Annotated in this window: 51 protein-coding genes and 1 pseudogene (1 of these 52 only partly in view); 23 read left to right on the top strand and 29 right to left on the bottom strand. The window is 73.8% G+C overall.

The genetic code is table 11. The features are described from left to right. The 3 genes in view from ABT093_RS29200 to ABT093_RS29190 are tightly spaced (at most 4 nt apart) and all read left to right on the top strand, a layout consistent with a single transcriptional unit that may run on beyond the window. Positions 1 to 241 carry the 3' portion of a hypothetical protein gene (locus ABT093_RS29200; RefSeq protein ID WP_350569528.1) on the top strand. Its footprint begins 98 nt before the window's first position, so 241 of the gene's 339 nt are visible here — the last part of the coding sequence; its start codon lies off the left edge, out of view; its stop codon occupies positions 239 to 241. Between the two features lie 4 nt (positions 242 to 245). Next, positions 246 to 2,405, top strand: a complete 2,160-nt coding sequence (locus tag ABT093_RS29195) for a DUF6571 family protein (RefSeq protein ID WP_350569527.1) — start codon at positions 246 to 248, stop codon at positions 2,403 to 2,405. Next, on the top strand, positions 2,402 to 3,460 hold the full coding sequence (locus ABT093_RS29190; protein WP_350569526.1) for a hypothetical protein: 1,059 nt from the start codon (positions 2,402 to 2,404) through the stop codon (positions 3,458 to 3,460). The genes ABT093_RS29195 and ABT093_RS29190 overlap by 4 nt, the downstream gene beginning before the upstream one ends. A gap of 70 nt (positions 3,461 to 3,530) precedes the next feature. On the opposite strand, the gene fabI is transcribed toward ABT093_RS29190, so the two are convergent. Together fabI and fabG are read right to left on the bottom strand one after the other, a co-directional pair. Next, positions 3,531 to 4,298, bottom strand: coding sequence for an enoyl-ACP reductase FabI (fabI, locus tag ABT093_RS29185; protein ID WP_350569525.1), 768 nt, complete (start codon positions 4,296 to 4,298; stop codon positions 3,531 to 3,533). Between the two features lies 1 nt (position 4,299). Then, positions 4,300 to 5,019, bottom strand: a complete 720-nt coding sequence (fabG, locus tag ABT093_RS29180) for a 3-oxoacyl-[acyl-carrier-protein] reductase (RefSeq protein ID WP_350569523.1) — start codon at positions 5,017 to 5,019, stop codon at positions 4,300 to 4,302. 373 nt (positions 5,020 to 5,392) lie between these two features. Between fabG and ABT093_RS29175 the strand changes: the two genes are divergently transcribed. From ABT093_RS29175 to ABT093_RS29150, 6 genes are all read left to right on the top strand, one after another. Further along, positions 5,393 to 6,538 carry an MBL fold metallo-hydrolase gene (locus tag ABT093_RS29175; protein ID WP_350569521.1) on the top strand — a complete coding sequence of 382 codons (1,146 nt, stop codon included), beginning with the start codon at positions 5,393 to 5,395 and terminating at the stop codon, positions 6,536 to 6,538. A gap of 133 nt (positions 6,539 to 6,671) precedes the next feature. After that, a complete protein-coding gene (locus ABT093_RS29170) occupies positions 6,672 to 8,270 on the top strand; it encodes a TldD/PmbA family protein (protein WP_350569554.1) in 1,599 nt (532 codons plus the stop codon). Then, the gene (locus tag ABT093_RS29165; protein WP_350569519.1) at positions 8,270 to 9,676 is read left to right on the top strand and encodes a metallopeptidase TldD-related protein; all 1,407 of its coding nucleotides are present in this window, start codon (positions 8,270 to 8,272) and stop codon (positions 9,674 to 9,676) included. The genes ABT093_RS29170 and ABT093_RS29165 overlap by 1 nt, the downstream gene beginning before the upstream one ends. Before the next feature lie 32 nt (positions 9,677 to 9,708). Further along, the gene (locus ABT093_RS29160; RefSeq protein ID WP_350569517.1) at positions 9,709 to 10,257 is read left to right on the top strand and encodes an RNA 2'-phosphotransferase; all 549 of its coding nucleotides are present in this window, start codon (positions 9,709 to 9,711) and stop codon (positions 10,255 to 10,257) included. 104 nt (positions 10,258 to 10,361) lie between these two features. Beyond that, positions 10,362 to 10,748: a DUF3099 domain-containing protein gene (locus tag ABT093_RS29155; RefSeq protein WP_350569515.1), complete on the top strand. Its 387-nt coding sequence runs from the start codon at positions 10,362 to 10,364 to the stop codon at positions 10,746 to 10,748. A gap of 324 nt (positions 10,749 to 11,072) precedes the next feature. Beyond that, positions 11,073 to 11,306, top strand: a complete 234-nt coding sequence (locus ABT093_RS29150) for a hypothetical protein (RefSeq protein WP_350569513.1) — start codon at positions 11,073 to 11,075, stop codon at positions 11,304 to 11,306. A gap of 20 nt (positions 11,307 to 11,326) precedes the next feature. Here the strand turns inward: ABT093_RS29150 and moaA are convergent, their stop codons facing one another. The 4 genes from moaA to ABT093_RS29130 all read right to left on the bottom strand — a co-directional run bounded on the left by moaA (position 11,327) and on the right by ABT093_RS29130 (position 15,665). After that, on the bottom strand, positions 11,327 to 12,316 hold the full coding sequence (moaA, locus tag ABT093_RS29145) for a GTP 3',8-cyclase MoaA (RefSeq protein ID WP_350569511.1): 990 nt from the start codon (positions 12,314 to 12,316) through the stop codon (positions 11,327 to 11,329). Between the two features lie 92 nt (positions 12,317 to 12,408). Further along, positions 12,409 to 14,019, bottom strand: coding sequence for a monocarboxylic acid transporter (locus tag ABT093_RS29140; RefSeq protein ID WP_350569510.1), 1,611 nt, complete (start codon positions 14,017 to 14,019; stop codon positions 12,409 to 12,411). Beyond that, positions 14,016 to 14,372, bottom strand: a complete 357-nt coding sequence (locus tag ABT093_RS29135; RefSeq protein WP_350569509.1) for a DUF485 domain-containing protein — start codon at positions 14,370 to 14,372, stop codon at positions 14,016 to 14,018. The genes ABT093_RS29140 and ABT093_RS29135 overlap by 4 nt, the downstream gene beginning before the upstream one ends. 249 nt (positions 14,373 to 14,621) lie before the next feature. Continuing rightward, complete coding sequence (locus ABT093_RS29130; protein ID WP_350569507.1) at positions 14,622 to 15,665, bottom strand: zinc-dependent alcohol dehydrogenase family protein; 1,044 nt, start codon at positions 15,663 to 15,665, stop codon at positions 14,622 to 14,624. 184 nt (positions 15,666 to 15,849) lie between these two features. Here ABT093_RS29130 and ABT093_RS29125 point away from each other — a divergent pair, with 184 nt between their 5' ends. Together ABT093_RS29125 and ABT093_RS29120 are read left to right on the top strand one after the other, a co-directional pair. Beyond that, positions 15,850 to 16,848, top strand: coding sequence for a DEDDh family exonuclease (locus ABT093_RS29125; RefSeq protein ID WP_350569506.1), 999 nt, complete (start codon positions 15,850 to 15,852; stop codon positions 16,846 to 16,848). Between the two features lie 31 nt (positions 16,849 to 16,879). Further along, positions 16,880 to 17,677, top strand: coding sequence for an SURF1 family cytochrome oxidase biogenesis protein (locus ABT093_RS29120; protein WP_350569505.1), 798 nt, complete (start codon positions 16,880 to 16,882; stop codon positions 17,675 to 17,677). Between the two features lie 73 nt (positions 17,678 to 17,750). On the opposite strand, the gene trxA is transcribed toward ABT093_RS29120, so the two are convergent. Both trxA and ABT093_RS29110 read right to left on the bottom strand, forming a co-directional pair. Beyond that, a complete protein-coding gene (gene trxA / locus ABT093_RS29115) occupies positions 17,751 to 18,083 on the bottom strand; it encodes a thioredoxin (protein ID WP_350569504.1) in 333 nt (110 codons plus the stop codon). Positions 18,084 to 18,086: 3 nt separating this feature from the next. After that, positions 18,087 to 18,533 carry a MerR family transcriptional regulator gene (locus ABT093_RS29110; protein ID WP_350569502.1) on the bottom strand — a complete coding sequence of 149 codons (447 nt, stop codon included), beginning with the start codon at positions 18,531 to 18,533 and terminating at the stop codon, positions 18,087 to 18,089. 224 nt (positions 18,534 to 18,757) lie between these two features. On the opposite strand from ABT093_RS29110, the gene ABT093_RS29105 reads away from it, so the two are divergent. Beyond that, a complete protein-coding gene (locus ABT093_RS29105) occupies positions 18,758 to 19,531 on the top strand; it encodes an SDR family NAD(P)-dependent oxidoreductase (RefSeq protein WP_350569500.1) in 774 nt (257 codons plus the stop codon). A gap of 27 nt (positions 19,532 to 19,558) precedes the next feature. Here ABT093_RS29105 and ABT093_RS29100 read toward each other — a convergent pair whose 3' ends face one another. The 9 genes from ABT093_RS29100 to ABT093_RS29060 form a co-directional block, all read right to left on the bottom strand. Then, positions 19,559 to 20,197 carry an alkaline shock response membrane anchor protein AmaP gene (locus ABT093_RS29100; RefSeq protein WP_350569498.1) on the bottom strand — a complete coding sequence of 213 codons (639 nt, stop codon included), beginning with the start codon at positions 20,195 to 20,197 and terminating at the stop codon, positions 19,559 to 19,561. After that, complete coding sequence (locus ABT093_RS29095; RefSeq protein ID WP_350569496.1) at positions 20,194 to 20,826, bottom strand: DUF6286 domain-containing protein; 633 nt, start codon at positions 20,824 to 20,826, stop codon at positions 20,194 to 20,196. The genes ABT093_RS29100 and ABT093_RS29095 overlap by 4 nt, the downstream gene beginning before the upstream one ends. Continuing rightward, a complete protein-coding gene (locus ABT093_RS29090) occupies positions 20,823 to 21,182 on the bottom strand; it encodes a hypothetical protein (RefSeq protein ID WP_350569495.1) in 360 nt (119 codons plus the stop codon). The genes ABT093_RS29095 and ABT093_RS29090 overlap by 4 nt, the downstream gene beginning before the upstream one ends. Beyond that, positions 21,182 to 21,373, bottom strand: coding sequence for a hypothetical protein (locus tag ABT093_RS29085; protein ID WP_350569493.1), 192 nt, complete (start codon positions 21,371 to 21,373; stop codon positions 21,182 to 21,184). Before ABT093_RS29085 ends, ABT093_RS29090 begins: the two co-directional genes overlap by 1 nt. 57 nt (positions 21,374 to 21,430) lie before the next feature. Then, positions 21,431 to 21,949: an Asp23/Gls24 family envelope stress response protein gene (locus ABT093_RS29080; protein WP_350569492.1), complete on the bottom strand. Its 519-nt coding sequence runs from the start codon at positions 21,947 to 21,949 to the stop codon at positions 21,431 to 21,433. 164 nt (positions 21,950 to 22,113) lie between these two features. After that, positions 22,114 to 22,920 carry an enoyl-CoA hydratase/isomerase family protein gene (locus tag ABT093_RS29075; RefSeq protein ID WP_350569488.1) on the bottom strand — a complete coding sequence of 269 codons (807 nt, stop codon included), beginning with the start codon at positions 22,918 to 22,920 and terminating at the stop codon, positions 22,114 to 22,116. A gap of 232 nt (positions 22,921 to 23,152) precedes the next feature. Further along, positions 23,153 to 23,386 carry a helix-turn-helix domain-containing protein gene (locus ABT093_RS29070; protein ID WP_350548483.1) on the bottom strand — a complete coding sequence of 78 codons (234 nt, stop codon included), beginning with the start codon at positions 23,384 to 23,386 and terminating at the stop codon, positions 23,153 to 23,155. Between the two features lie 388 nt (positions 23,387 to 23,774). Then, a complete protein-coding gene (locus tag ABT093_RS29065; protein ID WP_350569486.1) occupies positions 23,775 to 25,373 on the bottom strand; it encodes an ABC-F family ATP-binding cassette domain-containing protein in 1,599 nt (532 codons plus the stop codon). A 199-nt stretch (positions 25,374 to 25,572) separates the two neighbouring features. Next, complete coding sequence (locus ABT093_RS29060; RefSeq protein ID WP_350569485.1) at positions 25,573 to 26,496, bottom strand: PQQ-binding-like beta-propeller repeat protein; 924 nt, start codon at positions 26,494 to 26,496, stop codon at positions 25,573 to 25,575. A gap of 387 nt (positions 26,497 to 26,883) precedes the next feature. Between ABT093_RS29060 and ABT093_RS29055 the strand changes: the two genes are divergently transcribed. After that, positions 26,884 to 28,173 (top strand): glycoside hydrolase family 26 protein, encoded by a 1,290-nt coding sequence (locus tag ABT093_RS29055; RefSeq protein ID WP_350569483.1) that lies wholly within the window; start codon positions 26,884 to 26,886, stop codon positions 28,171 to 28,173. A 21-nt stretch (positions 28,174 to 28,194) separates the two neighbouring features. Here the strand turns inward: ABT093_RS29055 and ABT093_RS29050 are convergent, their stop codons facing one another. From ABT093_RS29050 to ABT093_RS29010, 9 genes are all read right to left on the bottom strand, one after another. Continuing rightward, complete coding sequence (locus ABT093_RS29050) at positions 28,195 to 29,361, bottom strand: GNAT family N-acetyltransferase (protein WP_350569481.1); 1,167 nt, start codon at positions 29,359 to 29,361, stop codon at positions 28,195 to 28,197. Beyond that, positions 29,358 to 30,077, bottom strand: a complete 720-nt coding sequence (locus ABT093_RS29045; RefSeq protein WP_350569479.1) for a YveK family protein — start codon at positions 30,075 to 30,077, stop codon at positions 29,358 to 29,360. The genes ABT093_RS29050 and ABT093_RS29045 overlap by 4 nt, the downstream gene beginning before the upstream one ends. A 65-nt stretch (positions 30,078 to 30,142) precedes the next feature. Next, positions 30,143 to 31,267: a glycosyltransferase gene (locus ABT093_RS29040; RefSeq protein WP_350569478.1), complete on the bottom strand. Its 1,125-nt coding sequence runs from the start codon at positions 31,265 to 31,267 to the stop codon at positions 30,143 to 30,145. Next, the gene (locus ABT093_RS29035) at positions 31,264 to 32,217 is read right to left on the bottom strand and encodes a polysaccharide deacetylase family protein (RefSeq protein ID WP_350569476.1); all 954 of its coding nucleotides are present in this window, start codon (positions 32,215 to 32,217) and stop codon (positions 31,264 to 31,266) included. The genes ABT093_RS29040 and ABT093_RS29035 overlap by 4 nt, the downstream gene beginning before the upstream one ends. Further along, the gene (locus tag ABT093_RS29030) at positions 32,207 to 33,940 is read right to left on the bottom strand and encodes a lipid II flippase MurJ (protein WP_350569474.1); all 1,734 of its coding nucleotides are present in this window, start codon (positions 33,938 to 33,940) and stop codon (positions 32,207 to 32,209) included. The genes ABT093_RS29035 and ABT093_RS29030 overlap by 11 nt, the downstream gene beginning before the upstream one ends. Next, positions 33,937 to 35,325 carry an O-antigen ligase family protein gene (locus ABT093_RS29025; RefSeq protein WP_350569472.1) on the bottom strand — a complete coding sequence of 463 codons (1,389 nt, stop codon included), beginning with the start codon at positions 35,323 to 35,325 and terminating at the stop codon, positions 33,937 to 33,939. The genes ABT093_RS29030 and ABT093_RS29025 overlap by 4 nt, the downstream gene beginning before the upstream one ends. Positions 35,326 to 35,333: 8 nt before the next feature. Beyond that, the gene (locus ABT093_RS29020; RefSeq protein WP_350569470.1) at positions 35,334 to 36,857 is read right to left on the bottom strand and encodes an exopolysaccharide biosynthesis polyprenyl glycosylphosphotransferase; all 1,524 of its coding nucleotides are present in this window, start codon (positions 36,855 to 36,857) and stop codon (positions 35,334 to 35,336) included. A 334-nt stretch (positions 36,858 to 37,191) separates the two neighbouring features. Beyond that, complete coding sequence (locus ABT093_RS29015) at positions 37,192 to 38,346, bottom strand: glycosyltransferase (RefSeq protein ID WP_350569468.1); 1,155 nt, start codon at positions 38,344 to 38,346, stop codon at positions 37,192 to 37,194. A gap of 176 nt (positions 38,347 to 38,522) precedes the next feature. Beyond that, positions 38,523 to 38,963 (bottom strand): SRPBCC family protein, encoded by a 441-nt coding sequence (locus ABT093_RS29010; RefSeq protein WP_350569467.1) that lies wholly within the window; start codon positions 38,961 to 38,963, stop codon positions 38,523 to 38,525. Positions 38,964 to 39,092: 129 nt separating this feature from the next. On the opposite strand from ABT093_RS29010, the gene ABT093_RS29005 reads away from it, so the two are divergent. Next, on the top strand, positions 39,093 to 39,986 hold the full coding sequence (locus ABT093_RS29005; RefSeq protein WP_350569466.1) for a HipA family kinase: 894 nt from the start codon (positions 39,093 to 39,095) through the stop codon (positions 39,984 to 39,986). 79 nt (positions 39,987 to 40,065) lie between these two features. Here the strand turns inward: ABT093_RS29005 and ABT093_RS29000 are convergent, their stop codons facing one another. The 3 genes from ABT093_RS29000 to ABT093_RS28990 form a co-directional block, all read right to left on the bottom strand. Beyond that, positions 40,066 to 41,556 (bottom strand): S8 family peptidase, encoded by a 1,491-nt coding sequence (locus ABT093_RS29000; RefSeq protein WP_350569465.1) that lies wholly within the window; start codon positions 41,554 to 41,556, stop codon positions 40,066 to 40,068. 302 nt (positions 41,557 to 41,858) lie between these two features. Continuing rightward, positions 41,859 to 42,452: a hypothetical protein gene (locus ABT093_RS28995; RefSeq protein ID WP_350569463.1), complete on the bottom strand. Its 594-nt coding sequence runs from the start codon at positions 42,450 to 42,452 to the stop codon at positions 41,859 to 41,861. Positions 42,453 to 42,455: 3 nt separating this feature from the next. Next, positions 42,456 to 43,916: a type I glutamate--ammonia ligase gene (locus ABT093_RS28990; RefSeq protein WP_350569461.1), complete on the bottom strand. Its 1,461-nt coding sequence runs from the start codon at positions 43,914 to 43,916 to the stop codon at positions 42,456 to 42,458. Positions 43,917 to 44,427: 511 nt separating this feature from the next. Between ABT093_RS28990 and ABT093_RS28985 the strand changes: the two genes are divergently transcribed. From ABT093_RS28985 to ABT093_RS28945, 9 genes and pseudogenes are all read left to right on the top strand, one after another. Next, positions 44,428 to 46,203 (top strand): 3-hydroxyacyl-CoA dehydrogenase family protein, encoded by a 1,776-nt coding sequence (locus ABT093_RS28985; protein ID WP_350569459.1) that lies wholly within the window; start codon positions 44,428 to 44,430, stop codon positions 46,201 to 46,203. Between the two features lie 179 nt (positions 46,204 to 46,382). Further along, entirely contained in the window at positions 46,383 to 47,288 is a 906-nt protein-coding gene (locus tag ABT093_RS28980; RefSeq protein WP_350569458.1) for a TetR family transcriptional regulator, read from the top strand. A gap of 361 nt (positions 47,289 to 47,649) precedes the next feature. Next, positions 47,650 to 48,984: pseudogene (gene ccrA, locus ABT093_RS28975) on the top strand (crotonyl-CoA carboxylase/reductase); the annotation flags it as partial. 79 nt (positions 48,985 to 49,063) lie between these two features. Beyond that, the gene (locus ABT093_RS28970; RefSeq protein ID WP_350569457.1) at positions 49,064 to 51,091 is read left to right on the top strand and encodes an ethylmalonyl-CoA mutase; all 2,028 of its coding nucleotides are present in this window, start codon (positions 49,064 to 49,066) and stop codon (positions 51,089 to 51,091) included. 21 nt (positions 51,092 to 51,112) lie between these two features. Beyond that, complete coding sequence (locus tag ABT093_RS28965; RefSeq protein WP_350569456.1) at positions 51,113 to 52,120, top strand: HpcH/HpaI aldolase/citrate lyase family protein; 1,008 nt, start codon at positions 51,113 to 51,115, stop codon at positions 52,118 to 52,120. Positions 52,121 to 52,156: 36 nt separating this feature from the next. Then, a complete protein-coding gene (locus ABT093_RS28960) occupies positions 52,157 to 52,660 on the top strand; it encodes a MaoC family dehydratase (protein WP_350569454.1) in 504 nt (167 codons plus the stop codon). Positions 52,661 to 52,819: 159 nt separating this feature from the next. Continuing rightward, positions 52,820 to 54,028: an acyl-CoA dehydrogenase family protein gene (locus ABT093_RS28955; protein WP_350569452.1), complete on the top strand. Its 1,209-nt coding sequence runs from the start codon at positions 52,820 to 52,822 to the stop codon at positions 54,026 to 54,028. 449 nt (positions 54,029 to 54,477) lie between these two features. Continuing rightward, complete coding sequence (locus ABT093_RS28950) at positions 54,478 to 55,170, top strand: phosphatidylserine decarboxylase (protein WP_030398303.1); 693 nt, start codon at positions 54,478 to 54,480, stop codon at positions 55,168 to 55,170. After that, positions 55,157 to 56,035: a CDP-alcohol phosphatidyltransferase family protein gene (locus ABT093_RS28945; RefSeq protein WP_502884341.1), complete on the top strand. Its 879-nt coding sequence runs from the start codon at positions 55,157 to 55,159 to the stop codon at positions 56,033 to 56,035. The genes ABT093_RS28950 and ABT093_RS28945 overlap by 14 nt, the downstream gene beginning before the upstream one ends. Positions 56,036 to 56,133 lie beyond the last annotated feature (98 nt).

Here is a 56,133-nt window from a genome sequence, read left to right as displayed (position 1 = left end):
CATCGCCAACGACAGCACCGCGGCCGGGAAGACCGCCGACGAGTCGACCGAGGCGGCGGCCTCGAAGCTGAGCGGCTGGGACACCGCGACCGCGCTGCGCGGCGCGCTCAAGGAGTGGCACGAGCAGGTGTCGCAGCTCAACGGCCGGATCAACCAGGAGGCCGGGATGATGCGGCAGACCCACTCCAACTACCTGAGCGTCGAGCACGGCATCGCCACCTCGTTCACCGGAAAGGCGTGAGCGCATGAGCCTGCTCGGATTCGAGGACGTCCTGAAGGCCGACCCGTCCGCGATGGCCAAGGCCGCCGCCGACTGGACGGAGATGGCCCGCAAGTACCAGCTGATCCAGCACCGACTGGAGAACGAGGTGCTCTCCGTCACCGGCGACCAGGGCCTGTGGCTGGGCTCCACCGCGTTCGCCGCCAACATGCACGTGACCTTCACCCGGCAGCAGAGCATCGACGCGCAGACCGAGGCGAAGGCCGTCGCCTCCATCATCACCGACGCGAAGAACGACTTCACGGAGGCGCAGAAGAAGCTGAAGCAGGCCGTCGCCGACGCCCGGGCCGACGGCATGAAGGTGACCGGCACCGGCGCCGTGATGTTCGACGCCAGCACACTCGACCCGGCCACCCGCAGCGCCTACCACCACGAGCCGGACTACCAGCGCGAGCGCAACGACGCCGCCCGCGCGTGGGCACAGAAGATCAAGATCTGTGTGGAGGAGGCGACCGCCGCAGACCAGCGGGCCACCCTCCAGCTGCGCCGCGCCGCCAAGGTCGGCGACCTGATGAACGAGTTCAACGGCCAGGCCGTCGGCGGAGGTGACGAGGCCGACGGCAGGCGCGCCGCCGACCTCGCCTCCCGGCTCAAGGACGGCAAGAAGCTCAGCCCCGAGGAACTGGCCGAGCTCAACAACCTGATGAAGGCCAACTCCGGCAGCCCCGTCTACGGCCAGACCCTGCTCAACGCGCTCGGCCCCGAGGGCACCCTGCTGCTCGCCGACGAGTTGCAGGTCCGGACCAACGACCGGGACGGCAAGAACAAGGGCGAGTACGGCGAGCTGCAGACCAACCTCGCCAACACCATCGGCGGCGCCACCCGGGACACCAACAGCAAGTTCTACCAGGACTTCCGCAAGGGCCTGCAGGAAGCCGGCGTCAAGAACATCAACGAGCGCCACTTCGGCGGCCGGACCGAGCCGATCTACGGCTACCAGACGCTGACCACCCTGCTCCAGCACGGCAACGCCGGGTACGGCTCGCAGTTCCTGAACGACCTCGGCACCGACATCCTCAAGGCCGAGCGCGACGACAGGAACCGCTGGTCCTCGCACCAGTTCAACGGCCCGCGCCCGGACCTGGTGTACGACCCCGTGGACGGCGTGCTCAAGCTGATGGGCCAGAACCCGGAGGCCGCCACCCAGTTCCTCGACCCCAAGGGGCCGGGGGCCGAGGACCGCCTCGCGTACCTGCTGCGCGACCGCGAGTGGCCCACCTCGTACGTCAACACCCTGTACGGGCCGCCGATGGTCGACAAGACCACCCACCAGGCCGGCCTCGCCGCCGCCATCGAGGCCGCCGCCACCGGCGACGTCCCGGGCGAGGGCAGCCACCACGGCGGCCCGCACACCCCGGCGCAGGCACGGGTGATGCAGGGCGTCGTCGACGCGCTGGACGCGGACGGCAAGGGCGCGGAGGACGTGCACGACGACCTGAAGATGCCGCTCGCCAACGCGCTGTCGGACTACGTCGACGACACGCACCAGATTCTCAGCCAGCACCACACCAACGCCGACCACAACGGCGTGTGGGAGGAGAACGGCGAAGGCCACCTCGGCGGGACCGCCGATCACCTCATCCGGGTCATGCGCGGCGTCTCCGACGAACCGGAGGCCTACGCCACGCTCTACAACGCCGAACGGGCCAAGGCCGCCGAGGCCCTGGCCGCCATCCCGGGCAATCACCAGTACGGCCCCGACCGGGCGCACAGCATCGGAGCGGCTCTGGGGGCCTACGACGCGATCCGGTCGGACGTCATCCTGGACGAGAAGGACGACCGGATGGAGTGGGCCGAGAAGACCGGGGAGTTCGCCTCATCGGTGAACGGCGTCGTGACCGGGTTCATCCCGGAGGTCGGGGACGTCGCCGGCGCCTTCGTCGACGCCGGCATCAGCGGCTGGGTGGACGACGTCAAGAAGGAAGCGCAGGACGCGGGCAACACCAAGAACTCCGACAAGCACTTCGCCGCGCTGACCCAGAGCCAGGTGATGGCCGGTGAATGGGGCCGGCGGAACCACCTGAGCGTGGACGCGACCGAGGCGGTCTCCCAGGGGCTGGGATCCGGCCACGACGACGGCCTCACGAACGCGTTGATCGCCCTCGGACGGAACGGCCAGCAATGAGGTTCTCGCGACGTACCTGGGCGATCGCCGTCGGCGCCGTCGTCCTCGTCCTCGGAGTGGGCGGCTATGTCTCCTGGCAGTACCCCAACCTGCTCCTCCCGGACCGGCTCTGCGACGGCGCCGTCTCCGCCGCGGACGCCGAACGAGTCCTCGGCGACGGCAAGATCGTGGTCGCCGACAGCGACGTGTCGACCGACCGCGACGACCCGGACGCCTACTGCGCGATCAGCCTCAAGCGCGGCGGCAAGTACGTCGCCGAGATCCACCTGCGCACCAGGAAGGCCGAGCTGTTCGAGCTCTCGCTACGGGCCGATCCGGCGATGTCCCAGCCGGACCGGGGGCCGGTCGGGGCATTCGGCAACGCCCGCGGCTGGCTGCTGATGGCGCCGGGCTGCCGGCTGGCCGACCTGGACACGCACCACTATCCGAAGCGGGACGCCGACGCGGTCACCGTGGACGTGGTCCGCGACAAGGAGCCCGACCCCTACCGTTTCGTGCGCGCGGACACGAGCGCGTCGCCCGAGTCGCGGCAGGGGATGGCCCGGCTGGCCGCCGACTTCGCGGCGGCGGTCGCCCGCCGCTCCGGCTGCGGGTCGGCGGAGGTCCCCGACGTCCACCTGACCACCGGCGAACAGATCGGGCAACCCGTCGTCGGCGGGCAGCTCTGCGGGGTTCCGGGGGCCACCGCCACGAAGGAGCTCCCACCCGGGACGCGTCAGGACATCAGCAGTCCCACGGCACCGGTCCAGAGCTGCTGGATCCACAACGGCACCCGGCAGGAGCTGCTCTACGAGTTCACCGCCACCCTCGACACCCGCTACCCGGACTTCGCCCTCCACATCGACGACAAGCCGCTGGGGGCGCCGCCGGGCGGCTGGCGGGGCGCCGGTGACGGCAGCACCGTGGTCGCGCCCTGCGGAAGCGGCAGTCTCACCCTGCACGCCTTCGGGTTCGCGATCACCGGTTCGCCCCCGCCCGTCGAGGCCCCGGCCTTCCGTACCTGGGCCAACGCGATGGCCGCCAAGTACGGCTGCGAGCCGGTCGCGCCCACGTAGGTCGAAACGCCGCTGCCCGGAACCCCTCCTCCTCGGGAGGGGTGCCGGGCAGCGGCGTTCGCGGGAGGCGTCAGGCGCCGATGGCGTGCAGGCCACCGTCGACGTGGACGATCTCGCCGGTGGTCTTCGGGAACCAGTCCGACAGCAGGGCGACGATGCCGCGGCCGGCCGGCTCCGGGTCGTTCAGGTCCCACTTCATCGGCGAGCGGGTGTCCCAGGTGGCGGCCAGGTCGCCGAAGCCCGGGATGGACTTGGCGGCCATCGAGCCGAGCGGGCCGGCCGAGACCAGGTTGCAGCGGATGTCCCGCTCGCCCAGGTAGCGCGCCAGGTAGCGGTTGGTGGACTCCAGGGCGGCCTTCGCCGGGCCCATCCAGTCGTACTGCGGCCAGGCGAACTGCGCGTCGAAGGTGAGGCCGACGACCGCGCCGCCGTCCCGCATCAGCGGCAGCAGCGCCATGGTCAGCGACTTCAGCGAGAACGCCGAGACGTTCATGGCGGTGGCCACGGACTCCCACGGCGTGTTCAGGAAGTTGCCGCCCAGGGCGTCCTGCGGGGCGAAGCCGATCGAGTGGACGATGCCGTCCAGGCTCGGCAGGTGCTCGCGCACCTGGTCGGCGATGTTTGCCAGGTGCTCCTCGTTGGAGACGTCCAGCTCCAGGACCTTGACCGGGTGCGGCAGCTTCTTGGCGACGCGCTCGGTCAGGCTCGGCCGCGGGAAGGCGGTCAGGATGACCTCGGCGCCCTGCTCCTGGGCCAGCTTGGCGGCGTGGAAGGCGATGGAGGACTCCAACAGCACACCGGTGATCAGGATGCGCTTGCCCTCGAGGATTCCGCTCATGTCAGTGACCCATGCCCAATCCGCCGTCGACGGGAATGACGGCTCCGGTGATGTACGCGGCCTCGTCCGAACCGAGGAACCGCACGGTGGAAGCGACCTCGGCGGGCGCCGCGTAACGGCCCAGCGGCACGTCGGCGACGATCTCCGCGCGGCGCTCGTCGCTGAGCACCGCGGTCATGTCGGTGTCCACGAAGCCGGGGGCGACCACGTTGACGGTGATGTTGCGCGGCCCCAGCTCGCGGGCCAGCGAACGGGCGAAGCCGACCAGGCCCGCCTTCGACGCGGCGTAGTTGGCCTGGCCCGGGGAACCGGAGAGGCCGACGACCGAGGAGATCAGCACGATGCGGCCCTTGCGGGCGCGCATCATCAGCTTGGACGCGCGCTTGACCACGCGGAAGGTGCCGGTGAGGTTGGTGTCCAGGACGGACGTGAACGCCTCCTCCGACATCCGCAGCAGCAGGGTGTCGTGGGTGATGCCGGCGTTGGCGACCAGCACCTCGACGGCGCCGTGCGCCGACTCCACCTCGGTCAGCGCGGCGTCCACCTGGGCGCTGTCGGTGATGTCGCAGCGCACCGCGAGCACGTCGTACTTGGCCAGCTGCTCGGGGACCTCACCCGACCGGCTGGTGATGGCGACCTTGTCGCCCGCCTCGGCGAAGGCCTGGGCGATCGCGAGGCCGATGCCCCGGTTGCCTCCGGTGACGAGAACCGAGCGGCTCAACGATCCACCTCTCTCCTGTGTGTGCGCACGCCGTGATGCCCGCGTACCACTCCGTGATGTCCGCGTACGTCGCAACGAGGTACGCGATGCGACGCTATCGGTCGCCGCGCCGCGGCGGCGAATCGGTCTCCCACAGCGCCGCACCGATGGAACTGTCGGTACCCGACAATCCGTGTCCGGCCGGTTTTCGCGCGATTCGCCCACCGCCGCACACCGGATTGTCGTGTCCACTGAGTGGCCCGTTCGGGAACCCGGCGGCGGGGCACGCCCGTTGTGCCCCCTGGTGCGGCACGATGCCGGGGCCGCCGCACCGGGGCCGACCACGGCCCGCAGCCGGACAGGGCCCCGGTGACGAGCGGAGGCGGAACGCGGAATGAGCGAGGCACGGGCCGGGACCACCCATCGACGCGGACGACTGGTGGCGCTGGCCGCGCTGGCGGCCGGTGCGGGAGCGGTCGCCTGGGCGCTGCGCGACCTCCCGGCGGCGTTCGGCCGCCGGCCGGACGGCGAGCGGGAGGAGCGCCTGCGCAACTCCCCCCAGTACCGCGACGGCGTCTTCCACAACGCGCCCTCCGAGCTGGCCCGGACGCCCGCACCGTCCGGCATCGACCCGGACACGGTACGCCGGGTGCTGTTCCAGCGCGACGGCCGCACGCCGGGCCGCCCGGTGCCCACCGTCCGCCCGGCCGACGGCGCGGACGCCGCCGCCGAGGGCGTGGCGGTCACCTGGTACGGGCACGCCTCGGCGCTGGTCGAGATCGAGGGCTCCCGGGTCCTGCTCGACCCGATCTGGAGCGAGCGCTGCTCCCCCGCCGCGCAGATCGGCCCGCGCCGGCTGCACCCGGTGCCGGTGGAGCTGGAGGAACTGCCGCAGGTGGACGCGGTGCTCATCTCGCACGACCACTACGACCACCTGGACATGGCGACGGTCCGGCGGCTGGTGCGCAGCCAGTCCGCGCCGTTCGCGGTGCCGCTCGGCATCGGCGCCCACCTGCGCCGCTGGGGCGTGCCCGAGCACCGGATCATCGAGCTGGACTGGGACGAGACCTGCACGCTCGGCGACCTGGCACTCACCCTGACCGCCGCCCACCACTTCTCCGGCCGGGGCCTGACCCGCAACACCACCCTGTGGGGCTCCTGGGTGGTCGCCGGGCCGAACCGCAAGGTCTACTACACCGGCGACTCCGGCTACTTCGAGGGCTACGCGCGGATCGGCGCCGAGCACGGCCCGTTCGACGCCGCGCTGGTCCAGGTCGGCGCCTACGACCCGGCCTGGGCGGACATCCACATGACGCCCGAGGACGCCGTCCTCGCCCACCGGGAGCTGAACGCCGGACTGCTGCTCCCGGTGCACTGGTGCACCTTCAACCTGGGCCTGCACCCGTGGGCCGAGCCCGTCGAGCGGCTGCTGGTGGCGGCCAAGGAGCGGGGCGTGCCGCTGGCCGTCCCGCGCCCCGGCGAGCGGGTGGACGTCGACAATCCGCCGGAGCTCGACGGCTGGTGGGAGGGCGTCTGCTAGCCGTCCGGCCGCCGCACCGGAAATGCGCTGGCCGAAACCCCTTTGACGGGCAATGATGCGGTTCGGGCCTCCCCTCGCCGTTCGGGGGCGTCCGAACCGCCGTCCGCCCGACCAGGGAGCCCGATTGCCTCCGCTGCCCCCGACCAGCACGCCCCCGTCCCGCGGCGGTGCCCCGCGCGCCGTCGACCCGCTCTTCCTCGGCTACCCGTTGCACGCGCTCGCCGACGCCGCCCTCACCCGGGCCCGCGAACTCGGCGCCGCGCACGCCGACTTCCGCCTGGAGCGGGTCCGCAGCGCCTCCTGGCGGCTGCGCGACGCCCGGCCGGCCGGCACCTCGGACAGCGTCCAGCTCGGCTTCGCCGTCCGGGTGCTGCTGGACGGCGCCTGGGGCTTCGCCGCCGGGGTCGACCTCACCCCGGACGCGGCGGCCCGGGTGGCCGCTCAGGCCGTCGCGGTGGCCCGGCTGTCCGGCGGCATCAGCCGCGCCGCGGGGTCGGCGCAGCGGGTCGATCTCGCCGGGGAGCCGGTGCACCGGGACGCCACCTGGGTCTCCGCGTACGACGTGAACCCCTTCGAGGTGCCGGACGCCGAGAAGACGGCGCTGCTCGCCGAGTGGAGCACCCGGCTGCTGGCCGCCGAGGGCGTCTCGCACGTCCAGGCGACCCTGCTGACCGTCCAGGAGAACAAGTTCTACGCGGACACCGCCGGCACCGTCACCACCCAGCAGCGGATCCGGCTGCACCCGGTGCTGGAGGCCACCTCGGTGGACGGGCGCACCGGGGCCTTCGACTCGATGCGCACCCTGGCCCCGCCGGCCGGGCGCGGCTGGGAGTATCTGACGGGGGTACGGGGGTCGTCCCCCGATGGGCAGAGCCCGACGGGGACCGGCTGGGACTGGGACGCCGAGCTCGCCGAGCTGCCCGTCCACCTGGCCGAGAAGATGAAGGCGCCGAGCGTCGAGCCGGGCCGCTACGACCTGGTGATCGACCCGTCCAACCTGTGGCTGACCATCCACGAGTCGATCGGCCACGCCACCGAGCTGGACCGCGCCCTCGGCTACGAGGCCGCCTACGCGGGCACCTCCTTCGCCACCTTCGACAAGCTCGGCTCGCTGAAGTACGGCTCCGAGCTGATGCACGTCACCGGTGACCGCACCGCCGAACACGGCCTGTCCACCATCGGCTACGACGACGAGGGGGTGGCCGCGCAGTCCTGGGACCTCGTCAAGGACGGCGTCCTGGTCGGCTACCAGCTCGACCGCGCCATGGCGAAGCTCAAGGGCTTCGAGCGCTCCAACGGCTGCGCCTTCGCCGACTCCCCCGGGCACGTCCCGGTGCAGCGGATGGCCAACGTCTCGCTCCAGCCCGTCGAGGGCGGCCCGTCCACCGAGGGCCTGTTCGCGGGCGTCGAGAACGGCCTCTACATCGTCGGCGACCGTTCGTGGTCAATCGATATGCAGAGGTACAACTTCCAGTTCACCGGGCAGCGCGCCTACGCCATCAGGAACGGCGAACTCGCGGGCCAGGTCAAGGACTTCGCCTATCAGGCGACGACCACCGACTTCTGGGGCTCGATGGCGGCCGTCGGCGGCCCGCAGACCTACGTGCTGGGCGGCGCCTTCAACTGCGGCAAGGCACAGCCCGGCCAGGTCGCCGCGGTCAGCCACGGCTGCCCCTCGGCGCTGTTCCGCGACGTCAACGTGCTCAACACCCAGCAGGAGGCGGGTCACTGATGACCGCGACGATGCAGCCCCACGAACTCGTCGAGCTGGCGCTCGGCCTCTCCCGCGCCGACGGCTGCGTGGTGATCGCCGACGAGGAGTCGACCGCCAACCTGCGCTGGGCCGGCAACGCGCTGACCACCAACGGCGTCACCCGGGGCCGGCGGCTCACCGTGATCGCCACGGTGGCCGGCGCCGAGGGCACCGCCTCCGGCGTGGTCTCCCGCGAGGCCGTCGGACCGGACGACGTGGCGGAGCTGGTCCGGTCCGCCGAGGAGGCCGCCCGCGCGGCCGGTCCGGCCGAGGACGCGCAGCCGCTGGTCACCGCCGCCGAGCAGCCGAACTCGCCGCACTTCACCCGGCCGCCCGGGGAGACCTCCATCGAGGTGTTCGAGGAGTTCGGACCGGCCCTCGGCCGGGCCTTCGCCCGCGCCGCCGGGCAGGGCGAGCTGCTGTACGGCTTCGCCCGGCACGAGGTCGTCACCAGCTACCTGGGCACCTCCACCGGCCTGCGGCTGCGCCACGACCAGCCGACCGGCATGGTCGAGCTGAACGCCAAGACCGCCGACCTGTCCGGCTCGGCCTGGGTCGGCGCCGCCACCCGGGACTTCTCGGACGTGGACGTCACCGCCCTGCACGCCGAGGCGACCAAGCGGCTGGGCTGGGGCGCGCGCCGGATCGACCTGCCGGCCGGCCGCTACGAGACGCTGCTGCCGCCGTCCGCCGTCGCCGACCTCATGGTGTACCTGACCTGGTCGTCCGGCGGCCGGGACGCCTTCGAGGGCCGGACGGTCTTCTCCCGGCCCGGAGGAGGCACCAGGATCGGCGAGAAGCTGACCGGTCTGCCGCTGACGCTGCGCTCGGACCCGCTCGAACCGGGCCTGGAGTCCGCGCCGTTCGTGCTGGCGCACGCCAGCGAGGACGAGGCGTCGGTGTTCGACAACGGCCTGCCGCTGACCGCCACCGACTGGATCCGGGACGGCGAGCTGGCCTCCCTGGTCACCAGCCGGCACTCGGCGGCGCTGGGCGGCCTGCCGCTGCGCCCGGCGGTCGACAACCTCGTCCTGGAGACGGCCGGCCAGGAGGCCGCGCCGACCCTGGACGAGATGATCGCGCGCACCGAGCGCGGTCTGCTGCTCACCTGCCTCTGGTACATCCGCGAGGTGGACCCGGCGACCCTGCTGCTGACCGGCCTGACCCGGGACGGCGTCTACCTGGTGGAGAACGGCGAGGTGGTCGGGGCGGTCAACAACTTCCGCTTCAACGAGTCGCCGGTGGAGCTGCTCGGCCGGATCACCGAGGTCGGCCGCACGGAGCGCTGCCTGCCGCGCGAGTGGAGCGACTGGTTCACCCGGACGGCGATGCCGCCGGTCCGGGTCCCGGGATTCAACATGAGTTCGGTCAGCCAGGCCTCCTGAGGCCCTGGCCGACCGGGGGGAGGATCGAGCCGATGGACGAGAAGCGCGTGGTCAGGACCAGCAAGACGCTGTCGCGCATCCTGCGGCACGACCCCGGCCGGGTCGGGGTCACCCTGGACCCGGCCGGCTGGGTCGGGGTGGACGTGCTGCTCGGCGCGCTGGCGGCCCGGGGCACCCGGCTGACCAGGGCCGAGCTGGACCACGTGGTGGCGACCAACAACAAGCGCCGCTTCGCCTACTCGCCGGACGGCCGCTCGATCCGGGCCAGCCAGGGGCACACGGTGGCGGTCGACCTCGGGCTGGCCGCCACCGAGCCCCCGCCGGTGCTGTTCCACGGCACCGCGACCCGGAGCCTGCCGGCGATCCTCCGGGAGGGCCTGCGCCCGATGGCCCGGCAGGACGTCCACCTCTCGGCGGACACCGAGACCGCGACCCGGGTGGGCGCCCGGCACGGCCGGCCGGTGGTGCTCCTGGTGGACGCGGCCGCGATGGCGGCGGCGGGGCACGAGTTCCGGGTGAGCGCCAACGGGGTCTGGCTGACGGACACGGTGCCCCCGGAGTACCTCTCCCAGGGCCATTAGGAGCATGTCCGCGGACCCGGTCTCGTCGGCGGCCGCCTCCCGGCGTACCGTGAGGAGGCCGCGCGGCGAGGCGCGCGGGTGCGTGAACGAGGGCGGTTTGGGACATGGGCAAGAGCGCCGACGGCGAGGTCTACCGGATCACGGGGGCCCGCAGCAGCCTCAGCGAGGACGTCCGAGGACGGCAGCGCCGGTACGTGGCCTCGATGCTGCTGCGGACGCTCTGCGTGCTGCTCGCGGTGGTGCTGTGGGACGTCCAGCGGTGGCTGGCGTTCGCGGCGCTGGCGGGCGGGGTGCTGCTGCCGTACTTCGCGGTGCTGCTCGCCAACGCGGGCCGGGAGCGGGCCCCGGGCCTGCCGTCCACGTTCGACGTGCCGCCGGACACGCCGCTGATGCTGGGCCCGGGCGGCACCGGTGGCCGCGGTGCGGATGTGACGCAGGGTGCTGATGGGGCCGGGCGTGTGCCCACGGATTCTTCACAGGACGTGAGCTGACCGTCCGTTTTGAGCCACTATCCACCCGTTGCCCGGCTGGAAAGCTCAAAAGAAGCTCAGATTAATCATGCAAGACCTCCCCATACCCACCCCACGCCGTGACATACTGCGTACGCGCTCCGCATCCCCCGTCGGAGCGACGGACCGACGCCGGGCGGCTCCCCCCGTGGCTGCCCGGCGTCGCCATGCCCGCAGCCCTCTCCGTCCGGGGTTCGGCTCGCCTCCGGGCCGCTCGCACGTGCTCGGGCTCGCTCGCGGTTCTCAGCAGGGCGCGTGACAGACTGGCGGTGACCACGCCCCGCCGACCGCCGAGGACGACCGACGATGCTGCTGCCCGACGCCCCCCAGCCGCAGACCCCGATCTGCTCCGCCAAGGGCTGCCGCGCGGACGCCGTCTGGGTGCTGGTCTGGAACAACCCCAAGCTGCACACCCCGGACCGCCGCAAGACCTGGCTGGCCTGCGACGAGCACCGCGAGCACCTCTCGCAGTTCCTGGGCGTGCGCGGCTTCCTCAAGGAGGTCGTCGGCTTCGCCGAGTGGACCCCCGAGGAGGACTGAGCCCCGGAGCCCGTCCCCGGCTAGCCGCCGATGGCCGACATCGGGCGGACGGGCTGGTGGAAGTCCGGGTCGTCGATGCCGGCGCCGGCCTTCTTGCCCCACATCGCGGCGCGCCACAGCTCGGCCAGCTCGGCGTCGCCGGCGCCGGAGCGCAGGGCGGTGCGCAGATCGGTCTCGCCGGTGGCGAAGAGGCAGTTGCGGACCTGGCCGTCGGCGGTGAGCCGGGTGCGGTCGCAGGCCCGGCAGAACGGGCGGGTCACCGAGGCGATCACGCCGACCCGGGCCGGGCCGCCGTCCACCAGCCAGCGTTCGGCCGGCGCCGCGCCGCGGGTGGCGGAGGGCTCGGGGGTGAGCGCGAACCGGGCGGACAGCCGCTCCAGGATCTCCTCGGCGGTGATCATCGCGGAGCGGTCCCAGCCGTGCTGGGCGTCCAGCGGCATCTGCTCGATGAACCGCAGTTCGTAGCCGCGCTCCAGGCACCAGGCGAGCAGCCCGGGCGCCTCGTGCTCGTTGACGCCGCGCATCAGCACCGCGTTGAGCTTGACCGGGGTGAGCCCGGCGGCCTCGGCCGCGGCCAGGCCGGCCAGCACGTCCGGGTGGCGGCGGCGCCGGGTGAGGGTGTGGAAGGTGTCCTCGTCGAGGGTGTCGAGCGAGACGTTGACCCGGTCCAGGCCGGCCGAGCGCAGCGCCGCCGCGGTGCGGGCGAGGCCGATGCCATTGGTGGTGAGCGAGAGCTCCGGGCGCGGGTCGAGGGCCGCGCAGGCCTCGACGATGCCGACCAGCCCCGGGCGCAGCAGCGGCTCGCCGCCGGTGAACCGGACCTCCTGGACGCCGAGGTCGCGCACGGCGACGGTCACCAGCCGGACGATCTCCTCGTCGGTGAGCAGCTCGGGCTTGGCCAGCCACTGCAGGCCCTCCTCGGGCATGCAGTAGGTGCAGCGCAGGTTGCACCGGTCGGTGAGGGAGACCCGCAGGTCGACGGCGCGGCGGCCGAAGGTGTCGAGCAGCACGGCGGTCCCTTCCCGAGTGAGGCGCCGCCGGGAGGCGGCCGGCCCGGCCACCGTCACGGCGGGGCCGGGCCAGCTTAGTCATCGTTTGTCCGTCAGTGGGCGCCCAGCCCGGTGAGCGAGCGGACCTCCAGTTCAGCGTACTTCGCCGGGTCGGCCTCGCGGCGGGCGAGGACGGTGCCGACCCAGCCGGCCAGGAAGCCGACCGGGATGGAGACCAGGCCGGGGTTCTCCAGCGGGAACCAGTGGAAGTCGGAGTGCGGGAAGAGCGAGTTCTTCGCGCCCGAGACGACCGGGGAGAAGAGCACCAGCACCACCGAGGAGATCAGTCCGGCGTAGACCGAGCTGACCGCGCCGACGGTGTTGAACCGCTTCCAGAACAGCGAGTACAGCAGGGTGGGCAGGTTCGCCGAGGCGGCCACCGCGAAGGCCAGGGCGACCAGCGCGGCGGTGTTGAGCTTGTCGGCGAACAGGCTGAGCACGATCGCCACCGCGCCGATCCCGGCGGCGGCCCACTTGGCGACGTGCACCTCCTCGCGCTCGGAGACCTTGCCGCGCCGGATGACGTTCGCGTAGAGGTCGTGGGCGAAGGAGGCCGAGGAGGCCAGGGTGAGCCCGGCGACGACGGCGAGGATGGTGGCGAAGGCGACCGCGGAGATCACCGCGAGCAGCACCGCCCCGCCGGTGGTGCCCGCGCCGCCGCCGAGCTTCTCGGCGAGCTGCGGGGCGGCGGTGTTGCCGGCCGCGTTGGCGGCCTTGATCGCCTTGGGGCCGACCAGCGCGGCGGCGCCGAAGCCGAGCGCGAGGGTCATCAGGTAGAAGCCGCCGATGATGCCGATCGCCCAGAGCACCGACTTCCGGGCGGCCTTGGCGGTGGGCACGGTGTAGAAGCGGACCAGGATGTGCGGCAGGCCGGCGGTGCCGAGCACCAGGGCGAGGCCCAGGCTGAGGAAGTCCAGCTTGCTGGTGCCGGTGGCGCCGTACTTGAGACCCGGTTCGAGGAAGGCGTTGGCCTTGCCGCTGGCGTCGGCGGCGGCGCCGAGCAGGGAGGACAGGTTGAAGTGGTACTTGGCCAGCACCAGCACGGTCATCAGCGCGGTGCCGGCGATCAGCAGCACCGCCTTGACGATCTGCACCCAGGTGGTGCCCTTCATGCCCCCTATGGCGACGTAGAGCACCATCAGGGCGCCGACCGCGACGATCGTCCACCGCTTGGCGCCGTCGCCGCTGACCCCGAGGAGCAGGGCGACCAGGCTGCCGGCCCCGACCATCTGGGCGAGCAGGTAGAAGATCGACACCACGATGGTGGAGATCCCGGCGGCGGTGCGCACCGGGCGCTGGCGCATCCGGAAGGCCAGCACGTCGGCCATGGTGTAGCGGCCGGAGTTGCGCAGCGGTTCGGCGACCAGCAGCAGTGCGACCAGCCAGGCGACCAGGAAGCCGATGGAGTAGAGGAAGCCGTCGTAGCCGAACAGCGCGATGGCGCCGGCGATGCCGAGGAAGGAGGCGGCGGACATGTAGTCGCCGGAGATGGCGAGGCCGTTCTGGAAGCCGGAGAAGGCGCGGCCGCCGGCGTAGAAGTCGGCGGCGTCCTTGGTCTGCCGTCCGGCCCAGACGGTGATGCCGAGGGTCGCGAGCACGAAGACCCCGAACAGGGTCATCGTGAGGCCGCGGTGATCGGTGGCGGAGCTGGCGAGCAGGTTCATTCGGCGGCCTCCCGGGGGGCGCGGACAACCGCACCGCGCGCCTCGCGGATCGCGGCCGCGCTCGGGTCGATCCTCCGGTCGGCGTAGCGCGCGTACCAGGCGGCGATGGCGAAGGTGGAGACGAACTGCAGCAGCCCGAGGACCAGGGCGATGTTGAGGTGCCCGACGACCTTGGTGGCCATCAGGGCGGGGGCGTAGCCGGAGAGCAGCACGTAGAGCAGGTACCAGACCACGAAACCGATGGTGACGGGGAAGGCGAAGCTCCGGAACGAGCGCCGCAGGGTGCGGAACTCCGCGCTCTCCTCGATGACTTGGGTTTCGCTGGGGGCGGTGGTGATCGGCGGCGATTCCACTCTGTCTCCTCACTCCTTCGGCGTAGCGGTCGCACCAGTGGAAACGATCGGACGTGAGCGAAGTCACAATCCGGATGGGCGCCGCGCAATGCTAGGAGGGTCGCGCTTCACTCGGAAGAGTTTGACCGTGATCAGTCAAACATTCACTCTTTCGCCGTAACCGCCCGATCGAAAACCACCTATCCGGGCACACCAAAGGGGTGGCCCGGCGAACCGGACCACCCCTGGTGGCGCGTCAACAGCGGTACGTCAGAAAGCGATCCGCACCTTCAGGGCCGAACGGTCGTCCATCGCCCGGTAGCCGTCCGGAACGCCGTCGAGGTCGACGGTGCGGTCGAAGACCAGGCCCGGCTCGATGGCACCGGACAGGACGTCCGGCAGCAGCTCCGGGATGTAGGCGCGGGCCGGCGCGACGCCGCCGTTGAGCGAGACGTTGCGGCCGAACATCTGGCCGATGTCCACGCCCGCGCTGCCGCCGTGCGGCACGCCCACGTAGCCGACGGCGCCGCCGTCCCGGGCGATCGACACGGCGGTGCGCATCGACTCCTCGGTGCCGACCGCCTCCAGCACGGCGTGCGCGCCCTGCCCGCCGGTCAGCTCCCGGACCGCCTCGACCGCCGCCTCGCCGCGCTCGGCCACCACGTCCGTCGCGCCGAAGCGGCGGGCCAGGTCGGTGCGGGCGGTGTGCCGGCCCAGCGCGATGATCCGCCCGGCGCCCAGCCGGTGCGCGGCCAGCACCCCGCACAGGCCCACCGCGCCGTCGCCGACCACCGCGACGGTGGCGCCCGGCCGCACCCGCGCCGAGACCGCCGCGTGGTGGCCGGTGGCCATCACGTCGGAGAGCGCCAGCAGCCCCGGCAGCAGCTTCTCGTCGCCCTGCGCCTCCTTGGGCAGCTTCACCAGGGTGCCGTCCGCGAACGGGACGCGCACCGCCTCGCCCTGCCCGCCGTCCGAGCCGACCTGCCCCCAGAAGCCGCCGTGCGGGCAGGAGGTCTGCAGGCCCTCGCGACAGAAGTCGCACGTGCCGTCCGACCAGACGAACGGCGCCACCACCAGGTCGCCGGGCCGGAAGCCGCGCACCTCGGCGCCGGCCTCCTCCACCACGCCGAGGAACTCGTGCCCGATCCGCTGCCCGGCCACCCGCGAGGAGACACCGCGGTACGCCCACAGGTCGCTGCCGCAGATGCAGGCGTTCACCACCCGCACCACCGCGTCGGTCGGGTGCCGGACGGCCGGGTCCGGCACCTCCTCGATCCGGATGTCGTTGGGACCGTGGATGACGGTGGCGCGCATGGGGCTTCGTCCTTCGCAGAGGTGCCCGCCGGGGTGGTGCGGGCAACCGGAAAACAATCGACCAGATGTACGACGACTGCACCGTCCACTCTATTCCGGCGCGCCCCTCCCAACCCTCCGGGCGACCCCGGGGTCGCGGCGAACCGCCGTCCGCGGTCACCGGAGGGCCTTATTCTGTTGGACCATGTACGCCTTCCAGCCCGAGACCCCCGAAGCGGCGCCGCGGACCGCGGCCGTCCCGGCCCAGCGCTCCGCCGCCCCCGCCGGCGGTTTCGCGGTGGTGGACGTCGAGACCACCGGCCTCGGCCGCACGGACCGGGTGATCTCGGCGGGCGTCTACCGGCTGGACGAGGACGGCGACGTCGTCGACCACTGGTACACCCTGGTCAACCCGGAGCGCGACCCGGGCCCGGTCTGGATCCACGGCCTGACCGACGACCTGCTGGCCGGCGCCCCGACCTTCCCGCAGATCGCCGACGAGTTCGCCGAGCGGCTGCGCGGCCGGGTGCTGGTCGCCCACAACGCGCTCTTCGACTGGAACATGATCTCCCGCGAGTTCTCCCGGGCCGGCCTGCACGCCCCGGTCGAGCAGCGGCTGTGCACCATGGTGCTGGCCCGCGACCTGCGGCTGCCGCTGCCCAACGGCAAGCTGTCCTCGCTGGCCGCGTACTTCGGCGTCCACCAGCGCCAGGCGCACAACGCGCTGGACGACGCCCGGGTGCTCGCCGAGGCCTTCCGCCCCAGCCTCCGGCTGGCCCGCTCGGGGGGCGTCCCGCTGCCGTTGCAGACCTGCGTGGCCGTCACCGACCTCGGCGAGGACGCGGCCTCCTCGCCCGCCCGCGGCTCCTGGACCGGCGCCGCGTACCGGCAGGCCAAGAAGCGCCCGCCGTGCCCCTACCCGAACCCCGGGCGCTGGGAGGACGGCAAGCCGCTGGTCCAGGGCATGCGGGTGGCGTTCACCGGCGACACCGCCACCGACCGCGAGCTGCTGGAGGACCGCGCCGTCGAGGCCGGCCTGCACATCGCCACCTCCGTGAGCCGGCTCACCAGCCTGCTGGTCACCAACGAGCCGGACAGCTGGAGCGGCAAGGCCCGCAAGGCCCGCGAGGTCGGCACCCCGGTGGTCGGCGAGGACGCCTTCCTCCAACTGCTGCGCGAGGTCGCCCCGCACCCCGGTGCATGAGCCGGTTGTGAACAGGGCGTACCGTGCCCATGTGTACCGTTTTCTGCTCTCCCGGCGCTGGCTGATCACCCTGTTGATCGCCGTGCTGCTGGTCCCCACGACCATCCGGCTGGGGTTCTGGCAGTTCCACCGCCACGAGGCACGGGTGGACCGCAACGAGCTGATCGCCCAGGCCCTGACCGCCGAGCCCGTGCCGTACGACACCCTGTCGGCCACGCCCGGGTTCGCCGTGCCCAAGGACCTCACCTGGCGCCCCGCGACGGCCACCGGGCAGTACGACACGGCGCACGAGTTCGTGGTCCGCAAGCGGACCGACTCCAGCGGGGACAAGATCGGCTACTTCGTGGTCACCCCGCTGGTGCTCGCCGACGGCAAGGGGAGCGTCCTGGTCAACCGCGGCTGGGTGCCCTCCGGCACCTCCGCCGCCGAGTACCCGGCCGTCCCCGCCGCACCGGCCGGCCAGGTCACCCTGACCGGCCGGCTGCGGGCCGACGAGTCCGCCTCCGGGAGCGTCAAGGACCGGGCCGGCCTGCCGGACCGGCAGTTCACCCTGATCAACAGCGCCCAGCAGGCCAAGGAGAGCGGCGCCGCCCTGCTCGGCGGCTACCTGGAGCTCACCGCCACCGAACCGGCCCCGGCCGACCAGCCCGAGCTGCTGCGCGAGCCCAACCACTCCGACATCGGCCCGCACATGGCGTACGCGATCCAGTGGTGGCTGTTCACCGCGCTGATCCCGGTCGGTTTCGTGGTGATGGCGCGGCGCGAGGCCAAGGACCGCCGCAAGGAGGCCGCCGAGGCCGAGGGCCTGACGGCCGCCGTCCCCGCCTGAGCCCGTCCGGGCCCGGGCCCGTTTCCGGCCCGGGCCCGTCCGCTCGGAGCACGTCCGCTCGGAGCACGTCCGCTCAGAGCACGTCCGCCAGGTCGCGCAGCAGCCGGGCCTTGGCCCGGGCGCCGACCACCGACTTCACCGGCTCGCCGCCGCGGAACACCATCAGCGTCGGCATCGACAGCACCCCGTAGGCCGCCTGGGTCTGCGGATTGTGGTCGACGTCCACGCTGACCACGGTCAGCCGGTGCCCCTCCTCCCGGGCGATCTCCGCCAGCACCGGCACCATCTGCCGGCACGGCGGGCACCAGTCCGCCGTGAAGTCCACCAGCACCGGCCCCTCTGCGGCCAGCACCTCCGCGGCGAAGGTCTCGTCCGTCACCGTCGCCACCCCTGCGATCTGCACCATGGCCTACCTCTTCTCCCACTCGTCCCGGTCGAGGGCCGCCGGTGCGGCCCATTCGCACTGCGGCGCCTCCGTGGCGGCCCCCGCGGCGAGCGCGTCGCGCTCCCGCTCGGCCCGGGCGTACTGCTCGGACACCCGGGCACGGACCTCCTGGAGCCGGTCGATGCACTCGTCCAGCTCGGACAGCTTCCTCCGGTAGACCTCCAGCGAGGCCGGGCAGGAGTCGCCGTGCGGGTGCCCGGCCTGCAGGCACTCGACGAACGGCCTGGTCTCCTCCAGGCCGAAGCCGGAGTCCTGCAGGGTGCGGATCTGCCGCAGCAGCCGCAGGTCCTCCTCGCCGTACGCGCGGTAGCCGTTGCCGGCCCGCCGGGCCGGGAGCAGCCCGAGCTGCTCGTAGTACCGCAGTGCCCGGGTGGTCGTCCCCGCCCGCTTCGCCAGCTCACCGATCCGCATGTCCGGCCCCTGCCCTTCCGGCCGCCGTTCGAACGCCGCCGGGAACGACGGTAGACCTTGACGCGGGCGTCAACGCCAGCGCCGGAGCGGGCCGGTCGGTGCCGGGTGTCGTCCGGTGCCGGGTGTCGTTCAGTGCTGGGTGTCGTTCAGTGCCACGGACCACCCGCTCGGCGCCGTCGGGTCCCGTTACCCGCCGTCCGGGCCGACCCGGCAGGATGGCCCCCATGGATCTCGGACTGCAGAACAAGGTGTACGTGGTCACCGGCGCGACCCGCGGGCTGGGCCTGGCCACGGCCCGGGAGCTCGCCGCCGACGGCGCCCGGGTACTGGTCACCGGCCGGAGCCCGGAGGCGGTGGACGCGGCCGTCGCCGAACTCGCCGCCCTCGGCGAGGGGCCGCGGGCGGTGCACGGACTGGTGGCCGACAACGCCGACCCGGCGACCGCCGAACGGCTGGTCACGGCGGCCGTCGAGCGCTTCGGCCGGCTGGACGGCGTGCTGATCAGCGTCGGCGGACCGCAGGCCGGCCCGGTCGCCACCGCCCCCGAGGAGGCCTGGCGGGGCGCCTTCGAGTCGGTCTTCCTCGGCGCCCTGCGGATCGCCCGCACCGCCGCCGCGGCGCTCGGCGAGGGCGGGGTGATCGGCTTCGTGCTCTCCGGCTCGGTCCGCCAGCCCATCGCCGGCCTCGGCATCTCCAACGGGCTGCGCCCGGGCCTGGCGATGGCCGCCAAGTCGCTCGCCGACGAACTCGGCCCGCGCGGCATCCGGGTGGTCGGCCTGCTGCCGGCCCGGATCGACACCGACCGGGTGCGCGAACTCGACGCCCTCGGCGGCGACCCCGAGGCCGCCCGCGCCCGGCACAGCGCCGACATCCCGCTCGGCCGCTACGGCACCCCCGAGGAGTTCGGCAAGGTCGCCGCCTTCCTGCTCTCCCCCGCCGCCTCCTACCTCACCGGGGTCATGGTCCCGGTGGACGGCGGCGCGCTGCGCGGGCTCTGAGCACCCCGCCGCGAGCGGCCGCGCGGCTCAGGCGACCCGCGGCCGCTTGTGGCGGTGCCGCCGCCGGGTGACCTCCGGCCGGGACGCGACCACCCGGATCCGCAGGTCCGCGGGCAGCTCCGGCAGGCCCAGGCTGGCCCGCGCCCCGCTGCGCGGGCCGGTCTCGAAGTGCTCGGCGAGCGCGGCCGGATCGCCGCCCGGGGTCATCCGCACCGCCGCCCGCAGCCGCGGGTGCCGCCGGTCGCGGACCAGCCGCACACCCACCCGCTCGACCTCCGGCAGCACGACCGCGTCGCTCTCCACCGCCTCCTCCAGCGCCTTGGTCCGCAGCCGCAGCCGCAGTCCCGGCGTCTCCGGGGTCGGCAGCACCACGGTCGTCGGACCGGTGCGGCGCAACTGCGCCAGCAGCCACCAGGCGATGCCCGCGACTACCACGGCCAGCCCGGCGATCACCACCGGCCACCACCAGGACTCCGCCACCCACCGGGTGCGCGAGCGCCCGCTCACCACCGGCTGGTCGGGCGAGGTGAGCGGCCACCAGGACGGCGGGTCGACGCCGAGGCGCCCGTAGAGATCGAGCCCGCCGGCCAGCACCAGCACCCCGGCGGCCAGCAGCGCCAGCCCGACCACCCCCAGCAGCAGCCGGTTGACCGTGCCCCGGCTCACCCGGCGCCACCGCCCACCGGGGCCGCGGTGTCCTCCGGCGACGGCCCGGCGCGCCGCCGCCGGCCCGCCATCCGCACGTCCAGCCGCAGCGGCCGGGCCAGCGTGACCGCCGCCAGCTCCTCGCGCAGCCGGCGCTGGACCGAGGCCGGATCGGCCGGGCCGGCCAGGGCGATCCGCACCCGGCGCCGGCCGACCCGCACCCGCAGGTGCTCCACACCCGGCAGTTCGGCGGCCCGGTCGGTCAGCAGGGCGGCCACCCCGGCCCGGTCGATGGCCGCGGCGGTGTCCCCGTGCGGGCGCAGCGGAAGCCAGCGGCGCAGACCGGGGGCGAGGGCGAGCCAGAGCAGCCAGCCGCCGAGCACCGCGCCCACGCCGGCGCCGATCAGCACCGCCGGGTCGTCCAGGTGCCGGGTGGCCAGCTCGTCGGCCAGGTCCGCGCGCCACTGCCGGGCCTGGTGCCCGGTCCGCACGGCGATCACGTCGTACAGCAGCCCCCCGGCGACGACCAGCAGCACGGTGGCCACCACGGTGGCGGCGGTGGTGCGCGGGGCACGCGGCCGGCGCACCTTCACCGGCGCGGGCCCGGGCGGCCCGGGGGCCTCCTCGGCCGCCCCTTCCCGGCTGCTCATCGGGCACCGTCCGGGACGAGGTGCTCGACCACCACCACGACCTCGGCCACCCGGGTTCCGGTCAGCGTGCGGGTGTCGGCGGTGACGCGGTCGCGGACGGTGCGGGCGAGGGCGGCGAGGTCGGCCGGGAAGGGCAGGTCGACGGAGACCCGGACGGTGACGGGGGCACTCGGGGTGGCGGGGCCGGTGACGGTGACCCTCGGCGGGCCGCCGCGCGCGCTCCGGCCGTGCCAGGCGTCGGCGAGCGCCTCACGGGCGGCGCGGGCGGCGATCCGGGCGTAGACGCGGTCGGCGATCCGCAGCCGGCCGCGGGCACCGGGATCCCGGCGGGAGGGTACCGGGACGAGGGCCGCCATCAGCGGCGCCGGTCGCGGCTGCGCAGCAGTTCGCCGAGCTCACCGGGCTCCAGGTCGCCCTCCAGCAGGCGGCCGACCACGAAACCGACCACCCCGAGCGCCGCCACCAGCAGGAACGCCGCGAAGCCGCCGAAGTATCCGGCGAAGCCGAGCGCCATTCCCACCACCAGGCCGACGATGGCCAGGTTCATCCGTTCCACCTCGTATTCCGCCGTGTTCCGCCGTCTCGCGCCGGCTGGCGCCGCCGACTACTTCAGCTTGGGCCGCTGTCCGGAGGAGGGAACCTCCTCTTCCTCCTCCACGACGTCGGGCTCGTCGGGCAGGTGGACGTCGTTGACCGCGATGTTGACCTCGACGACTTCCAGCCCGGTCATCCGCTCGACCGCGTCGATGATGTTCTCCCGCACCTGGCGGGCGAGTTCGGGGATGACGACGCCGTACTCGACCACCAGCGCGATGTCGATGGCGGTCTGCTTCTCCCCCACCTCGGCCTTGATGCCCCGCCCGACGCTGCCGCGCCCGCCGGGGACCCGGTCGCGCATCGCGCCGAAGGTGCGGGCGAGGCCGGAGCCGAGGGCGTGGATGCCGTTGATCTCGCGCGCGGCCATCCCGGCGATCTTCTCGACCACCCCGACGGCCAGCGCCGTGCGGCCGCGCTCGCCGACCGACCCGGCGGCGGCCGCCGGGCTCGCCGGCGAGGCGGCGGGGGTGGGGGCACCGTGCGGGGCGTTCTTGTGCAGGGTGGCGGGCGTCGGAGTGTCAGGCATGGCTCATCTCCCGTCGTGCGGCTCCAGCTATATCGCAAATCGCTCCAACTCTGACATTTCGCCACGAATCCCGCCCCCTGAGCGGCCCGGACGGCCCGAACGCCGCAAGGCCCGGTCCGTGGGTGCGCCCCACGGACCGGGCCTTGCGGTGCGGTCCGGGCCGGTCAGTCGCCGAGGCCGGCGAGGTCGCGCAGCCGGCGGGCCTGTGCCGCCCGTTCGGCCGAACGCTGCTCGTCGTAGGAGCGGCCGGCGGCGCCCTGGAGCAGGGCCTTGGTCTCGATCACGGCGTTGCGCGGGGCGGCCAGCAGGGCGGCGGCGAGGTCGCGGGCGGCCGCGTCCAGCTCGGCGGCCGGCACGGCGAGGTTGGCCAGGCCGATCGCGGTGGCCTCCGCCGCGCCGACCCAGCGGCCGGTGGCGCAGATCTCCAGCGCCCGGGCGTAGCCGACGAGTTCGGTCAGCGGCTTGGTGCCGGTGAGGTCGGGGACCAGGCCGAGCGAGGTCTCCTTCATGGAGAACTGGACGTCCTCGGCGACCACCCGCAGGTCGCAGCCGAGGGCGAGCTGGAAGCCGGCGCCGACGGCGTGGCCCTGGACGGCGGCGACGGTGACCAGGTCGGGGCGGCGCCACCAGGTGAAGGCCTCCTGGTAGCCGGCGATGGTCTCGTCGAGCTCCTGGTCCCCGGAGGCGGCCAGTTGGAGGAAGCCGGGCTCGCCGGGGATGCCCTCCGGGGTGAACATCGCGCGGTCGAGGCCGGCGGAGAAGGAGACGCCCTCGGCGCGCAGCAGCACCACCCGGACGGTCCCGGGCAGCTCGCGGCCGATGGCGGTGAGGGCGCGCCACAGGGCGGGCGACTGGGCGTTGCGCCGCTTGGGCTGACAGAGGGTGACGACGGCGAGTTCGCCGTCGATCTCCAGACGGACGCCGTCCTGCTCCCGGGTCGGGGTCTGCGGATCGGTGGCGGGAGCGGTCATGCGGGGACCTCCGGTGGCGAGGGTGCTTGGCTACCGGAGAGTAACAAAACTGGCGGCGCGACGGCAGGGGTCGGCCGGCGGACACCACGCGGCGACGGGCGGCCGGGGCGGCGCGCCGGCCCGGCATGACGATCGGCGGCCGGTTCGCTCTGGCCGGGGGCGGACGATCAGCGGTCGTCCCTCCGGTCGGCGCCCTGCCGCCGAGTCATCCGTCCAGTGAATTGACGGAGCGTCAGGAACCAGCTCCAGCAGGAGCTTTGTTCTTGCCCCGCGTGGCACCGCCGCGGCCCCGGAGAATCACTCCGGACTCGCTCAGCATGCGGTGCACGAAGCCGTACGAGCGACCGGTCTCCTCCGCGAGGGCGCGAATGCTCGCCCCGGAGTCGTACTTCCTCTTGAGATCGGCCGCGAGCTTCTCACGCGCGGCACCGGTCACCCGGCTGCCCTTTTTCAGAGTCTCGGCCACCCGTGCCTCCTCGTAGCGTTGCTCGGTCAGATTCCCATGATCACCCATCCACCGCGTCCTGGCCACCCATTCGACAAGGTCCATGCCCGGAACGGGCGGTCCTGCGGTGGTGATCCGAGCGCACAAGGGCGCTCACGCTGAGTGCACGCCCCCGGGAGCGTGCCGCCGTTCGACGCGAAAGGGCTGATCAGCAGCGTGGTCCCGGTCACGATCGGGTGGCGGGCCGACGGAAGCTCCTCAAACGGAATGCAGGACCCCTTCATTCCCGGACACGCCGGAAGGACTAGTTTTTCTGGCCCAAAGAGGGGAGGGCCCGTCGACGGCCGGCCGGAGGGTAAAACGAAGGCCCGGTCGTCCGTACGGACGACCGGGCCCCGGGAGAACGGGATCAGGCCAGCGTGACCAGGTCGGCGTAGGCCGGGCTCCAGAGGTCCTCGACGCCGTCCGGGAGCAGGATGATCCGCTCCGGCTGGAGCGCGTCGACCGCGCCCTCGTCGTGGGTGACCAGCACGACCGCACCGGAGAATTCGCGCAGCGCGCCGAGGATCTCCTCGCGGCTGGCCGGGTCCAGGTTGTTGGTCGGCTCGTCGAGCAGCAGCACGTTGGCGCTGGAGACCACCAGGGTGGCCAGCGCGAGACGGGTCTTCTCACCACCGGAGAGCACCCCGGCCGGCTTCTCCACGTCGTCCCCCGAGAACAGGAAGGAACCGAGGATCTTGCGGACCTGGACCAGGTCCATGTCCGGCGCCGCCGAGCGCATGTTCTCCAGCACCGAGCGGTCCGCGTCCAGCGTCTCGTGCTCCTGGGCGTAGTAGCCGATCTTCAGGCCGTGGCCCGGGATCACCTCGCCGGTGTCCGGCTGCTCCACCCCGGCCAGCATCCGCAGCAGGGTGGTCTTGCCGGCGCCGTTGAGGCCCAGGATGACGACCCGCGAGCCCCGGTCGATGGCCAGGCCCACGTCGGTGAAGATCTCCAGCGAGCCGTAGGACTTGGACAGTCCGCTGGCCGTCAGCGGGGTCTTCCCGCACGGGGCCGGGTCCGGGAAGCGCAGCTTGGCGACCTTGTCGTTCGCCCGCACCGTCTCCAGCCCGGACAGCAGCTTCTCCGCGCGGCGGGCCATGTTCTGCGCGGCCACCGTCTTGGTCGCCTTGGCGCGCATCTTGTCCGCCTGCGCGTTCAGCGTGGCGGCCTTCTTCTCGGCGTTGGCCCGCTCGCGCTTGCGGCGCTTCTCGTCGTCCTCACGCTGCTGCTGGTACTGCTTCCAGCCCATGTTGTAGACGTCGATGGTGGAGCGGTTGGCGTCCAGGTAGAAGACCTTGTTGACGACCGTCTCGACCAGGTCGACGTCGTGCGAGATGACGATGAAGCCGCCCTTGTAGGTCTTCAGGAAGTCCCGCAGCCAGGCGATCGAGTCGGCGTCGAGGTGGTTGGTCGGCTCGTCGAGCAGCAGCACGTCGGAGTCGGAGAACAGGATCCGGGCCAGCTCGACGCGGCGGCGCTGACCACCGGAGAGGGTGTGCAGCTCCTGGTTGAGGATGCGGTCCGGCAGGCCCAGCGCGGCGGCGATGGTGGCGGCCTCGGCCTCGGCGGCGTACCCGCCCTTGGTGAGGAACTCGGTCTCCAGGCGGGCGTACTTCTTCATCGCGTTGTCGCGGGTGGCGCCCTTGCCGTTCGCCATCCGGTCCTCGTTCTCGCGCATCTTGCGCAGCACGCTGTCCAGGCCGCGGGCGGAGAGGATGCGGTCCTTGGCGAGCACGTCGAGGTCGCCGGTGCGCGGGTCCTGCGGCAGGTAGCCGACCTCGCCCGAGCGGGTCACCGTGCCCGCCGCCGGGATGCCCTCGCCGGCCAGCACCTTGGTGAGCGTGGTCTTGCCGGCGCCGTTGCGCCCGACCAGGCCGATCCGGTCGCCGGGGGCGACCTTGAAGCTCGCGGACTCGATCAGGATCCGGGCGCCGGCACGCAGTTCGAGGCCGTTGGCGGAAATCATGGCTGGGACTACTCCTGGGACGTGGGCGGGCGACCGGACGAGGTTCGGGCCGGGAGGCGGGAAGGGGCGTCGTCGACGGGGGCTCGGCGGACCGCGCGGGGCGGCGCCGCTCGCCCGTCAGTGCCCGGAGAGAACAGCCATGACGGCAAGTCTACCGGGCCGCTCGGGTGACCCCCGAGGACGAGGTCCGCTCCGGCCGCTACTGCTGCCGCGCGCCGTCCCCGGCGCAGCCGCCGACCGGCGGGACGGCGGCGAACGGCTCGGCCGGGCTGCCGCAGGCCGCCTCGGGCGCCGCCGCCCGGGTGTCGAAGACCTTGGGCGCGACGATCGGCCCGTCCGAGATCAGCACCCGGCGCCCGTCCAGCGCCTTCATCGTCACACCGGGACCGGCGTTCAGCTGCCAGCCGGTGTTGTCCAGCCGGTAGCCGGAGATCCCGCCGGAGACCTGCTGCCCGCTGCCGTTGGTGCAGCTGCGCGGCACCAGCACCGCGAAGTCGGTGGCCGCCGTGCGCTCCGGGTCGTAGACGCAGTTGCCGGCCGGCTTGGAGTTGTAGCGCAGGTCACCGTCGGCGTCCCGGAAACCCATCGTCAGCTCCGGTGTGACCACCGCCACCCAGGGCGCGGACTCCTGCACGGTGTACAGCGAGGCCGCCGCCCGCACCTTCGCCTGCTGCTTGCGCTGCTCCTCGGTGCGCTTGTCGGCGCCGGGCTCGCCCGCGCCGCGCAGCCAGTCGGCCAGCCCGGGCACCGCGCGGTGCCAGCGCACCTGCTGGTCGCCGGGGCGCACCGAGGTGACCAGGCCGTCGTCCCAGACCACCACGGCGTTCTCCCCGGCCATCTCCAGGTGGAGCGCGGTGGCGCCCTCCCGCTGGTAGGACCAGGCGTGCTCGCCGGTGGCCCGGTGGTACGCCTCCAGGCCCGGGCCCACCCGCAGGTCCAGGTCGGCCGCGTCCAGCGAGGCCGCGGGGTCCGCGCTCGCCTCCGCGGCGCCCTTCGCGGCCACCCGGTCGCCGAACGGGACCGGCTTGTTGGCGTGCGCGGCGGCGCCCGCCACAAGGACCAGCAGCACCGCCAGGGCAGGGAGGATCGATCGGGGGCTGAGGGCACGCGACTTCCAGGACACGGGCGGAGCGTACCTTTCGGCACCCGCGCGAGTCAGCCGGGCTCTCCCGTACGGCCGAACGGCCGAACCCCGCCCGGCGGTTCCCGGCGCCCCGGGCGGGCCCGCCCGCCGACCTGCGCCGTCGGGGCCCGCACCGGCCCGGCGGGCCCCGGAACGGGGCTCCGCGGTAGGGCGCCCGGGGCCACCAGGACCGTTACGGAGGTGATACACGGCACACCTGAACGGCGTTCGAATATCGCCCACTTTAGGGTGACATTCGGCATTTCCTCGCCCGGTCGGCCCTACTGTCGGCAAGGGGTCCGCCACTCTGCGTGGCCCTCCCCGATCCGTCCAGCCCTGCTCCGCCCAGCCCGTGGCACCGTCCGGGGCGACGTCCGAGGAGACACCATGCGATTCGGCCGCCTGGCGCTCGCCGCCGCCACCCTGCTGCTGCTCACCACCGCCAGCGTCCCCGCCGGGACCCCGCTGGGCCAGACCGAGCGGCACTCCCTGTCCTCCGACGCGATCGCGCCCCACGCCCCCGCCCCGCGGCCCGCCGTCCAGCGCCCGGCGCACGAGCCGCCCTTCGGGGCCTTCGTCGGCTCCTGGGACAGCTACATCCCGCAGATCGGCCGCTACGCGCAGTGGCTGGGCGACGCCAACCTCCAGGTCGGCCACACCTATCTGGCGGGCAACGGCTGGGCGGACATCGAGGGCGAGCCGATGGTGCTCGCCATGTGGTCGCAGTGGCGGCAGGCCGACCCGTCCCGGATGCTCGTGCTCGGCGTGCCGATGCTGGTCCCGAGCGAGACGGGCGTGCCGGACGGCGAGGTGGCCCGGCTGCTCGGCCAGGGCGCCCGCGGCGACTTCGACCGGCACTTCCTGCGGCTGGCCCGCCGGCTGGTCGCCCTCGGCGGCGCGGACACCGTGCTCACCCTCGGCTGGGAGATGAACGGCGTCACCTACACCCACCGCTGCAAGCCCGACCCGGCCGCCTGGAAGACCTACTGGCGGCGGATCGTCACGGTGATGCGCTCGGTGCCCGGGCAGCGCTTCCGCTTCGACTTCGCGCCCAACCGGGGGCTGGACGCGATCCCGTGGACCAAGTGCTACCCGGGCGACGACGTGGTCGACATCATCGGCATGGACAACTACGACCAGCCGGCCGGCGGCACCTTCGACGACTACGTGCGCGAGCCGTACGGGCTGCAGGACCAGGTGGAGTTCGCGGCCAAGCGCGGCAAGCAGGTCTCGTACCCGGAGTGGGGGCTGTTCCGCAACGGGGACAACCCGGAGTTCGTGCAGCGGATGGTGGAGTGGATCCGCACCCACGACACCGCGTACCAGACCGTCACCGACTACTGTCCGCACGGCTTCTGGCAGTGCGAGCGCAACCCGCGCTCCAGCGCGCGCTTCCGGCAGCTGATGACCGGCTCCCCCGGGGCCCCGGAGCCGGCCGCGCCGGCGGCCCCGGCGGCGCCGGCGCCCTCGGTCGGTCCGGCGTCCCCGGCCTCACCGGCGTCCCCGACCGGGCCGGCGCCGTCGGCCGGCGCGAGCCCCGCTCCGACGGCGCCGCCGGTCCCCGGTCTGCCGGTCGGGCCCGGGATCCCGGTGCCGCCGACCGCTCCGACCGCGCCCACCGCGCCGATCGCCCCCGCCCCGCCGACCCCGCCGGCGGGCCTGCTCGGGCTGCCGTAGCGGCCGGCGGGGCCGGGGGGCTCAGCTGCGGCGGCGGGCCGCCAGCGCCTCCTTGAGGCGCGGCGCCCGGGTGCTGAGCAGGTGCACCGCCGCCCGCCGGCCGCGTACCGCGCCGCTCCGGGCGGCGGCCGCCGGGGCCGCGCCGCGCGGGCCGAACAGCAGCCGTTCGTTGGGCAGCCGGTCCGGGCGCCAGCGCTGCTTGTACGGCTCCTGGCCGCGCAGCAGGCTTATCACCGGGATCCCGGCGCCCAGCGTCTCGTCCAGCGCGGCACCGAACAGCAGGCCCGCGATGTCCAGCCGCTCCCGCAGCTCCGGGTGCGCGCCGTACAGGTAGAGGCCGCTGAAGGACGGACAGAGCAGCACCAGGTCGACGGCGACCAACTCGCCGTCCAGCCAGAACTGGTGGACGGCCGCCCGGCCGGTGGCGACCAGCCCGGCGGTGGACTCGGCGAGGTGCCGGGCGAACCGCTCGGTGCGGTGCTCCGGGGTGACGCCGCGCTCCTGCCACTGCAGGAAGTGCAGCCGCAGCAGCCCGTCCAGCGCCCGCGGCACCTCCTGCGGGCTCGTCGCCCGCACCTCCACACCCGACTCGGCGATCTTGCGCAGCTTGACCCGGGTGCGCTGGGCGGTCTTGCCCGGCACCCGCTTGAGCAACTGGTCCATCGGGGCGGCCGGCAGGTACTGGCAGAGCGAGTCGGCGTACCGGCGGCGGCGGCCGCGCCACTGGTCGAAGACCCGCTGCACGGCGGCCTCCGGGCGGACCTCGCGCAGCTCCAGGCTGTGCCAGGGGCGGGTGAGCGGCAGGGCCGCGGCGAACTCGGCGGCGGCGCGGTCGGCGCAGTCGTCGTCCAGCAGCACGTCGGTGAAGTCGATCAGCCCGGCGCCGAGGCCGGTCAGGCCGCCGAACGGGCCGCCGCGCCGGCGGAAGGCGCCCGCGCCGACCAGCCGGCCCTCCCGGCGCACCAGCACCACCAGCAGGGCTCCGGGGGTGCCGTAGTGGCGCCACCAGGAGCACTGCCAGGCGGCGGACTGGAAGAAGGTGGCCGTCCGGCAGCGGGCGACCAGGTCGTCCCACTCCTCGGCCAGGGTGTCGAGGGCGTCGTCCTCACGGCGCAGCTCGGTGGTCCAGCGGGGGGCGCGGGCCTGGGCGGGCAGGCCGGCCACGGGGGTGACGGCCTCGGTGCTCATCGTCCGCTCCCGGAGGCCGCCCCGGCCCCGACGGGCTCGGGCTCGGGTACCGCGGCGGGGTCGGGTACGGCGGCGGGCTCGGGTACGGCGGCGCGCGGACGCGGGGTGGTCGCGGCCGGCGCCTCCCCCGCGGGGGCCGCTCCCGCCTCGGCCGGCGCGCCGTTCCGGCGGCGGGTCATCATCACCAGCGCGCCGATCAGCACCCCGGCCGCGCCGCCGACCGCGACGTCCAGCCGGCCGGAGGGCGTGGTCGGCTTCTCGGGCTCCGCGGCGGCGGCCAGCGGGACCAGCCGCACGCCGGTCTCCTTGCTGGTGGTGTTGGCGAAGGCGACCAGCGAGCGGGACACCGCGTCGGCCGCCAGCACGGCCTCCTGCGGCCGGTCGCCGGTGCCGGTGATCTCGATCATCGGGGCGTCCGGCGAGGTGGTGCCGTGCACCAGGGTCTCCAGCTCGCCCAGGCCGTGCCCGGTCTCGGCGGCGGCCCCCGCGAGCACCTGCGGCTGACCGGCCAGCCGGCCGTACGCCTGGGCGAAGTTGACCGCGGTGACGGCCTCGCCCTGGTTCTCGGGCACCACGATCACGTAGGAGTTGGCGGCGTACGAGGGCTGGGCCACGAGGGCGTACCCGGCTCCGGCGACGGCACCCAGCGGCACCGCGAGGACCACCGGCCACCAGCGGCCGACCAGCCGGCGGACACTACTGCGCGGTTCGGTCATGGGGAACTCCTTGGCTGTGGGGGCCGCCCGGCCGGCGGCCCGGGGACTGCGGGGGTGCTGTCGGCTCAAACCCCGGCCAGCCGGTCGTAGAGGGCACCGAGGTCGGCGGCCACCCGGACGATGTCGTAGTGGCCGACCGCGGGGGGCCGGGGCAGCGGGTCGGTGGTGTGGCCGTCGAGGCGGCGCCGGTCGCGCAGGTCGCGCAGCGCGGCCGTGTAGGCGGCGGCCTCGGAGGGGATCCGGCGGGCCTGCGGGGCGGCGCCGGGCGGCAGTTCGTCCAGCGCCGGGCAGGCGCTGTGGCGCACCGGCAGGCCGGCCGCCAGCCCCTCCAGCACGCCGAGGCCGAAGGTCTCCTCGGCGGAGGGGGCGGCGAGCACGTCCAGGGCGGTGAGCAGGTCGGGCACGTCGTCGCGCTCGCCGGTGAGCACCAGGCGGTCGCGCACGCCGAGGGCGGCGGCCCGCCGCTCCAGGGCGGTCCGCTCGGGGCCCTCGCCGATCAGGACCAGGCGGGCCGCGCCGTCCAGCCCGGCCAGCGCCTCCAGCAGGACCGGGAAGCGCTTGCCCGGGACCAGCCGGCCGATCCCGCCGACCACCCAGCTCCCCGGTGGCAGGCCGAGTTCGGCGCGCACCCGGGCGCGGGTGGCGGCCCGGTCGGCGGACGGGCGCCGGTAGCGGGCGGCGTCGATGCCGTTGGGGATCAGCTCGACCCGGGCCGCCGGGACGCCCCAGGCGTGCAGGGTTCCGGCGACCTGCCGGGAGACCGCGACGGTGGTGGTGCCCAGACGTTCGGCGGCCAGGTAGAGGCCCTTGACGCCGCGGGTGACCGGGCGGCCCTCGATCACCCCGGCGTGCAGCGAGTGCTCGGTGGCGACCACCGCCCGCACCCCGGCCAGCCGGGCGGCCGCCCGGCCGTACAGTCCGGCCCGGTAGAGGTGGGTGTGCACCAGGTCGTAGCGCCCGGCCCGGATCCGGCCGGCCAGCCGGGGCAACGCGCCGACGTCCCGGTTGCCGCGCATGCCGAGGTGGTGGACGGTGACGCCCTCGGCGCGCAGCGCGGTGGCCACCGCACCGGGATTGGTCAGCGCGAGCACCTCGCAGTGCTGGTGGGCCGGCAGGTGGCGGAGCAGCAGCTGGAGCTGGCGCTCGGCTCCCCCGGAGGCGAGGCCGGTGACGATGTGGAGGATCCTCACTGCCCTCTCCGGCGGCGGTCGGCGCGCGCCGCCAGGCGCTGGCGGCGCAGCTCGGCGACGGTGTCGCGCAGCCGGTGGCGGCCGCGCTTGGCGCGCAGGCGCCAGGCGCCGTCGCGGTCGCCGACGTAGCAGCGCGGCAGCGCGTACCGGCCGGTGAGCGGGGAGTGCCCGATCGCGCAGGCGTAGTCGTAGCCGGCGTCCCGGACGGCCTGGGTGGCGGCCAGGTCGACCGCGCCGTAGGGGTAGCAGAAGCCGGTGACCGGCCCGTCGACCACCTCCTCCAGGACGCGGCGGCTCTCCCTGGTCTGGGCGGCGAGGACGTCGGCGGGCAGGCCGGTGAGCGCCTGGTGGCCGAGGCCGTGCGAGCCGATCTCCCAGCCCGCGGCGGCGAGGTCGGTGACCTCCTGGACGGTGAGCAGGGTCTTCCGGGGGCCCTCGGTGTCCCAGTCGTTGGCGCGGCCGAGCAGATCGGCGACCACGTACGCGGTGGCGGTGAAGCCGTACGCCTGGAGGATCGGCACGGCGTACCGGGCGAAGTCGGCGTAGCCGTCGTCGAAGGTGAGGCCGACCAGCCGGTCGGCCCGCCCGGCCGCCCGGGCCCGCATCAGCTCCCGCACCGAGACCCCGCGCCGGCCGCGCCGGTGCAGCCAGGCGATCTGCTCGGCGAACCGCTCGGGGCTGACGGTCAGCTGGTACGGGTCCTCCTTCTCGACGGCCACCGAGTGGTACATCAGGATCCACGGCGAGGTGGTCTCGGTGAGCGGCGCCTCGGGCAGCGGGCGCCGGCTTCTGGGCAGTTGCGCCGGTGGTCTGCGGATGGCGGAGCGCGGCGTACCGGTCCGTGACGCGTCGGTGCGCGGCAGGTCGGTGCGCCGGCCGACGGCCGCCGGGGCGGCGAGCCGGCGTGCGCCCGACGGGAACGACCGGACTGATCCCCGTTCAGCATCCATGGGGAGGCTTCCCTTCATCGGCGACAGGTGACGGGCCGGGGACCGGTCCCAGGACCCGCAGGGCGGCACGGACGGGGCCGCGGACCTCGCGGGCGCCCAGGCCGGTGCCCAGGGCGGCGAAGGCCAGCGCGACGGTGAGCCCGCCGAGCGCGGTGGAGAGCAGGGGGTCGGCGGCGAGGCCGGCGGCGGGCGTGCCGAGCGCGGCGGCGCCCGCGGCCGCGGCCAGCAGCCGGGCGTGGCCGCCGAGGACGCGGCGCAGCCGCAGCGGGATGCCGCGCAGGACCAGGCCGTGCAGCAGCAGCGCCGCGGTGGTGGTGATGCCGGCCGCGTTGCCGGCGGCCAGGCCGAGGGCGCCGAACCGGGGGGTGGCGAGCAGGCCGACGGTGACGGTGACGACCAGGCCGAGCGCCATGGCGGCGGCCGGGTACCAGTCGAGCAGCCGGCGTCCGCCGTCCTCGGGGCTGGGGTCGCCGGCCCGCCGGACCACCGGGCGCAGGGAGAAGTAGGGGCGGATCATCACGCCGATCAGCGCCTGGGCGAGCAGTCCGAAGCTGTAGACCCGGATGACGGCGGCGGTGGCGGCGGTGTCCCGGGGACCGAAGGCGCCGCGTTCGAAGAGCAGCTCGACCACCGAGGGGGCGCAGGCCATCAGGAAGGCGGTGCCGAGCAGGACGACCGCGGCCGCCTGGCCGAGGTCCTTCTCCACCCGGTCGCGGGCGGCGGTGACGTCCCCGGCGGCGAGCGCCCGGGCGACCAGCGGGAAGGTGACGGTGCAGATCAGGATCCCGGCCGTCATGGCGAGCTGGGAGACCTTGGCCGCGTAGTTGAGGTGCGAGATGGTGCCGGGCGGCAGCGCCGAGCCGAGGAACCGTTCGATGAAGACCTGGGCCTGGCGGGTGAGGGTGAACACGCCGACCGGCAGCAGGGCGAGCGGGATCAGCACCAGGGCGTTGCGGGAGCGCCGGGCGGCGCCGGGGCGGCCCGGGCCGGACCGCAGCCGGCGCAGGAACGGGCCGACCAGCAGGCCGGCCATCAGCAGGCTGCCGAAGGCCACCCCGATCGCGGCGGCGCGCACCCCCCACAGCGCGTGGCAGGTGAGCAGCACGCCGAGGATGCCGAGGTTGTAGGCGACGTAGATGCCGGCCGGGGCGGTGAACCGGTGGTGGGCGCGCAGGGCGGCGGCGAGGTAGCCGGCCACGCCGAACGGCAGCACGGTGATCGCGGTGATCCGGGTGCAGGTGACGGCGAGGTGCGGGTCGGCCAGGCCGGGGGCGAGCAGGCCGACGAGCCGGGGGGCGCCGAGCGCGGCCCCCAGCGAGAGGGTGGAGAGGGCGAGCAGCAGCCAGGGCAGGGTGGCGCGGACGAGCTGGCGCACCGGGTCGGGGCCGTCGGGGCGCTCCTCGCGGAGCACCAGGGCGAGCGCGAAGGCGGGCACCATGAGGAAGGACATGGCGTCCTCGATGAGCAGCGGCGCGGCGGTCTCGGGCACCGTCCAGGCGACCAGGAAGGCGTCGGTGCCCTGGTTGGCGCCGAAGTAGCGGGCGAGCAGGAGGTCGCGGAGCAGGCCGAGGGCGGAGCCGGCGGCGCTGAGGACGGCGGTGACGCCGAAGGCCCTGGCGAGGAAGCCGCGGCGCGGGCCGGCGGCGGGCGCGGCGGCGGGCGGTGCCTGCCGGGGGGCGGGCAGCGACGGGGAGCCGAGCGTGGTCGGCCGGTCGGTGGTCATGCGCCGGCTCCGGTTGTCGCCCGCTCGCCTCCGGGGCGCTCCGACCCGCTGCCCTTCGGCTCGGGGCGGGACGGGCGGGCCGGGCGGGTGGTCACGGGGCGGGCGGCGTGGGCGGCGAGGCCGAGGACGACCGAGGTCAGCACGGTGGTGGTGCCGCCGATGTCGGCGTAGAGGAAGTCGACCAGGACCCAGGTGAGCAGGGCGAGCGCGGCGAGGCCGGGGCCGCGGGCGGTGCGCAGGCAGCCGAGGAGCAGGCCGAGGAAGAGCAGGCCGTAGGCGGCGATGCCGAGGAGGCCCTGTTCGCTGAGCACCAGGAGGTACATGTTGTGCGGGGAGAGCAGCGGTTCGCGCTGGAAGCCGATGGTGGCGTCGGCGGCGTCGCTGCCGGAGGAGAGCCGCAACGGGGCGTGGCTGTCGCGCAGTTGCTGGAAGGCCTTGGGTCCGGCGCCGGAGACGGGGTGGTCCTGCCAGATCCGCCCGGCGGTGGCCCACAGGTCGTAGCGGTCGGAGACCGACTGGTCGGGGGCCTCGGAGACGGAGCCGATCGAGCTGAGCCGGGCGGTGACGCCGGAGCCGCCGAGGCCGAACCCGCCGACCAGGACGACGGCGGCGGCCGTGCCGAGCACCGCGCCACGGACGGCGAGCCGGGCGTCGGCGCGCAGCAGCAGGACGGCGGCGGCCGCGGCGGTGGCGATCCAGCTGCCGCGGCTGAAGGAGACGGCGAGCGGGAAGGCCAGGAAGGCGGCGGTGACGAACAGCGCCCGCCGCCACCGGGCGTCGCGCTCGCCGAGGCCCAGCGCCAGGGCGGCGAGCAGGCCGTAGCTGACGACGGTGGACATCGCCATGATGTCCAGGGCGCCGAAGGTGCCGACGGCGCGGATCGGACGGCCGGTGTAGGAGGCGCCGGTGCCGGTGAGGAACTGGTGGGCGCCGACCACGCCCTGGATCAGGGCGGCGGTCACGAACGAGCCGAGGACGAGCCGCTGGTCGGTGCGGTCGCGCAGGGAGCAGAGCACGGCGGCGGGCACGAGCACGAAGACCTGGGTGAGCCGGACGAAGCCGGTGAGGCTGGTCGCCGGGTCGATGGAGCCGAGGGTGGCGACCGCGGCGGCGAGCACGATCGCGCCGAACCGCACGGCGTCGGCGCGGCCGATCGCCGGGGTGCGCCCGCGCAGCAGGTTCACGGCGGTGAGCGCGACCAGGGCGAGCGAGGCGAGGTCGGCGGCCGTGACGTGGACGGCGGCGGCGACGTCCTTCTCCCCGGTGGGGACGCACACCAGCAGCACGGTGGCGGCGGCCGGCAGGCTGGGGCGTTCGTGGACGACGCGCCCCGCGCGCCGTAACAGCTCGGCGGGGCGCGGGGGTGCGGCGAGGGTCAGGGCCACGGCGTTGATCAGCTCCCGTCCGGGTGGAGCATGAGGGCCGCGGTGCGGCACAGGATCTTGACGTCCTGCCAGAGGCTCCAGCTCTCGATGTAGCGGTTGTCGAAGCGGGCCCGGTCCTCGATCGAGGTGTCCCCGCGCAGGCCGTTGACCTGGGCGAGGCCGGTGAGGCCGACCGGGACGCGGTGGCGGTCCGCGTACTCGGGGTAGGCCTGGCTGAACCGCATGACGAAGTAGGGGCGTTCGGGGCGCGGGCCGACCAGGCTCATGTCGCCGCGCAGCACGTTCCACAGCTGCGGGAGCTCGTCGAGGGAGCTGCGGCGCATCAGCCGGCCGACGGCGCCCATCCGGTGGTCCTGGGAGATGTTCCAGCGGGTGGCGGACTCGTGCTCGTTGCTCGGCCGCAGGGTGCGGAACTTGAGGACGGTGAAGACCCGGCCGTCGAGCCCGGTGCGCTGCTGGCGGAAGAGCACGCCGGGGCCGGTGTCGAAGCGGACGGCGAGCGCGCACAGGGCGAGGACGGGCGCGAGCAGCAGCAGGCCGATCGCGGCGGCGGTCACGTCCAGGGCCCGCTTGGCGGCCCAGCCGGGACGGCGCGTCGCGGCGCGGCCGACCCGCAGGCAGGGGAAGCCCCAGAGGTGGTCGGCGCCGGCCAGTCGTCCGGCGGCGAGCGAGCCGTACTCGCGCAGCGCGGGCACCAGCCAGACCTGGCAGCCGAGCCGGGCGGCGTCGCGGAGGGTGGCGGCGGTCTCGGCCTCGTCGGCGGCGCCGGCGGTGGCCACCACGTGGTGGACGCGGTGGCGGCGGATCTCGCGTTCCAGGACCTCGCGACCGCCGAGCACCGGCAGGTCGGTGTCGCCGGCGAGCAGCGGCGGGTCGGCGTCGAGGAAGCCGACCGGGCGCATCCCGTACTCGCCGCGCTCGCTGAGGGCGGCGGCGACCCGGCGGCCGAGCCGGCCGGCGCCGAGCACCAGGACCGGGCTGGGGCGGCTGCGGCGGATCCGGCGCACCAGGTGGTAGAGGAGGGCGCGGCCGAGGACGGCGAGCACCAGCTGGGTGCCGAGCAGGACGGTGAGCCGGGCCGGGGTGGCCGGGCCCGAGTCGGGCCAGCGGCCCTCCAGGCAGCCGGCGAGGCTGATCGCGAAGGCGGTGGCGACGACGGCCCGCGCGGTGAGGGCGGGCAGTTCGTCGAGCACGGAGAGGGTGAGCCGGGTGCGGTAGAGGCCGCCGGCCAGGTTGAGCAGGACCAGCAGGGGCAGCAGGGCGGCGACACCGAGCAGCGGTGCGACCCGCACGGCCGGGTCGAGGGCGCGGTTGGCGGTACCGGTGGCGGTGCACAGGGCGAGCGCGTCGACGGCGACCAGGGCGACGGGCAGTGCGAGCCGGGTGCGGACCGGGCGGCGGTGCCGGCGGGGCGGCGGGGCGGTGCGGGTCTGGGCGGACCGCGTCGGGCGGTCGAGCAGCCCGGTGGCGGGGCGGGGCGCTCCGGACAGGGGCCGGCCCGGCCGTGGCACGCTGTCGTGGTCAATGGTCATCGGCGGACGAACTCCCCTGCTGTGTGCCCGGGGTGACGGCGGTCCGGCACCGGTTGGCCCGGGGCGGCCGTCCCGGCCCGGTGAGTGCGGTCCTGACAGCTCCTGCTGCCGCTGACGGCATTCGGTTTTCCCGCGAATTCCCGGCGCGAAATCGAAACGAAGCAGGCAAACTCAGACGTTACCGAAAACCTGGTTGAATGCTGGAAGTTGACTTGCCGTTTCATTCCAGCCGCCCATTAATAGGTATTTCGGATTTAGCCCCCCACCCACAACCGGTGGAGGGTGCGAATACGTCGGCGCCTGAACGGCGGGGCATTCACGGCATGTGAAACGATCAGATCCGCTGCGGGACACGGGCCCGGCGCCGTCCGGGCACCGGCCCGGCGCCCAGCAGATCCCGATAGAGCGCGTCGACCTGTTCGACGACCGATCGAACGTCATGACGGGCCGCGGCGTGCTCGCGCAGCCGGGCACCGCGTCGCTCGCATTCGATCGGATCGGACAGCGCTTCGGCCATTCGGGTGATGAGCGCGGAGACGTCCTCGGAAGGCACCAGGGCGCCGGCGCGTTCGGACGGCGGCAGGCACTCGCGGGCCCCGGGCACGTCGGTCAGCAGCACCGGCCGGCCGGAGGCCATCGCCTCCAGCGGGGCCAGCGCCATGCCCTCCCAGCGCGAGGGCAGCACCACCAGATCGGCCGCGGCCAGCCAGGGCCGCGGGTCCGCGACGTCGCCGACCAGCCGGACCCGGGACGGCTCGGCGCCCTCCCGGACCACGGCGGCCAGCCGGGCCTCCTCCGGGCCGCCGCCGACCAGCGCCAGCCGGGCCGCCGGCACCCGGCGCCGCACCTCGGGCCAGGCGGCGAGCAGCACGTCCTGCCCCTTCTGGCGGCAGAGCCGGCCCACGCAGACCGCGAGCGGGGCGGCCGGCTCCAGGCCGAGCGCGATCCGGGCGGCCCGGCGGTCGGCGGGCGCGTAGTGGCGCACGTCCACACCGTTGGGCACCACCGCCCAGTCGGCGTGCAGCCCGGCGGCGACGCCGTCGGCCCGCTCCTGGACGGAGACGCAGAGCAGCCGGTGCGCCCAGCGGGTCGCGTACCGCTCCCAGCGCAGGGTGGCGGCGGCGAGCGCGCCGTCCACGGCGGCGAAGGACCAGGCGTGCGGCTGGAAGACGGTCGGCACCGCGCCGCGCACGGCCAGCCGGCCGGCCAGTCCGGCCTTGGCGCTGTGCAGATGGAGCACGTCGGGCCCGGCGGCCCGGACGATCCGGCGCAGCCGCCAGACCTCGGCGGCGGTGGCCGGGCCGGGCGAGCGCCGGGCCGGCCACTCCTGGACCAGCGCGCCGACGGCGGCGGCCTCCTCGGCGAGCCGGCCGCCGGGCGGACAGGCGACCAGCACCCGGTGGCCGGCCTCGCGCTGACCGCGGACCAGATCGACCACGACGCGGGCCACTCCGCCGTCGACGGGCTGCGAGATGTGAAGGATCGTCATATGCACAAGCGGCGAGCCTAGGCTGGCCGCGCGGCGCCCGGTGGCCGTCGTCACCCGCAGGTGGCGGGGCGTCCACCCGTACGGCACGCCGCTCGTACGGGTGGACGAACTCGTCGAATTCCTGGACGAGTTGAGGGTGAGGTCCGAAAGACCGGAACCCGGTGGTCCAGCGGGGCTCAGCGGACCTCGGCGGCCAGGTTGGCGAGCACCTGGTCGTGGATCCGGTTCAGGCCCTTGGGCGCGAAGGTGCGCTCGAAGAAGCCGCCGATACCGGTCGCGCCCTGCCAGGTGGCCGTGACGGTGACCTTCGTCCGGCCCTCGCCGGCCGCCGCGACGGTCCAGGTGATCACCATGCTGGAGTTGGCGTCCTTCTCCACCAGCTGGTCCGGGCGCGGCGCCGAGACGGTGAACAGGCAGTCGCGGATCCGCTTCTCGGTGGCCTGCAGCTTCCAGTGCACCTGGGTGCCGGCCCCGGCGCCGCCGACCCGGACCTCGTACTCGCTGTACTGCTCGGGCAGCAGCTTGGGGCGGGTCACCTGGTAGTCGGCCAGGGCCTCGTACACCCGCTCGGGGGCCGCGTCGTAGACCCGCTCGGTGGTGGCCTGCACCTGTCCCATGGTCGTGCTCTCCTTGTACGGTCGTCCGGCGCCGGATTGTCGTCCGGGTGATACCGGCAAGCCAATCACAGCGGACCCCGGACGGCGGGCGGCGCCCTCCCCGGCGGAGCGGACGTTAGGGTGGCGGATGTGCTCGAACAGGTGACAGCAGTGCGCTACGTCGACCCGCTGCGGGCCGGCGGTTCTGTGCCCGGTGTGGTGGAGACCGACGACCTGGGCACCTACGTGGTGAAGTTCAGCGGAGCCGCCCAGGGCCGCAAGGCGCTGGTGGCGGAGGTGATCGTCGGCGAGCTGGCCCGGCGGCTCGGCCTGCCGGTGCCCGAGCTGCGGCTGGTCGACTTCGACCCGGCGGTCGCCGACGGCGAGCCGGACCCCGAGATCCAGGAGATCCTGCGGGCCAGCCGCGGGCTCAACCTCGGCATGGACCTGCTGCCCGGCGCCCGCGACTTCCGGCCCGGCATGATCGAGGTCGACCCGGTCGAGGCCGGCCGGGTGGTCTGGCTGGACGCGCTCACCGGGAACGTCGACCGGACGGTGCACAACCCCAACCTCATGGTCTGGCACCGGAAGCTGTGGCTGATCGACAACGGCGCCGCACTGGTCTTCCACCACCGCTGGTCCGCCGCCGAGGCGTCCGTCGGCAAGCGGTACGACCTCAGCGCGCACGCCCTCGGCGGGTACCGCCCGGACGTCGCGCTGGCCGACGAGGAGCTCGGGCCGCTGGTCACCGTCGGGCTGCTGGAGGCGGTACTGGCGCTGGTACCGGACGCCTGGCTGGCCGACGAGCCGGGATTCGGCTCGGTCGGGGAACTGCGCCGGGCCTATGTGAACCACCTGGCGGCGCGGGCGGTGCTCTCCGCCGAGTGGCTGCCGGAGGGGTTCTCCACCCCGGAGCAGCTGCGCGAGGCGGAACGGCGGCGGGCGGCGCGGACCAGGGCGGGGCGGCCGGCCTGGCTGCGGGAGGTGCCGGACCTGCACGGCAAGCCGTCGGTGGAGACGGTCCGGGAGCACCACTTCGAGTGATCCGGGCACGCGAACGGGGGCGGGACTCGACGTCCCGCCCCCGTTCGGCGGCTCAGGGTGTCAGCCGGTCAGCCGTGGCTCACCGCCACCACTGGGCGGCCTTCTCGGCGTTGATGATGCCCGCGCCGTAGAAGCCGTTGTCGTCCACGCCGCCCTCGCAGGTGGCGGTCCACTCGCCGGCGCCGCCCGGGTTGTACGGGGCGGTCGGGCAGCCGTGCGACTCGGCCTGGTTGGTCAGCAGCTCGGTGAGCTCGTCCGCGTTGGCCCACGGGTGGGTGCTGGCGAGCAGGGCGAGCACGCCGGCGGCGTGCGGCGAGGCCATCGAAGTGCCCTGCATGTAGCCGTACTTGCCGCCCGGGATGGTGGACAGCACGCGGCCGTTCTGGTCCGGGGTGTTCGGGAGCTGGTAACGGCGGTCGCCACCGGGGGCGGCCACGGTGACCTTGTTCTTGCCGTAGCTGGAGTAGTACGCCTTCTCGCCGTTGACGCCCACCGAGGAGACCACGACGACGCCGTCCAGCTCGGTCGGCAGGTTCAGGCAGTCCTGGGTGATCGGGCGCTCACCGGGGGTGGTGTCGTCCGGGCTGGCGACGTCCTTGGTCTTGTGGGCCAGGTCGATGTTCTCGTTGCCGGCCGCGGCCACGTTGAGGACGCCCTTGCGCTGCGAGAACTCGACGGCGCGGCGGACGGCGGTGGTGATCGCCGCCTGGTCCGCGTCGTTCTGGCAGTTGAACATCCACGGGTCGACGAAGTAGCTGTTGTTCGTGATCTTGAACTTGTGCTCACCGGCCCAGACGAAGCCGCAGATCGCGTACTCCGGGTAGATGAAGCCGCCGTCGTCGACGACCTTCACCGCGGCGAGCTTGACGTTCGGGGCGATGCCCTCGATGCCCTTGCCGTTCTTGGCGGCGGCGATGCTGCCGGCCACGTGGGTGCCGTGGTCACCGTCGACGCCCGGCTGCCAGGCCTCCCAGGCGGTGTTCGGCTTGCCGCCGTCGATGCAGGAGACCGACTGCGAGGCGTCGATGTTGGCGGCGAGGTCCTCGTGGGTGCCGTCGATGCCGGAGTCCAGCACGCCGACGGTGACCTTGTCACTGCCCAGGGACAGCTTGTGGGCCTTGTCCACGCCGATCTGACGCATGTCCCACTGGTTGGCCCACAGGGGCTCCTCGCCGGCGGCGGCGGTACCGGTCGGGGCCGCGGCGACCTCGGCGACCCGGTCCTCGGAGGCGGTGATGCCCTTGGTCCGGCTGGCACCGACCGACTCGACGCCCTTGGCCTGCCGCAGCTTGGCGGCGAACCTGGTGTCGTTCGAGCGGGCGATCACCACGCCGATCTGCTCGTAGGAGTACACGACGGTGCCGCCGAGGGTCGTGATCGCCTTCTCGACCTTCTGCACCTGGCCGTGGTTGGCCTTGGTGTTGACGACGTAGCTGAGCAGCGGACCGGTCGTCGGCTCCGACCCGGAGGCCGCGACGGCGGTGCCGGACGGCAGCGCGAGGGCGCCGGCGGTGGCGAGCACGAGGCCCACTGCCGCGTACCGGGTCCGGCTGATCCGAGGAACACTCATAGGGGTTGGCCCTCCCGAGTCGTCATGCAGCAGCTGCGGTTGGCAGGTGCACTTGGAATGATCGGGACGCTAGTGAACAAGTGTTGCAATCCGCAAGAGGTAGTCATCTAATCGTCACAAATGGTCCACCCACGGAAGGTATGACTCCGCTCTTCCTGGGCAGGGCCGGGCGATCGGACGACCGCGGGAGCACACCGCGTCGGGAGCCACACCCTAGTCAGCGCGACCGAGGGGGGAACAGGAGTCCGGGGCGGCCGGAAGCGGCCAGTGGCGGATCGTCGCCAAGCGGCGGCGGCGGACGGTCAGAGCGCGTACAGTCGGCGGGCGTTGTCCGCCGCCACCCGGCGGGCCGGCCGCTCGGCGTCGGCCGCGGCGCACGCGCCGTCGGCGCGCCAGCCGTCCGGCAGGGCGCCCGGGCCGTGCCGGAACCGGGCCGCGCCGACCAGGTACGGCCCGGGCAGGCCGTAGGCGTCCGTGGAGAACGGCAACTTGCCGAACGGGACCGGCTCCAGCATCTCCCCGCGCACCGCCGCCGCGCGGGGGCCGACGTGGGAGGTGGTCAGACCGGGGGCGGTGTACCCCAGCGGGAAGGCCTGGGCCACCAGACAGGTGTCCGGGCCGGCGGCGGCCAGCAGCCGGCGGATGGCCTCCGGGGCGCCGAGTTCGCGCCGCCGGGCGAGGCACTCCGCGGCCGGGGCGTGCGCGGGCAGCCCGGGCGCGGGCGGGCACCAGCGGCGGACCGCCAGGCCCAGCGCGCCGTCGAACGGCGAGGCGCCCGGCGCGGGCGGACGGTCGGACTCGGTGAGCAGCCCCGCCGGCGCCTCGTCGGACAGCTCGGCCGTCGGCACGCCGTGGCAGTGGTGGTCGACCAGCGCCGGGACGTCCGGTGACGGCACCGGTCAGTACCGCCAGCGGGTGGCGGCGGCCAGTTCCTCGGGGGTGGCGTCGGCGTACTGCTCGCGCTCGGCCTCGCGGACGGCGAGCACGGCGCCGTGCAGCGGCTCGCCGAGTGCCTCGCGCAGCAGCGCGGAGCGGCGGAAGGCGGCGAGCGCCCCGGCGGGGCCGGAGGGCAGCCGGGGGACGGTGCCGGGCGCGGCCTGCGCCGGGTCGCCGGTGAACTCCGCCGGAAGCGCGAGGCGTTGGTCCAGCCCGGCGAGGCCGGCGGCGAGCACCCCGCCGACCGCCAGGTAGGGGTTGGCGGTGGCGTCGAAGCACTTGATCTCGGCGTTGGCGGCCGAGGCTCGCTCGCCGGTGGAGCCGGTGACCAGGCGCAGCGCGGCCTCCCGGTTCTCCAGGCCCCAGCACTGGTAGGCGCCGGCCCAGTGCGAGGGGACCAGCCGCAGATAGCTCGCCGGGCTGGAACAGCCGAGCACCAGCAGCTCGGGCAGCGCGCCGAGGACCCCGGCGAGGAAGCCCTCGGCCTCGGCGGTGAGGCCGTGCGGGCCCGGGCCGCCGTGGGCGAGGTTGTGGCCGTCCCGCCAGAGGCTGAGGTGGAGGTGGCCGCCGTTGCCGACCCCGCCGGCCTCGACCGCCGGGGCGAAGGAGACCCGCAGGCCGTGCCGGGCGGAGACGGCCCGCACGGTGTGCCGGATCAGCACCGAGGTGTCGGCGGCCTCGACCGGCCCCTCGGGGGCGACCGACACCTCGAACTGGCCGGCCGCGTACTCGGGGTGGATCTGGAGCACGGTCAGGCCCTGCTCGGTGAGGGCGCGGAGCACGTCGCGCAGGTAGTCGGAGAGCTCGGTGAGCCGCTGCATGCCGTAGGCCGGGCCCGCCGTCGGGTAGCGGGGCTCCTCCTGGGGCGGGCCGGCCAGCGCGACCACCCACTCGATCTCGATGCCGGCCTTCAGCGCCAGCCCGCGCTCGGCGGCGGCCGCGACCGTCCGGCGGGCGAAGAGCCGCTGGCAGCCCGGGTGCGGGGCGCCGCCCTGGGTGTAGCGGTCGCCCGGCGCCCAGGCCCAGCCCGGCTGGGCGGCGAGCGGGACGATCCGCTCGACGTCGGGGTAGAGCCGCAGGTCCCCGGTGGGGCCGCCGATCAGCGGGCTGGTGACGATGGTGTCGTCGGCGAGGAAGACGTCGAAGCAGGGGGCGGCGCCCACCCCCCACTGGGCGGCGTGCACCAGGCCGCCGAGCGGAACGGCCTTGACCCGGGCGATGCCGGCGTTGTCCACCCAGGTGACGGCGACGGCCTCGGCCCCGGCGGTGCGCAGCCGGTCGACCGCTGCCTGGGCGCGCTCCCCGCGCTCGGCCCGGTCGGCCCGGGGCGGCGGCACGGCGTCGCCCTCGGCCTGCCCGGCCGCCCCGGGGGTGGACCCGGAGGGGGGCTCGGGGCGGTCCGTGGCCACGGTTCCAGTGCTCATGGCCCCATGCTCCCCCGCCCCGTGGGGGCGCGTAACTCCCCTATCGGGTGGTCCGAACGGACGTCCGTCCACCGCCGTCCCCCGCGCGGGTGATCGCCCGCCGGTGAGCGGCGGAGAAACAGCGCCCGGCCCCCTTCCTACCGGCGAGTAGCTTCGCTACAGTGTCGGCACGCACCACCGTCGGGCTTCGGGAGCCGCACCGACGGGGGCGCCGTCCGCCGCGCGGGACTCGCGCGGAGCGGGCGGCGTGTGGCGGTGCTTTCGTTCACCGGCCGGTGCCGCGGATCGCGGCCGCGGCCGGGGCATCTCTCCTCCGAGTTCAGCGTGTGTTCAGAACCGCTTCCTCACGCGAGCGCCTGAGTACCACGGCACACCCCCAGCATGTCCGGAGCGGACCGGCGGCTGCGCGGTGGCCGCAACCGTCATCCCCCCGCCCCCGCGCGCGGACCCTCCTCCGGGGGCGCGCCCTCCGGAGCGCGCGCGGGCCTTCCATGACAAGGAGTCAGGACTGATGGAGCGTCCCTTCCCCACGGTGGCCGTGGTCGGCCTCGGCACGATGGGTGCCGGCGTCGCGGTCGCGGTCGCCGGCACCGGCCGCCGGGTCATCGGCATCGAGGCCGACGCCGCCTCGGCCGCCCGGGCGCTGGCCCGGATCGAGCAGGCGACCGCGCACGCGGTGACCCGAGGGCGGCTCACCGCCGAGGAGCGGACCGGGCTGCTCGCCCGGATCGCCGTCGGCCACGCGCTGGACGCCGCCGCCGGGGCCGACCTCGTGATCGAGGAGGTCCCCGAGCAGCTGGAGCTGAAGCGGGAGGTCTTCGCCGAGCTGGACCGGATCTGCCCGGCCTCGACCGTGCTCGCCACCGGCACCACCGCGCTGTCGGTGACCCGGATCGCCGCCGCCACCGCCCGCCCCGACCGGGTGCTCGGCCTGCACTTCTTCAACCCCGTGCACACCATGAAGCTGGTCGAGGTGGTGCGCACCGTGCTCACCGCCCCGCAGGTGGCCGAGGAGGCCGCGGCCTTCGCCCGGGACCTCGGCAAGGAGCCGGTGGCGGCCGGCGACCGGGCCGGTTTCGTGGTCAACGGCCTGCTCTTCGCGTACCTCAACCAGGCCGCCGCGATGTACGAGTCCAAGTACGCCACCCGGGAGGACATCGACGCCGCGATGCGGCTCGGCTGCGGCCTGCCGATGGGCCCGCTGGCGCTGCTCGACCTGATCGGCGTGGACACCGCCCGCACCGTCCTGGAGGCGATGTACGAGCAGTCCAGGGACCGGCTGCACGCGCCCGCGCCGATCCTCGGCCAGCTGGTCGCGGCCGGGCTGCTGGGCCGCAAGACCGGCCGCGGCTTCTACACCTACGAGGCGCCCGGCTCCTCGAAGGCGGTCGACGCGGTCACCGGCCCGGCGCGGCCGGAGGCCCCCGGCCGTCCGGTGCGCAGCGTCGGCGTCTGCGGCTCGGGCACCATGGCCACCGGCATCGTCGAGGTGTTCGCCAAGGCCGGCTACCCGGTCATGCTGGCCGCGCGCAGCCTGGAGAAGGCCGAGCGGGCCAAGGCGCGGCTGGCGAAGTCCCTGGAGCGCTCGGTGGCCAAGGGCCGGCTGAGCGGGGAGCAGCGGGACGCCGCGCTGGCACTGGTCACGCCGGTCGGGCAGTACGGCGAGCTGGCCGAGGTGGACCTGGTGGTCGAGGCGGTCGCCGAGGACCTCGCGGTCAAGCGCGAGCTGTTCACCGCCCTGGACGCGATCGTCAAGCCGGGCGCGGTGCTGGCCACCACCACCTCCTCGCTGCCGGTGATCAGCTGCGCCTCGGCCACCACCCGGCCGCAGGACGTCATCGGCATGCACTTCTTCAACCCGGCGCCGGCGATGCGGCTGGTCGAGGTGGTCTCCACGGTGCTGACCGCGCCGGACGTCACGGCGACCGTGCTGGAGCTGTGCGCCTCGGTGCGCAAGCACCCGGTGGAGTGCGGGGACCGGGCCGGGTTCATCGTCAACGCGCTGCTCTTCCCCTACCTGAACGACGCGGTGCGGATGCTCCAGGAGCACTACGCGACGGTGGACGACATCGACACCGCGATGAAGCTCGGCTGCGGGTACCCGATGGGCCCGTTCGAGCTGCTGGACGTGGTCGGCCTGGACGTCTCGCTGACCATCGAGCAGGTGCTGCACCAGGAGTTCCGCGAGCCGGGTCTGGCGGCGGCGCCGCTGCTGGAGCACCTGGTGGCGGCGGGCTGCCTGGGCCGCAAGACCGGCCGCGGCTTCCGCGACCACGCGCGCCGGTGACCACGCCGCCGCCCCACGGGGGGCAGCCCGGCCGGCCGCCGTTCCGCCAGGAGCGGGCCGGCTGGGGGCCGGGCGCGGTCTCGGCGCACTGGCCCAGACCCGCGGTGAGCGGCCCGGTCGCCCCGGTGCGCCGGGCCAGGCCCGCCGGCGCGTCGCCGGGGACGTGTAGCGTTCCGGGCATGGATCGGGTTCAGTCAGTCTCCCCGCAGCAATCCGCGCCGGCACGCGACGGCCGACCGGCCGGGACCGGCCAGGACGGGGCCCCGGGCAGCCGCCGGGCGGCGGCGCAGCGCCAGCAGATGCGCCAGGACCTGGCCACCGCCGCCATGGAGCTGTTCGCCTCGCAGGGCTACGAGGAGACCACGGTCGACCAGATCGCGGCGGCCGCCGGGGTGGCCCGGCGGACCTTCTTCCGGTACTTCCGGTCCAAGGAGGAGGCGATCTTCCCGGACCACGACGACACCCTGGTCCGGGTGGCCGACCTGCTGGCCAGCGCCGAGCCCGAGGAGCACCCGCTGGACGTGGTCTGCCGGGGCATCAAGGAGGTGCTGCGGATGTACGCCTCCACGCCCGGGGTCTCGGTCGCCCGCTACCAGTTGATCCGTCAGGTGCCCGCGCTGCGCGAGCGGGAGATCGCCGTGGTGGCCCGGTACGAGCGGCTGTTCACCCGTTACCTGCTGGGCCGCTTCGACACCGCCGGGGAGATCCCCTCGGGCTGGCAGCGGGCCGGCGAGGACGACTCGATGCTGGCCGAGGTGTCGGCGGCGGCCGTGGTCGCGGCCCACAACCACGTGCTGCGGCGCTGGCTGCGGGCCGGCGGGCGGGGCGACGTCGAGGCGCAGCTGGACCACTCCTTCGAGGTGATCCGGCGGACCTTCTGGGCGTCCAGCGAGCCGGGGGCGCGGCGGCGCGGTGCCGTAGTGGCACCCGGTGCCAGTGTGACCGACGGGGAGCCCGCGACGGCGAGCGCACTGAGTGCCACCCCCGGAGGTGAGGTGCTCATCACAGTCGCCCGTACGGACGCTCCGCTGGACGTCGTGGTGGAGGCCGTACGGGCCGCCCTGGAGGGCGCCAAGCAGGCCTGAGCGCAGGCGTTTTCGCAGGTCACCGCAGTTTCGAGGGCCCGTGCCGAGGGATCGGCACGGGCCCTTTCGTCACCTCGGAACGGCCCTGCCACGGGCTCCGGAACCGGCCGGAATTGCTGGCACGCCGTGTCTTTACGAGTGGCACAGGGTGCCACTACCTTGTTACCCACCAGTCGCGGCGCCGCGGCTCCCCACCTCGGCGCGCCGTCGTACCGGCGTTCCCCCAACCCCGGGAGCGACCCACCGCAGTGCCAGGCCCACCAGCCGCCCACCCACCACCCCGTTCAGCGAAGCCGGTGTCCGCTCCCGGCTCCCCCAGACGCCCTGTGCCCTCGACACAGGTACGCCTTCGGAGGCAGCCATGAAGGAAATCCTCGACGCGATCCTCAGCTCCGACAGCACCTCGGCGGACTTCGCCAACGTGAAGCTGCCGGAGTCCTACCGGGCCGTGACGCTCCACAAGGACGAGGAGCAGATGTTCGCCGGCCTCGACAGCCGCGACAAGGACCCCCGCAAGTCCCTCCACCTCGACGAGGTCCCGCTGCCCGAACTGGGCCCGGGGGAGGCCCTGGTCGCCGTCATGGCGAGCGCCGTGAACTACAACACCGTGTGGAGCTCGATCTTCGAACCGGTCTCCACCTTCGGCTTCCTGGAGCGCTACGGCCGGCTCTCCCCGCTCACCAGGCGCCACGACCTGCCGTACCACGTCGTCGGCTCCGACCTGGCCGGCGTGGTGCTGCGCACCGGCGCCGGGGTCAACGCCTGGAAGCCGGGCGACGAGGTGGTCGCGCACTGCCTGTCCGTCGAGCTGGAGTCCTCCGACGGCCACAACGACACGATGATGGACCCGGAGCAGCGGATCTGGGGCTTCGAGACCAACTTCGGCGGCCTGGCCCAGCTGGCCCTGGTGAAGACCAACCAGCTGATGCCCAAGCCCGCCCACCTGACCTGGGAGGAGGCCGCCTCCCCCGGCCTGGTCAACTCCACCGCCTACCGCCAGCTGGTCTCGCGCAACGGCGCCGGCATGAAGCAGGGCGACAACGTGCTGATCTGGGGCGCCAGCGGCGGCCTCGGCTCCTACGCCACCCAGTACGCGCTGGCCGGCGGCGCCACCCCGATCTGCGTCGTCTCCAGCCCGCAGAAGGCCGAGCTCTGCCGGGCGATGGGCGCCGAGGCGATCATCGACCGCTCCGCCGAGGGCTACCGGTTCTGGAAGGACGAGCAGAACCAGGACCCGCGCGAGTGGAAGCGGTTCGGCGGGCGGATCCGCGAGCTGACCGGCGGCGAGGACGTCGACATCGTCTTCGAGCACCCCGGCCGGGAGACCTTCGGCGCCAGCGTCTACGTCACCCGCAAGGGCGGCACCATCGTCACCTGCGCCTCCACCTCCGGCTACATGCACCAGTACGACAACCGCTACCTGTGGATGTCGCTCAAGCGCATCGTCGGCTCGCACTTCGCCAACTACCGCGAGGCCTGGGAGGCCAACCGGCTGATCGCCAAGGGCAAGATCCACCCGACCGTCTCCAAGGTGTACTCGCTGGAGCAGACCGGCCAGGCCGCGCTGGACGTGCACCACAACAAGCACCAGGGCAAGGTCGGCGTGCTCTGCCTGTCCCCCGAGGAGGGCCTGGGCGTGCGCGACGCCGAGCTGCGCGCCAAGCACCTGCCGGCGATCAACCTGTTCCGTGAGCTCGACGAGCGGACCGTCCAGCACAGCCGTGAGCTCGACGAGCGGACCGTCCAGCCCGGCCGGAACATCTGAGGACGATCCGATGAGCGACCAGAAGCGCGACCGCCCCTGGCTGATGCGCACCTACGCCGGGCACTCCACGGCCGAGGATTCCAACGCGCTGTACCGGCGGAACCTGGCCAAGGGTCAGACCGGCCTGTCCGTGGCGTTCGACCTGCCGACCCAGACCGGCTACGACTCCGACCACGTCCTCGCCCGCGGCGAGGTCGGCCGGGTCGGCGTGCCGGTCGGCCACGTCGGCGACATGCGGACCCTGTTCGACGGCATCCCGCTCGAACAGACCAACACCTCCATGACCATCAACGCCACCGCGATGTGGCTGCTGGCGCTCTACCAGGTGGTCGCCGAGGAGCAGGGCGCCGACATCGCCAGGCTCACCGGCACCACCCAGAACGACATCGTCAAGGAGTACCTGTCGCGCGGGACGCACGTCTTCCCGCCCGGCCCCTCGGTGCGCCTGATCACCGACATGATCGCCTACACGGTCGGGAACATCCCGAAGTGGAACCCGATCAACATCTGCAGCTACCACCTCCAGGAGGCCGGGGCCACCCCGGTCCAGGAGATCGCCTACGCGATGTGCACGGCGATCGAGGTGCTGGACGCCGTCCGCGACTCCGGCCAGGTGCCGGCCGAGCGGATGGGCGAGGTCGTCGCCCGGATCTCCTTCTTCGTCAACGCCGGCGTGCGGTTCGTCGAGGAGATGTGCAAGATGCGGGCCTTCGGCCGGCTCTGGGAGAAGGTCACCCGCGAGCGGTACGGCATCGAGGACCCCCGGCAGCGCCGGTTCCGCTACGGCGTCCAGGTCAACTCGCTCGGCCTGACCGAGGCGCAGCCGGAGAACAACGTCCAGCGGATCGTGCTGGAGATGCTCGCCGTCACCCTCTCCAAGGACGCCCGCGCCCGCGCCGTCCAGCTGCCCGCCTGGAACGAGGCGCTCGGCCTGCCCCGCCCCTGGGACCAGCAGTGGTCGCTGCGGATCCAGCAGGTGCTCGCCTACGAGTCCGACCTGCTGGAGTACGGGGACCTCTTCAACGGCTCCGAGGTCGTCGAGGCCAAGACCGCCGAGCTGCTGGCCGGCGCCGAGGCCGAGATCGCCAAGGTACTGGGGATGGGCGGGGTCATCCCGGCCGTCGAGTCCGGCTACCTGAAGTCCAACCTGGTCGCCTCGCACGCCGCCCGCCGGGCCCGGATCGAGTCCGGCGAGGACCGGATCGTCGGGGTGAACTGCTTCGACACCACCGAGGAGAGCCCGCTCACGGCCGACCTCGACACCGCGATCATGGTCGTCGACCCGGCCTCCGAGCAGTCCGTGCTGAACGCCCTGGAGGCCTGGCGCGGGCAGCGCGACGAGGCCGCCGCGCTGCGCGCCCTGGAGGAGCTCAAGGCCGTCGCCGCGACCACCGCGAACCTGGTACCGGCCACCCTCGCCTGCGCCCGCGCCGGGGTCACCACCGGCGAGTGGGCCTTCGCCCTGCGCGAGGTGTTCGGCGAGTACCGCGCGCCCACCGGCGTCGGCGGCGCCCCGGTCGCGGTGGCGGCCGAGCCCGGCGGCGAGCTGGCCGCGGTCCGCGAGGCCGTCGCCGCGACCGCCGCCGAGCTGGGCACCGGCAAGCTGCGCCTGCTGGTCGGCAAGCCCGGCCTGGACGGGCACTCCAACGGCGCCGAGCAGATCGCCGTCCGGGCCCGCGACGCCGGGTTCGAGGTGGTCTACCAGGGCATCCGGCTCACCCCCGAGCAGATCGTCTCGGCCGCCGTCGCCGAGGACGTCCACTGCGTGGGCCTGTCGATCCTCTCCGGCGCGCACTCCGAGCTGGTCCCGGACGTGCTGCACCGGCTGCGCCGGGCCGGGGTGGAGGATGTCCCGGTGATCGTGGGTGGCATCATCCCGGCAGCGGACGGCGAGGTCCTCAGGGCCGCCGGCGTCGCCGCCGTGTTCACCCCGAAGGACTTCGGCATCACGACCATCATCGGCCGGATCGTGGACGAGATCCGGCTGGCCAACAGGCTCCAGCCCTGGACGCCCGCCCCGGCCACGACGACCAGCTGACCCGGAAGGAACCACCCGCTCATGTCCCACCCGTCGCCCGCCACCACCCTTCTTTCGAGCGGCTCCGCCGCGACCCCCGACCGCCTGCGCCCGCGCCGCTCCTGCCTCGCCGTCCCCGGCAGCAACCCGCGCTTCCTGGAGAAGGCCCAGGGCCTGCCCGCCGACCAGGTCTTCCTCGACCTGGAGGACGCCTGCGCCCCGCTGGTGAAGGAGAGCGCCCGGCACAGCATCGTCGACGCGCTGAACAACGGCGACTGGGGCGGCAAGACCCGCGTCGTGCGGGTCAACGACTGGACCACCCACTGGACCTACCGCGACGTGATCACCGTCGTCGAGGGCGCCGGCCCGAACCTCGACTGCATCATGCTGCCCAAGGTCCAGGACGCCGAGCAGGTCAAGGCGCTCGACCTGCTGCTCACCCAGATCGAGAAGACCATGGGCTTCGAGGTCGGCCGGATCGGCATCGAGGCGCAGATCGAGAACGCCAAGGGCCTGATCAACGTCGACGCGATCGCCCAGGCCTCGCCCCGGCTGGAGACCGTCATCTTCGGCCCGGCCGACTTCATGGCCTCGATCAACATGAAGTCCCTGGTGGTCGGCGAGCAGCCGCCCGGCTACCCGGCCGACGCCTACCACTACATCCTGATGCGCATCCTGATGGCCGCCCGCGCCAACGACCTCCAGGCGATCGACGGCCCCTACCTGCAGATCCGCAACCAGGAGGGCTACCGCGAGGTGGCCGGCCGCGCCGCCGCGCTGGGCTTCGACGGCAAGTGGGTGCTGCACCCGGACCAGGTCGCCGCCGCCAACGAGATCTTCTCGCCCTCCCAGGAGGACTACGACCACGCCGAGCTGATCCTCGACGCCTACGACTGGTGCACCTCCGAGGCCGGCGGCTTCAAGGGCTCCGCGATGCTCGGCGACGAGATGATCGACGAGGCCAGCCGCAAGATGGCGCTGGTCGTCTCCGGCAAGGGCCGCGCCGCCGGTCTGCAGCGCACCTCCAAGTTCGAGCCCCCGCAGGCCTGAGCACCGCCCTCCCGAGACCCCAGAGGAACCAGCCACATGCAGTTCGGACGCACCTACGAGGAGTTCGAGGTCGGCGCGGTGTACAAGCACTGGCCCGGCAAGACGGTCACCGAGTACGACGACCACCTCTTCTGCCTCCTCACCATGAACCACCACCCGCTCCACCTGGACACCAACTACGCGGAGCGGACCACCGACTTCGGCCGCAACGTGGTGGTGGGCAACTACGTCTACTCGCTGCTGCTCGGCATGTCCGTGCCGGACGTCTCCGGCAAGGCGATCGCCAACCTGGAGATCGAGTCGCTGCGGCACGTCGCGCCGACCTTCCACGGCGACACGATCTACGGCGAGACCACCGTGCTCGACAAGTGGCCGTCCAAGTCCAAGGACGACCGCGGCATCGTGTACGTCGAGACCAAGGGCTACAAGCAGGACGGCACGGTCGTCTGCGTCTTCCGCCGCAAGGTGATGGTGCCGACCGCGACCTACATCGAGGCGCGCGGCGGCGAGCAGCCCGGCCGCCCCGCCCCGCTCGGCTGAGCCCGGCTCCTCCCCCAGAGCCCCGGACGGGCCGGCCGCCGTCATCGGCCGAGCCCCACCCGGTTCACGGGGGCTCCGCGGAAGCCACGCCCGCGGAGCCCCCGTCCACTCCTTCTCCCCCCTCTCCTCTTTTCCCCCAGGCATGACAGGAGCCGCACGATGGGACGCCTCGCACAGACCGACGGCCTCACCGAGATCCAGCGGGACATCCTCGCCACCGTGCGCGAGTTCGTCGACAAGGAGATCATCCCGGTCGCGACCGAGCTGGAGCACAAGGACGAGTACCCGACCGCGATCGTCGAGGGCATGAAGCAGCTCGGCCTGTTCGGCCTGACCATCCCCGAGGAGTACGGCGGCCTCGGCGAGTCGCTGCTCACCTACGCCCTGGTGGTGGAGGAGATCGCCCGCGGCTGGATGTCCGTCTCGGGCATCGTCAACACCCACTTCATCGTGGCGCACATGATCAACGCGCACGGCACCCAGGAGCAGAAGGACCACTTCCTGCCGAAGATGGCCGCCGGCGAGATCCGCGGCGCCTTCTCGATGTCCGAGCCGGGTCTGGGCTCCGACGTCGCCGCGATCAGCACCAAGGGCGTCAAGGAGGAGGGCGGCGAGTTCTACGTCCTCAACGGCCAGAAGATGTGGCTGACCAACGGCGGCACCTCCACCCTGGTCGCGGTGCTCTGCAAGACCGACGAGGGCGGCTCCACCCCCTACAAGAACATGACCACCTTCCTGATCGAGAAGACGCCGGGCTTCGGGCCGAACCCGACCGTCCCGGGCCTCACCGTGCCCGGCAAGATCGAGAAGATGGGCTACAAGGGCGTCGACACCACCGAGCTGGTCCTCCAGGACGTCCGCGTCCCGGCGAACCGGATCCTCGGCGGCGTGCCCGGCCGCGGCTTCTACCAGATGATGGACGGCGTCGAGGTCGGCCGGGTCAACGTGGCCGCGCGCGGCTGCGGCGTCGCCCGCCGGGCCTTCGAGCTGGGCATCGCCTACGCCCAGCAGCGCACCACCTTCGGCAAGAGGATCGCCGAGCACCAGGCGATCCAGTTCAAGCTCGCCGAGATGGCCACCAAGGTCGAGGCCGCCCACCAGATGATGGTCATGGCGGCCCGCAAGAAGGACGGCGGCGAGCGCAACGACCTGGAGGCGGGCATGGCCAAGTACCTGGCCTCCGAGTACTGCAAGGAGGTCGTCGAGGACTCCTTCCGCATCCACGGCGGCTACGGCTTCTCCAAGGAGTACGAGATCGAGCGGCTCTACCGGGAGGCCCCGATGCTGCTGATCGGTGAAGGTACTGCGGAGATCCAGAAGATGATCGTCGGGCGCCGGCTGCTGGAGGAGTACCGCATCGCGGAGTGATCCCGGGGCCGCCGAAGCCGCCGGTCGACGGGCGTGCGGGCCCGTCCCGGCACCGTGCCGTGCCCGCCACCCGGGTGCCTGGTCCGCACCGGGTCGGGCACGGCCCACCGAAGCGGCCGCAGGGCGTACAGCTGCTGTCACGCGCCCTGCGGCCGCTTCGGCCTACCGGTTCCACGCCCTCGACGGGCAGCTCCCGATGGGCCACTCGGGCATGGTTGAGACAAGAGTCACCAGCTTCGCCCGGTCCCTTGGGAACCGGAGCGGGGCGAGCTACGGTCGTAGCAAGGGGACGCACCTGCGTCTCCGGCAGGTCACATGACGAGCAGGCGGGTTGCCCACCCACCGTCTGCTCCCGATAGCATCCACCGGGACAGCAGACGTCCCTCTATTACCCGATCCCGCGGTGGCCCCCGTCCAGCGGCCATGATCCCCCGCGACAAAGGTCTTCGATGCCCATCAGCCCGTCCCCTCACACCTCCGTCACGGACCGCGATGCCCTCGCAGCCACGACGGCCGGTCGGCGACCCCGCGTGACCATCGCGCGCGGAGCCACCCCCTGGTTCGTCCCCACCCTCGCCACGGCCGCCGTGACCACCGCCCTCACCCGGCGCAGTGGCAAGTGGGCCCTGGCTGCGGTACCCGCCTGCGCGCTCGGCGCCGGCATGCTGTGGTTCTTCCGCGACCCCGAGCGTGAGATCGGCACGGGCAGAGTGATCTCCCCCGCCGACGGCGTGGTCCAGAGCATCGACGCGTGGCCGGACGGCCGGACCCGCGTGGCGATCTTCATGAGCCCGCTCAACGTCCACGTGAACCGGGCCCCGCTGCCCGGCACCGTGACCTCCGTCGAGCACGTGCCCGGTGGCTTCGTGCCCGCGTTCAACAAGGACAGCGACCAGAACGAGCGGGTCGTCTGGCACTTCGACACCGAGCTCGGCGACATCGAGATGGTGCAGATCGCGGGCGCCGTGGCGCGCCGCATCGTGCCGTACGTGGACGCCGGTACCAAGGTCGAGCAGGGCGAGCGGATCGGTCTGATCCGGTTCGGGTCCCGGGTCGACACCTACCTGCCGGCCGGCGTCGAGGTCGGCGTCGAGGTCGGCCAGAAGACCACCGCCGGGGTGACGCGCCTTGACCGTGACTGATCCTGAGACGATCGTCGGCCTGGACGACGAGGAGGCGGTCCTGCGCCGCCGCCGCTGGGCACGCGACCGCGAGCTTCGCGCGCCGCGCTCGCCGCAGCACCTGTCGACCGCCGACTTCCTGACCCTGGGGAACGCCGTCTGCGGCTTCCTGGCGATCTACTCGATCACCACCGGGGTGCTCGTCCCGCACATCACCAACCCGGACGCCGCGCCGGACAAGCACAGCGCCGCCACCGCGGTGACGCTGCTGCTGATCGGCTCGATGTGCGACCTGTTCGACGGGCTGGTGGCGCGCAAGCTGCGCTCCTCCGCGCTCGGGGCCGAGCTCGACAACCTGGCCGACCTGATCAGCTTCGGCATCGCGCCGGCCTACTTCGTCGCGGTCTGGGGCATGGTCTCGCCGGGCTCCAACAGCCGCCTCTCGGCGCTGATCGCGCTGACCGTGCTGCTCGCGGTGGTCCTGCGGCTCGCCCGCTTCTCCGCCGTGAAGATGCGGCCCGGGGTGTTCCAGGGCATGCCCTGCCCGATGGGCGCCATGACGGTGATCGCGATCGTGCTGCTCGACCCGCCGTTCCTGCCCGGTCTGCTCGCCATCTTCGGCGCGGCGTACCTGATGGTCAGCCGGATCGAGTACCCCAAGCCGCAGGGGCTGCTGGCCACCGCCACGCTCTGCTGGATCGTCGTCTCGATCGGCTGCCTGGCGGCCTGGGCGACCGGTCTGCCGGGCGGCGACAACCTGCTGCACATCGGCGCGTTCGCGCAGATCGCGCTCGCCGCGATGGCGCCGCTGCTGGTCATCCGCCGCAAGGTGGGGCAGAAGGTCGGCGACGTCCGGGCGCGCCGCGCGGAGTCGCGGATCGGCTGACGCCCCTCGCGCGGGCCGACGAGGGCACGCTTTCGCGTACCGGGACCCTGGCGCTGGTCGAGCAGACCCTGCCCGCCGAGGACGGGCGCACCGTCGGC

It is taken from the genome of Kitasatospora sp. NPDC002551, from assembly GCF_040296005.1.
GTDB lineage: Bacteria > Actinomycetota > Actinomycetes > Streptomycetales > Streptomycetaceae > Kitasatospora.
The sequence above is the reverse complement of the archived record's forward strand: the minus strand, read 5'-3'. Positions and strand labels throughout refer to the sequence as shown.

Bases quoted from the DNA above. Each gene is read 5' to 3' on its own strand.
- ABT093_RS29195 (WP_350569527.1), top strand. From the start codon at position 246: ATGAGCCTGCTCGGATTCGAGGACGTCCTGAAGGCCGACCCGTCCGCG.
- ABT093_RS29190 (WP_350569526.1), top strand. From the start codon at position 2,402: ATGAGGTTCTCGCGACGTACCTGGGCGATCGCCGTCGGCGCCGTCGTC.
- fabI (WP_350569525.1), bottom strand. From the start codon at position 4,298: ATGAGCGGAATCCTCGAGGGCAAGCGCATCCTGATCACCGGTGTGCTG.
- ABT093_RS29175 (WP_350569521.1), top strand. From the start codon at position 5,393: ATGAGCGAGGCACGGGCCGGGACCACCCATCGACGCGGACGACTGGTG.
- ABT093_RS29165 (WP_350569519.1), top strand. From the start codon at position 8,270: ATGACCGCGACGATGCAGCCCCACGAACTCGTCGAGCTGGCGCTCGGC.
- ABT093_RS29160 (WP_350569517.1), top strand. From the start codon at position 9,709: ATGGACGAGAAGCGCGTGGTCAGGACCAGCAAGACGCTGTCGCGCATC.
- ABT093_RS29155 (WP_350569515.1), top strand. From the start codon at position 10,362: ATGGGCAAGAGCGCCGACGGCGAGGTCTACCGGATCACGGGGGCCCGC.
- ABT093_RS29150 (WP_350569513.1), top strand. From the start codon at position 11,073: ATGCTGCTGCCCGACGCCCCCCAGCCGCAGACCCCGATCTGCTCCGCC.
- ABT093_RS29140 (WP_350569510.1), bottom strand. From the start codon at position 14,019: ATGAACCTGCTCGCCAGCTCCGCCACCGATCACCGCGGCCTCACGATG.
- ABT093_RS29130 (WP_350569507.1), bottom strand. From the start codon at position 15,665: ATGCGCGCCACCGTCATCCACGGTCCCAACGACATCCGGATCGAGGAG.
- ABT093_RS29125 (WP_350569506.1), top strand. From the start codon at position 15,850: ATGTACGCCTTCCAGCCCGAGACCCCCGAAGCGGCGCCGCGGACCGCG.
- trxA (WP_350569504.1), bottom strand. From the start codon at position 18,083: ATGGTGCAGATCGCAGGGGTGGCGACGGTGACGGACGAGACCTTCGCC.
- ABT093_RS29110 (WP_350569502.1), bottom strand. From the start codon at position 18,533: ATGCGGATCGGTGAGCTGGCGAAGCGGGCGGGGACGACCACCCGGGCA.
- ABT093_RS29105 (WP_350569500.1), top strand. From the start codon at position 18,758: ATGGATCTCGGACTGCAGAACAAGGTGTACGTGGTCACCGGCGCGACC.
- ABT093_RS29095 (WP_350569496.1), bottom strand. From the start codon at position 20,826: ATGAGCAGCCGGGAAGGGGCGGCCGAGGAGGCCCCCGGGCCGCCCGGG.
- ABT093_RS29090 (WP_350569495.1), bottom strand. From the start codon at position 21,182: ATGGCGGCCCTCGTCCCGGTACCCTCCCGCCGGGATCCCGGTGCCCGC.
- ABT093_RS29085 (WP_350569493.1), bottom strand. From the start codon at position 21,373: ATGAACCTGGCCATCGTCGGCCTGGTGGTGGGAATGGCGCTCGGCTTC.
- ABT093_RS29080 (WP_350569492.1), bottom strand. From the start codon at position 21,949: ATGCCTGACACTCCGACGCCCGCCACCCTGCACAAGAACGCCCCGCAC.
- ABT093_RS29075 (WP_350569488.1), bottom strand. From the start codon at position 22,920: ATGACCGCTCCCGCCACCGATCCGCAGACCCCGACCCGGGAGCAGGAC.
- ABT093_RS29065 (WP_350569486.1), bottom strand. From the start codon at position 25,373: ATGATTTCCGCCAACGGCCTCGAACTGCGTGCCGGCGCCCGGATCCTG.
- ABT093_RS29055 (WP_350569483.1), top strand. From the start codon at position 26,884: ATGCGATTCGGCCGCCTGGCGCTCGCCGCCGCCACCCTGCTGCTGCTC.
- ABT093_RS29050 (WP_350569481.1), bottom strand. From the start codon at position 29,361: ATGAGCACCGAGGCCGTCACCCCCGTGGCCGGCCTGCCCGCCCAGGCC.
- ABT093_RS29045 (WP_350569479.1), bottom strand. From the start codon at position 30,077: ATGACCGAACCGCGCAGTAGTGTCCGCCGGCTGGTCGGCCGCTGGTGG.
- ABT093_RS29035 (WP_350569476.1), bottom strand. From the start codon at position 32,217: ATGGATGCTGAACGGGGATCAGTCCGGTCGTTCCCGTCGGGCGCACGC.
- ABT093_RS29030 (WP_350569474.1), bottom strand. From the start codon at position 33,940: ATGACCACCGACCGGCCGACCACGCTCGGCTCCCCGTCGCTGCCCGCC.
- ABT093_RS29020 (WP_350569470.1), bottom strand. From the start codon at position 36,857: ATGACCATTGACCACGACAGCGTGCCACGGCCGGGCCGGCCCCTGTCC.
- ABT093_RS29015 (WP_350569468.1), bottom strand. From the start codon at position 38,346: ATGACGATCCTTCACATCTCGCAGCCCGTCGACGGCGGAGTGGCCCGC.
- ABT093_RS29010 (WP_350569467.1), bottom strand. From the start codon at position 38,963: ATGGGACAGGTGCAGGCCACCACCGAGCGGGTCTACGACGCGGCCCCC.
- ABT093_RS29000 (WP_350569465.1), bottom strand. From the start codon at position 41,556: ATGAGTGTTCCTCGGATCAGCCGGACCCGGTACGCGGCAGTGGGCCTC.
- ABT093_RS28990 (WP_350569461.1), bottom strand. From the start codon at position 43,916: ATGAGCACTGGAACCGTGGCCACGGACCGCCCCGAGCCCCCCTCCGGG.
- ABT093_RS28985 (WP_350569459.1), top strand. From the start codon at position 44,428: ATGGAGCGTCCCTTCCCCACGGTGGCCGTGGTCGGCCTCGGCACGATG.
- ABT093_RS28980 (WP_350569458.1), top strand. From the start codon at position 46,383: ATGGATCGGGTTCAGTCAGTCTCCCCGCAGCAATCCGCGCCGGCACGC.
- ABT093_RS28970 (WP_350569457.1), top strand. From the start codon at position 49,064: ATGAGCGACCAGAAGCGCGACCGCCCCTGGCTGATGCGCACCTACGCC.
- ABT093_RS28965 (WP_350569456.1), top strand. From the start codon at position 51,113: ATGTCCCACCCGTCGCCCGCCACCACCCTTCTTTCGAGCGGCTCCGCC.
- ABT093_RS28960 (WP_350569454.1), top strand. From the start codon at position 52,157: ATGCAGTTCGGACGCACCTACGAGGAGTTCGAGGTCGGCGCGGTGTAC.
- ABT093_RS28955 (WP_350569452.1), top strand. From the start codon at position 52,820: ATGGGACGCCTCGCACAGACCGACGGCCTCACCGAGATCCAGCGGGAC.
- ABT093_RS28950 (WP_030398303.1), top strand. From the start codon at position 54,478: ATGCCCATCAGCCCGTCCCCTCACACCTCCGTCACGGACCGCGATGCC.